This is a genomic window from Dactylosporangium maewongense, from assembly GCF_039531485.1.
In the GTDB taxonomy this organism is placed as follows: domain Bacteria; phylum Actinomycetota; class Actinomycetes; order Mycobacteriales; family Micromonosporaceae; genus Dactylosporangium; species Dactylosporangium maewongense.
In genome coordinates this window covers 638,561-694,484 of the sequence record NZ_BAAAQD010000001.1, presented here as the reverse complement: position 1 = coordinate 694,484, position 55,924 = coordinate 638,561, and the positions used below count along the sequence as shown (strand labels likewise).

The window sequence follows — 55,924 nt, the reverse complement described above, 5'->3', positions numbered from 1 at the left end:
CGAGCTGCTCAGCGACCGCAGCGTCCATCGCCGCTTCGCCGACGGCCGGGAGGAGTGGCGCCGCCGCGCCGGCGACCACTACGTGCAGTGGCAGGACAACTCCGGCCGCAGCGGCATCGACGAGATCCTCGGCAACCGCATCATCAAGCGCACCTACAGCACCGGCCAGGTCGTGTACGGCCGCGACCAGGGCTACGGCCGCACCGCCTGGGGCGACGGCACGCTGACGGTGAACCGCACCTCGTTCGGCGGCCGCACCGGGGCGATCCTCGCCGCGGTCGGCGCCGGCGCGCTGCTCGGCGCGGTCGTCGCGCCGCCGCTGATGATGTCGCCGATCGAGGAGGAGGAGCTGCGCCGCCAGGCCCAGCAGCAACAGCAGTCCTCCTCCGGCGACGGCGGCGACGACGGGGGCGACTCCGGCAGCTGGTCCGACGACCACGACGGCGACAGCGGCTCCGACGACGACTTCGGCTGAGCCGCGGAAGGCTGAGCCGCAGGAAGCTGAGCCGCAGGAACAGCAACAGGGAACGGACAGGAGGACCCCGTGGCACGCATCGCGGCGACACTCGGTGACCCGCAGGCGCTGACCGGGCTCGGCGCCCGGCCGGTCGCCTCGGCGGGGCCGGTCACGCTCGGCATCGTCGACGGCGAGCCGGGGTTCGCGGAGGGGCCGTTCGCCGCCGGTGACCTGCGCGCCGTCGGCGAGGTCGTCCTGCACAACCGGGCCGAGCTGCTCGCCGCCCTCGCGAAGGCCGGCGACCCCGCACCGCCGGAGACCCCCGACGGTGCGCTGCTGCTGCGGGTGTACGCCCGGCTCGGCGCCGCCGGCGTCCGCGCGGCCGACGGCATGTTCGTCCTGGTCGTCGCCGACGGGACCGACCTCGTCGTCGTCCGCGACCACGTCGGGGCGCGGACCGCCTTCCACGCCCGGTCCGGGTCCGGCACCTGGGCCGTGTCGACGTCGTTGCGGGCGCTGCGGCACTGGCCGGACCTCGGCACCGGGCTCAACCTCGCCGCCGTGCGGTCGTTCCTCACGTTCGCATACCTGCCCGGCGACGAGACGCTCCTGCGCGGCGTCCACGAGGTGCTCCCCGGCCGGATCGTGCGGCTGCGCGGCGGAGCCGGCCACGAGGGCACCGTCCGGGAGGAGGTGTTCTGGGAGGCGACCGAGGCGATCGACGAGACGGTCACCGCCGACGGGCACGCCGCGACGCTGCGGGCGCTGCTGGAGCGGGCGACGAGCCTGCGCCTGCCGCAGGCCGAACCCGCCGCGGTCCTGCTGTCCGGCGGCGTCGACAGCAGCCTCGTCACCGCGCTCGCGGCGAAGCTGCACGACCAGGAGGTCCGCACGTACAGCATCAGCTTCGGTCATGAGCTGCCGAACGAGCTGGCGTACTCGGGGCTCGTCGCCGCCCACTGCAACACCCGCCACCAGATCCTCAGCGTCTCCGGCGAGGCGGTCGCGGCGCGGCTCGCGGACACGGTCGCGCTGCTGGACAGCCCCGTCGGCGACCCGCTGACCGTGCCCAACCTGATGCTCGCCGAGGCGGTCGCCGACGACGGGATGCGGGTCGTGCTCAACGGCGAGGGCGGCGACCCGGTCTTCGGCGGCCCGAAGAACCTGCCGATGCTGCTGTACGAGTTGCACCGCGACGACCCGTCCCCGGACGCGCGGCCGCTGGCGTACCTGCGCTCCTACCGCAAGTGCTACGGCGACCTGCCGGCGCTGCTGACCGCGGACACGCTGCGCGCCCTGGACGGCGAGCCCGGGCCGGAGCGCTTCGTCGCGCCGTACCTGTCCCCCGGCACGATGCGCTCCCACCTGAACCGGCTGCTGCACTGCAACCTGCGCACCAAGGGCGCCCACCACATCCTCACGAAGGTCGAGCGGCTCACCGCCGCGCGCGGGTTGCAGGGGCGCGCGCCGCTGTTCGACCGCCAGGTGATCGACCACGCGTTCACGGTCCCGCCGAGGTTGAAGCTCGCCGGTACCGACGAGAAATGGATCCTGAAAGAGGCGGTCCGGGACCTGCTGCCGGCGACCATCATCGACCGCCCCAAGAGCGGCATGCGGGTGCCGGTCCAGCAGTGGCTGAGCGGGCCGCTGAAGGAACTCGCCGACGACGTGCTGCTCGGCAGCCGCACCAGCGGCCTGTTCGACCCCGTCACGATCCGCGCCTGGCTGCGCGGCGAGGGTGCGCTGCTGCCCCGCCAGGGCGGCAAGGTGTGGCTGGTGCTCACGCTCGAGCTCTGGCTGCGTGCCTACGATGTCGTGTGAACTTCGTTGACCTTCCCGACCCGCGCACCGGCCACATCCGCAGCCGCTTGGACTGCGGTGGCCCCGCCGAGGTGTCGGCGGCCGTCGCCGCCGCCCGCGCCGCCCTGCCCGCCTGGGCCGGACTGACCGCGAAGGAGCGCTCGCACCGGCTCCTCGCGCTGGTCGCGCTCATCGAGCAGCACCTCGACGCGTACGTCGCGGCCGAGGTCGCGGGCACCGGGAAGCCGACCGCGGACGCCCGGGCGGAGGTGCTGAACGCCGCCGACGTGCTGCGCTTCTACGCCGGCGCGGTCCGCGCCGACCTCACCCCGGCCGCCGGGCACCGCCTCCCCGGCCGGGAGAGCTGGGTGCGGTGGGAGCCGCTCGGAGTCGTGGCGGCGATCGTACCGTGGAACTATCCGCTGCTCATGGCGGCGTGGCGGCTCGGTCCGGCGCTCGCCGCGGGCAACACCGTCGTGCTGAAGCCGGCCGAGACCACCCCCGACACCGCGGTGCTGCTCGCCTCGCACGCGGCTTCGACGCTCGGCGCGGGCGTGCTGGTCGCGCTGCCCGGCGACCGCGACACCGGGCGGCTGCTCGTCGGCGCCGACGTCGACGCGGTCGCCTTCACCGGCAGCCAGGCCGGCGGGCTCGACGTCGTCGCCCGGGCCGGGCTGCGCCGGGTCAGCCTGGAGCTCGGCGGCAACTGCGCCGCCGTCGTCCTGCCCGACGCGCCCTCCTTCACCTACGACGAGCTGGTCGGCGCGTGCACGTACAACGCCGGGCAGAGCTGCGCCGCCCCGGCCCGCGTCATCACGCTGCGCTCCCACCTGGACGAGGTCGTCGACGGGCTCGCCGCCGCCATGCTCGCCCGCCGCGCCGGCCCCGACTTCGGGCCGCTGAACAACGCCGCCCAGCTCGCCCGCTTCGACGCGATCGTCTCCTCGTCCGCGGCCGGTGTGCGCCGCTCCGGCGCCCTGGCGGTCGGCTCCGGCGAGACCGACGGGTTCTGGCGGGCCGGCCTGATCCTCGCCGACCTACCGCCGGACGACCCGGCGGTCACGCAGGAGATGTTCGGGCCGGCGCTGACGGTACAGGCGGCGGACGACCTCGACGGCGTGGTCGCCCTCGCCAACTCCGTGCCGCAGGCCCTCGCCGCCAGCGTATGGGGCACCGCGGTCGGTCCGTCGCTGCGGGTCGCCGGCCTGCTGGACTGCGGCGAGGTGTGGGTGAACTGTCACCTGGAGCAGACCGCGGAGCTGCCACACGGGGGCCGGCGCGGCTCCGGGCACGGCACCGACCTGAGCGTCCTGGCGCTCGCGGAGTACCAGCGCCCGAAGACCGTCACCGTGCGGCTATGAACACGTACTCCAGGCCGGGCCGGTCTGGCGCGTCGCGCACGTCCAGGACCGTGAACCCGGCGTCGTCGAGCGACCTCGTGACCTCCTCCCGGTCGCGGAAGCGGAGCGTGGAGTCGGAGTGCACCGTTTCGCCGTTCTGGAAGGTGTACGTGTAGCGGAACGACACGAACGGCGGCCGGACCTCGGTCACGGCCCTGCGTTCCTCCACGACGCCGACCCCGGGCACGTCACGTGTGTGCGGCCCGGGGTCCCGCGCCCAGCCCTCCCAGGCGCGGCGCTCGGGGCGCCGGGTCTCGAACACCAGCACACCGCCGGGCCGCAGGGCGTCGTGGATGCCGCGCAGGGTCGCGGCCCAGTCCCGGTCCTCCAGGAACACCTGGGCGACGTTGCCGGTCATCGTGGCCAGGTCGGCCTTCGGCGTGTCTTTTGGGATGGTGGTCGCGTCGCCGAGGATCCAGGTGATGCCGGGTGTCGTTGTCTTGGCCTGCGCCACCTCCAGTGATGCTTGCGCCGGATCGACCGCCGTCACCTGCTTGCCGCGCGCCGCCAGCAGGTGCGGGAGGCTGCCCGTTCCGCAGCCGATGTCGAGGACATGAGCGGCCTGGAACTCCTCGACGATGCCCAGGTACAGGCCGAGATCGGAGCGGTCGCCGTCGAACGCGTCGTAGATCGCGGCGAGGCGCGGATGGGTGAAGATGGCGTCGGGCACCCCCGCACTGTGGCACGATTCCGGGCGTGACCGGCAGACCCCCATCGCCGCAGCAGCTCAGCGACCTGGTCCGGCTGCGCCGCGTCCGCGACCGCATCGACCGGGACTACGCGCAGCCGCTGGACGTGGAGGCCCTCGCCCGCGGCGTCCACATGTCGGCGGGCCACCTCAGCCGCGAGTTCCGCGCCGCGTACGGCGAGTCGCCGTACAGCTACCTGATGACCCGCCGGATCGAACGCGCGATGTCGATGCTGCGCCGCGGCGACCTCAGCGTCACCGAGGTGTGTTTCGCCGTCGGCTGCTCGTCGCTGGGCACGTTCAGCACCCGGTTCACCGAGCTGGTCGGGATGCCGCCGAGCGCCTACCGGGCCCGCGCCGCTTCGACCACGGACGGCATGTCCCCGTGCGTCGCGAAGCAGGCGACCCGTCCGGTCCGCCATCCTTCTTGATTCCCGACCTTGATTCCCGGCCTTGATTCCCGGCCAGGGCCGCCGCTCCGGCGGTCTCGCATCTGGTCAGGAATCAAGAAGCAGACGCATCCCGTTCTCACATAGCGTGACCGGCATGGACATCGTCATTCACTCATCGTTCCTGCCGCACACCGACCCGGACGCGTCCCTGACATTCTACCGCGACGTCCTCGGCTTCGAGGTCCGCGGCGACACCGGCTACGAGGGCATGCGCTGGATCACCGTCGGCCCCGCCGGCCAGCCCGGCACGTCGCTCGTCCTGGAGCCCGTCGCGGTCCCCGGCAGCGGCGTCACCGACGACGAGCGCCGCACCATCACCGAGATGATGGCCAAGGGCACGTACTCCGGCGTGAACCTCGCCACCGACGACCTCGACAGCCTGTTCGAACGCCTCCAGAAGCACGACGCCGACATCGTCCAGGAGCCGACCGACCAGCACTGGGGCGTCCGCGACTGCGCCGTCCGCGACCCCGCCGGCAACCTCATCCGCATCCAGCAACTGAGCCACCCCGCCTGACCCGCTACTCTTACACTTGGTGACGCTGGTGCTACGCCTGCGAAGATCAATTAGGTGGTATGCGTTACGGTGCTTAGTGAAGCGGTCGGCGCCGCTCCGGTAGCGCCATCCACCAACGCCTAGACGTGCCACCACCCACCCCCGACCCGTGACCGCCGCCGACGTGCCGCCCGCCCTCGCGCATCACGCGCGCGTCCAGCAGCGGGGCTGCATCCCACGTCCCGCAGTGGGGCAACACCAGCCCCGCGTCTGGACTATCCGCAGCACCTCCGGGCTACTCGCGGACCTCGTCACGGCTCGTCGCGGGCACGGTCGGACGGCGGCATACGGTACGTCGCGGGCACGGTCGGACGGCGGCATACGGTGCGGGATCCGTCTCGTGCTGGCCAACGAGCACGGGGCGCCCGCCGCCGGCCGTGCGCGTGATGCGCGGGGCCGGTGACACGGAGCGATGCGTGGGGCCGGTGACACAGAGCGATGCGTGGGGCCGGTGACACGGAGCGCGAATCGGGTCGCGGGCACTTCCGGGCGGCGGGCCGCGTCGGCGGCGGTCACGGGTCGGGGCCGGCGTGGCACAGCCGGGCGGATCGGACCCGGCCTGACGCGGCTGGATCTGGGTGGTGAACAGCATGCGGCTGGGTCTAGTTGGTCAGCAGCACCGCTGACCTCGCGCCGATGGTCCACCGCCGGGGTGGCCACAGCCTGGAGGATCAGGCCGCCGCGGCAGCCAGGGCGCCCGGCGCGGCGCGGCCGAGCCGGGTGGTCAGTCAGCGGCGTTGCCAGATCTTGGTGTCAGCGGTCCAGCCCCGGGGCGTTGCCAGATCTTGGCGTCAGTGGTCCGGCGCCGGGCGGTCCCGGTCTGGAGGATCAGGCTGTCCACGGCGGCCCGGGTGCCCGGCGCGACGCGGCCGATCTGGGTGCTCAGCGGCGTTGCCGGACCTCAGCGCCGGCGGTCCACCACAGCGTGGTCGCGACCTGGAGGATCAGGCCGTCCGCGGCGGCCCGGGTGCCCGGCGCGACGTGGCTGAGCAGGGCGGGCCCGGCATTGCTTGGCACGCCGGCGAGCGGGGGGTGGGGCCGGGGTGGCGCGGCTGGGGCGGGGTGGCGCGGCTAGGGCGGGGTGGCGCGGCTAGGGCGGGGTTGGTCAGCGGCGTTGCCAGATCTCGGCGTCGGCGGTCCAGCGCAGGGTGGTCACGGTTCGGAGGATCAGGCCGCCGGCGGTGGCTGGGGTGAGGTACAGCTCGTCGGCGAGGGCGCGGATGATGTGCAGGCCGCGGCCGTGCTCGTCGAGGACCGCGAAGTCGGTGGCGGCGAGCTCGGTTGTGGTCATCTCCGTGGCGAGGACGAGGCGGCCCGGGTCGATGACGGAGCCGTCGTTCACGACGTGGATCACGCAGCGGACGTCGGTGACCTCGATGCTGATCTCGTAGTCGTCGATGTCGCGGGCGTGCTCGATGACGTTGGCGCAGGCCTCGGTGAGGATCAGGCCGATGTCGTCGCGGCAGGTGGGTTCGACGCCGAGGGTCCGCAGCGCCTGGTCGAGCAGGCGGCGGGCCATGGGCACCGTCGCGGCGTCCCGCGGGAGATGCAGTGCGAGTCGCAGCGCGATCGACACGTGGTTGTCGCCTCCTTCCGAGTGGTCGTTCCCAGCGACCGTACCCTCAGCACCACAGGTTTCATGTTTGTCACACAGCAAGAATCCTCACCCGGTGCGGGTGAGGGTGGGTCGCGCGGATCTGGGAACGGGTCGGCAATGCGGCGAACACAGTGGTTGCTGGCCCTCTCGGTCGGGTACGTCGACGGCATCTGCCTGCTGTTTCTCGGCGGTGTGTTCGGTGGCGTCGTGGCCGGCAACCTGGTCGTCCTGGGCGTGGCGGGGGTGCAGCGGCTGCCGGAGACGGCGCTTCGGGCGGGGCTGTCCGTGGCCGTGTACGGCGGGACCGCGCTGCTCGCCCGGCGGGTCGCCCCGAGCCGCTGCCTCGTCGGCGCGCTGCTCGCGCTCTGCACGCTCTGCGGCGGCTGGATGATCGCCGCGCACGACCCACGCGGCCTCACCCAGCTGCCGCTGCTCGCCCTCGCCGCCATCGCCGCGGCCCTGCAGCACACCGCGACCCGCGAGCCCGGGGACACCCCGGTGGTGGCCGTCCAGCAGCTGCTGCCCCTCGGCTGCATCCCGGTCGGGGCGGTGGGAGCCGGGCTGCTGCTGGAGCACGTACCGTGGATCGGCCCGCTACCGGCCGTGCTGCTCGTCGCCGCCGCCCTCGTGGTGGGGTCGCTGCGGACCCGGACGGAGACGACCGCACCCGCCGCGCATCGCGAGCCCGCCAGGCTCTGACCGCCGCACCCCGCCGCGCATCGCGAGCCCGCCCCGCCGCACCCGCCAGGCGTCGCGAGCCCGCCAGGCTGTGACCGGCCGTACAGTTGCGGCATGGGCATGGTGCACACGGTCGGGCTGGTCCTGCACCCCCGCCGCGACTCGAAGCCGGCGATCGACGCCATCATCGACTGGGCGAAGACCCGCGAGGCGACGGTCCTCGGGCTGCCCGACGAGGTCGACCGCATCGACTGCACCGCCGTCGCGGTCGACGCCGACGAGCTGGTCAGCCGGGCGTCGCTGGTCGTGAGCCTCGGCGGCGACGGCACGATGCTGCGCAGCATGCGGCTGCTGTCCGGTAAGCCGACGCCGGTGCTGGGGGTCAACCTGGGGCGGCTCGGGTTCCTCGCGGAGGTCGCCGTCGAGGACCTGCCGGCGGCGCTGAGCTCGATCGACGCCCACCGGTACACCGTGGAGCCGCGCATGGCGATCCGCACCCGGCTGCCCGACGGCACGGACGTCACCGCCTTCAACGACATCGCGCTGGTGCGGGTGCCGGGGCAGGGCCTCGCCGCGGTCGGCATCTCGATGCAGGGCTACCCGTTCGTGCGGTACTCCGCGGACGCGCTCATCGTCGCCACGCCGACCGGGTCGACCGCTTACAGCTTCTCCGCCGGCGGGCCGATCGTCTCGCCCAACGTCGAGGGCATCCTGGTCGTGCCGGCGGCGGCGCACTCCGCGTTCAACCGGGCGATGGTCCTCTCGCCCGACGAGGACCTCGACCTGGAGCTGCTGCCGACCAGCGGCCGGCTGGTGGTGGAGGTCGACGGCATCCTCGGCGGCGAGCTGCAGGCCGGCGACATGCTCACGGTGTCGGCGGTCCCGTCCGCGGCGAAGGTGGTGCGCCTCGGGTACACCACGTTCTACGAACGGGCCCGCCGCAAGCTGCGGGTCAACGGCAGCCTGGAGGTGGAGGAGCCGTAGCTCATCCGAAGGCGATGTGATCCAGCCAGTGGCGCAGCACCCCGGCGTCGCCGTCGATCGCCAGACCGTCGGCGTCGCGGCGCCGGTACACCAGCAGCAACAGCTCCTGGACCGGCGCCCGGACGGTGACGGCCGCGGGTCCGCCGCCGCGGCGCCAGGTGTTGACGTCCCCGGTCAGGTCGACGAACCACGCCGCGGGCAGGTCGTCCGCGCTCAGCGCCAGCGTGCGGCCGGGGCCGAGGACGGCCCGCTTGCCGGGGGTGAGGTCGAAGTGGATCGGGTGCGCGTCGAGCGCCATCCACTCGTCGAGCGCGTCGGTGGCGACGTCCGCCGACACCGCGAACGGCACCGCGGCGGCCAGGGTCGCGTCGGCCCGGTGCATGAGCGTCTCGTGGGCGAAGCGGCGCGCCCAGAAGGGCATGCCGCCCAGGTCGAACGGGGTCCACACCGGCGCGTCCGGGCCGGCCTGGCGCAGCGCGCCGGCGAGCTCGCGGGCGCCGTCGAGCAGCCACGCCGCCGGGACGGGTCCGGTGTCGTCGCCGGCGACGTCGCGGACGATGCCGTCGGGCAGGAACCCGGTCGCCCTGGTCCGGACGATCTCGGTGGCCCACCGGTGCCCGCCGCCGATGTGCCGCAGCAGCGCGCCCAGGGTCCAGTCGGGGCACGACGGCACGGGCGCGGTCAGGGACGCGCCGTGCAGGCCGTCGACGAGCAGCTCGGTCTGGGCGACGATCCACCCGCAGTGGTCCTCGAAACGCATGGTTCTCCTCGGGTACGCGACGGTGACGCTGTCACGAGGAGGTCGGAGCCACCACGGCTTCCTCGACATGCGGCACGTCCGGAGACACCGAAGACCCAGAAGACTCCGAAGGCCCGGACGATTCAGAAGACGACGACGCCGCGGCGACCGCGATCGACTCCATCGCCCACAGCAGCGCCTCGGCCTCGGAAGGGGCCATGAGGTGGCTGTCGACGTACATCGTGATCTCCACCGCCTCGTCGGAGCCGTCGACGCTCAGGAACAGCGCCGAGGACGGCTCGTCGGAGCGGTCGACCCAGGCGAACTCGCTGCGCTCCGGGCGGGGCACGTCCTGCAGCTCGCCGCCGAGGCGCCGGTCGTTGAGGCTGACGTCCAGGGAGAACTGCGGCCCCCGGTCGGCGACCACGCCCGCGATCACCGCGTTGAGGTCGTGCCGGTTGTAGTAGGCGTGCTTGTACGCGGTGAGCGCGGCCCGGCGGGTGCGGTCCAGCACGTCGGTGAAGCCGTCGGCGGTGTCGATGACGCACAGCCCCATCTGCGAGACGGGGGCGACGACGCCGGCCAGCCCGGCCCGGTAGCGGTTGCTCGAGATCAGCCGCACCGGCACCACGGTGACGCCGGTGACCTGGGCGAACGCGATGGCGAACGCGGCCGGCAGGGCGGGCGCCGGCTCGACGCCGGCCCGCAGCGCCGCCGTGCGCAGCGCCGCCGGCAGGACCGTGGAGTGCAGGACGCCGGTCCAGTGCCGCGGGGTGCGCACGTCGCGGGACGGGGCGAGGCCCGGGTCGGGGATGGCGCGCAGGTGGGTGTCCCAGTGCCGCAGCGAGGCCGCGTTCTGCCGTACGCCGGCCGGTGACGCCTGCCGCCGGGCCTGCTCGAGCGCGGAGTGCCCCTCGACGGGGGTGTCGGTGCGGGCGTCGGTCTCGGTCATCATCCGCACCGCGCCGGCGCCGTCCATGACGAGGTGCGACATGATCAGGACCACGTGGGAGCACACGCCGGCGGTGCGGACGACGGCCATGCGGACCGGCCACTCGTGGACGTGGTCGAAGGGGACGGCGCGGAACCGGGCCTCGACCCCGGCCGGGTCGGCGTCGTCGAGGACCTCGAGGTCGATCGCGCCGGCGCCGTGCACGACCTGGTGCGGCGGCCCGTCGCCGGCGAAGACCAGCCGCGTGCGCATGCTCTCGTAGCGGCTCATCAGGTACTGCAGCTCGCCGGCGACGTCGTCGGTCGTGGTCCCGGGCGGCAGCGGCCGGGTCCCGCCCATCGCCAGGGAGTGCCCGAGCGTGGTCATCTTGAGCCAGATGTCCAGCTGCCCCCAGGACAGCGGTCCGGTGCCCGCGCCGCCGCCTTCGAACGTCACCCGCATCCACTTACTTTAGGACGCGGAAAAAACGCCGGTCTATGGGTGGGACCGCGACGGCAGGCCGTCGACCTTGAGCAGGGCGTCGTCGGCGTAGCACCACACCCACTCCTCACCCGGCTCGAAGGACTGGACCAGCGGGTGACCGCCGGTGTGGTAGTGCGCGGTGGCGTGCTTCGCGGGTGACGAGTCGCAGCAGCCGACGTGCCCGCACGTCAGGCACAGCCGCAGGTGCACCCAGCGGCCGCCGACGGCGAGGCAGTCCTCGCAGCCGTCCGCGCTGGGCTGGACGTCGTGGATCTGGTCGAGGTGCTCACACGGGTTGCTCACGGAGCACACAGTATCCAATGGGCGATCGAGGAAACCCGTGGTTGGATTGGGTCCATGGCCAAGCCAGCGATCTTGACCGTGGACGACGATCCCGCGGTGTCCCGGGCGGTCGCCCGTGATCTCCGGAAGCAGTACGCCGAGGACTACCGCATCATCCGCGCCGACTCCGGTCAGGAGGCCCTGGACGCGCTCAAGGAGCTGAAGCTGCGCGGCGAGCAGGTCGCGGTGCTGCTCGCCGACTACCGCATGCCGAACATGACCGGCCTGCAGTTCCTCGAGGCCGCGATGGACCTGTTCCCGCGCGCCCGGCGGGTGCTGCTGACCGCGTACGCCGACACCGACGCCGCGATCCAGGCGATCAACGTCGTCGACCTCGACCACTACCTGCTCAAGCCGTGGCACCCGCCGGAGGAGAAGCTGTACCCGGTGATCGACGCCATGCTCGAGGCGTGGAAGGCCGCCCCCGACCGGCCGGTCGCCGACGTGAAGGTCGTCGGGCACCGGTGGTCGGCGCCGTCGTTCAAGGTGCGGGACTTCCTGGCCCGCAACATGGTGTCGTACCGCTGGTACACCACCGACGACGACGAAGGGCAGCGGCTGCTGACGGCGGCCGGGCTGACCGAGGCCGACGTCCCGCTCGTCGTCACCCAGGAGGGCAAGACCCTGGTCGCGCCGGGTGAGGCCGAGCTGGCGGTGCAGGTGGGCCTGACCACGACGCCCGCGTCCGACTTCTACGACCTCGTCGTCGTCGGCGGCGGGCCCGCCGGTCTCGGCGCGGCCGTCTACGGCGCCTCCGAGGGGCTGCGCACCGTGCTGCTGGAGGAGCGGGCGACGGGCGGGCAGGCCGGGCAGAGCAGCCGGATCGAGAACTACCTCGGCTTCCCCGACGGCGTGTCCGGCGCGCAGCTCACCGACCGGGCCCGCCGGCAGGCGGTGAAGTTCGGCGCCGAGCTGCTCACCGCGTGCAAGGTCACCCGCCTGGCGGTGCAGGGCTCGGCGCGGGTCCTGCACTTCGAGGACGGCACGACGATCGCGGCGCACAGCGTCATCCTGGCCACCGGGGTCGCGTACCGGCGGCTGCGTGCACCGGGTCTGGAGCAGTTCCACGGCCGGGGCGTCTACTACGGCTCCGCGTCGACGGAGGCGCCGAGCTGCTCCGACCAGGACGTCTACATCGTCGGCGGGGCCAACTCGGCCGGGCAGGCCGCGATGTTCTTCAGCCGGTACGCGCGCCGCGTCCACCTCGTCGTCCGTGCCCCCAACCTGGACGCGTCGATGTCGCGGTACCTGATCGAGCAGATCGCGGCGGTCCCGACGATCGAGGTCCACCCGTGCACGGAGATCGTCGGCGCCGACGGCGACGAGCACCTGGAGCGGCTCACGCTGCGGCCGGTCGACGGCGGCGCCGAGCGGACCGTCGACAGCTCCTGGCTCTTCATCTTCATCGGCGCGGAGCCCCGCACCGACTGGCTGGAGGGCGTGGTGCAGCGCGACGCCCGCGGGTTCGTGCTGACCGGGCCGGACGTCGCCGCGAGCGGCGACCATCTGGCGCTCGGCCGTGACCCCTATCACCTGGAGTCGAGCGTCCCGGGAGTGTTCGCCGCGGGTGACGTGCGCGCAGACTCGGTGAAGAGGGTCGCATCGGCGGTCGGCGAAGGCGCGATGGCGGTCTCACTGGTGCACCGGTACTTGGTGGAGGGGCAATGAGCAGGCCGGAGCGCAGCGGAGTGGCTGCTCATCATGGGCGCAGGTTCGGCTCGGTCCGGCGCCGAAGCGCAGCGGAGGTGACGGAATGAGCCGACGGCTTACCCAGGAAGAGCTCCGCGGGCTGTTCCTCTTCGAGGCGCTCGACGACGAGCAGCTGGACTGGCTCGCCGCCCGCGGCACCGCGGTGCGCTACGAGTCCGGGCGGCCGGTGTATCAGGAGGGTGAGCCGGCGACCTGCTTCGTGGTGCTGCTGTCCGGCACCGTGAGCCTCAGCCGGAACGTGCACGGCGACGACATCGAGCTCAGCCGCACCGACCAGGTCGGCGTCTACGGCGGTGCCACGCAGGCGTACCTCGGCGACCGGGTCCCGCAGGTCTACAACAACACGATGCACGCGATCACCGACTCCGAGATGTACGAGCTGCCCGCCGTCGAGCTCGGCGCCGCGATGCGCGAATGGTTCCCGATGGCGATGCACCTGCTCGAGGGCCTGTTCTTCGGCATGCGCAACGTCAACAACGCGGCCGCCGAGCGGGAGCGGCTCCTCGCCCTCGGCGCGTTGTCCGCCGGCCTGACCCACGAGCTCAACAACCCGGCCGCGGCGGCCGTGCGCGCCACCGCTGTCCTGCGTGACCGGGTCGCCGGCATGCGGCACAAGCTCGCGATGATCGCCGACGGCCGGCTCGACGGCCAGCAGCTGCACAGCCTCGTCGAGCTGCAGGAGCGCGCCGTCAAGCTGGCCTCGACCGCCCCGAAGCGCTCCGCCCTGGACGCCAGCGACGCCGAGGACGCCGTCGGCGACTGGCTCGACGAGCGCGGCGTCAACGGCGCCTGGGACCTCGCCCCGACCCTGGTCGCCGGCGGTGTCGACGTGCCGTGGCTGGAGGACGTGAAGGTCTGCGTCGGCAAGCTCGACCTCGAGCCGGCCGTGCGCTGGCTCGTCTACACCATCGAGACCGAGCTGCTGATGGGCGAGATCGACGACGCCGTCACCCGCATCTCCGGTCTCGTCAACGCGGCGAAGCAGTACTCGCAGCTGGACCGCGGGCCGTTCCAGGTCGCCGACGTGCACGAGCTGCTCGACGCGACCCTCATCATGCTCAACGCGAAGATCTCCAAGCAGGGGGTCAAGGTCGTCACCCGCTACGACCGGGACCTGCCGCCGATCCCCGCGTACGCCGCCGAGCTCAACCAGGTGTGGACGAACCTCATCGACAACGCGGTCGCCGCCATGCACGGCGACGGCACCCTCACCATCACCACGTCCCGCGACGGCGACTGCCTGGCGGTCGAGTTCGCCGACACCGGCACCGGCATCCCCGCCGAGGTCCGGCCGCGCATCTTCGAGCCGTTCTTCACCACCAAGCCGGTCGGTGAGGGCACGGGGCTCGGGCTGGACATCTCGTACCGCATCGTGGTGAAGAAGCACCACGGCGACATCCGGGTCACGTCAAGCCCCGGCGACACCCGCTTCCTCGTCCTGCTGCCGCTGACCGAGCCCGCCCCCACCGCCTGACGCCGGTCGCCGCGGCTCGCCCGGCGCGGTCACGGTGCGGTGGGTCAGCAGCGTGACCGCCGCCGCGGCCACCGCACCGGCGAGGGCCACCGCGACCGCCGCCCGGGGCGCCGCGCCGTCGACGGCCGCACCGGCGAGCGCGCTGCCGAGGGCCGCCCCGGCCGCCGTCGCCGTGCTCGTCCACATGCGGGCCTCGGTGCCGGTGCCCGGCGGGGCGGCCAGGTCGGTCAGCTCGTAGGCGAGCGCGTTCAACGGCGCGAGGGGCGCCCCGGCCAGGACGAACAGCCCCGCCAGCCACCAGAGGCCGGCGGGGAGCAGCAGCGGCGCCAGTACCAGCGCCATCGCGGCCGACAGCAGGGTGAACCTCGCCGGCGTCACGTGCGGCCCGAGGCTGCCCAGCAGGCTGCCCGCCGCGAACCCGCCCAGCAGCACCCCCGCGAACCCGGCCCGCCCGCCGGCGGTGGCGAACGCGGCCGCCGCCACCTGCACCGCGCCGATCGCGACGCCGAGCGCCGCCCGCGAGCCGACCAGCGACAGCACCGCCGGGGCCCGCAGCGGCCCGAGGACGCCCGCCCGTGCCGCGCGCGGCGCCGGCCGCCACGCCGGGGCCGGCGGCAGCAGGGCGAACGCCGCCGTCGCCACGACCGCGAGGCCCGCCGTCAGCACCAGCCCGAGCGCGGGCCGCCCGACCGCGACGACCGCGCCCGCCACGACCGGCCCGGCGATGAACCCGACCTCCAGCAGCGCGCTCTCCAGGCGGTACGACGCCCGCAGCTGCGCGCCCTCGCCCAGCATCGCGATCCAGATGCCGCGCATGCACGCCGCGACCGGTGGCCGTGCCGCGCCCGCGACGCCGGCGAGCGCGGCGAGGACCCACAGCGGCGCCGACGGCCGTGCCGCCACGCCGAGCAGGGACCCTCCGTGCAGGGCCGCGGTCACGAGCAGCACCGGTGTCTGGCCGGTCCGGTCGACGAGCCGGCCGACGATCGGCGCCGCGGCGGCGGTACCGACGGCGAACACACCGGCGACGAACCCTGCCGCGCCGAAAGACCCCCGCTCGTGCTGCAGCAGCAGGACCAGCGCGAGGGCGACCGCCCCGGCCGACAACCGGGTGAACAGGTTCGTGACCGCCAGGGCCGTCGCGAACGGCTGCCGCAGCACCGCCGCCCAGAGTTGTAGCACCCGGCAGTTCTACGCGACCGGCACCGCAACCCGCACGCGCTTTTCCGGGTGTCCGTGTATGGTGCGAGCGCCGTTCGTCGATCGGGGAGATCAAGTATGGACACGCCGGAACCCTCACCGAGGTCGCGTCGCGGATGGGTCGACTGGGTCACCAAGCTCGCCGGTGCGCTCACCCTCGGGGCGCTGGGCGCCGGCCTCGGCGGCTGGCTCGCCTGGCAGGTGTCCGACGACCTGCCCGCCGACCGGTTCGCGCTGGAGACCGTCCAGCCGCTCGTGCCGGGCACCCGCCTGCACGCCCCGGACCGGCGGCACGAGCCACCGTTCGGCTACGACCCGCCGTACGAGGGCGTGCAGGCGCTGCTGTTCGGCGGCGACGACTACAACGGCGGCTACATCGCCTACCACGTCGACCCTCCGGCGCAGAACGTCACGGGCGCGATCGGCGTCGCCCGGGAGGCGCTCGTCAAGGACCACTACTGGAAGGTCGACACCCGCGCCCCGGACCTGCCCGGCCAGGCCGAGGGCGTCACCGCGGTCAGCCGCCACCTGGTCGTGCAGGTGTACCAGGAAGGGGCCGGCGGGCTCGTCCTGGAGATCGGCCGGCGGGAGCCGTCGGTGGTCGCCCCGCTGGTCGCCCTCTTCGGCCTGGTCGGGTTCGCCCTCGGCTGGGTCGGGATGCGCCGGGCCATGGGCAGCGGCCGGGTGGCGGCCGGGACCGCCTGGGCCGGCGTCGGGTTCCTGGCGCCGTGCACCCTGCTGACGTACGCGGTCGTCGCCACGATGTACCTGGCGCCGGTCACCGAGCCGATCGCGTCCTGGGACGCCTACACCGGCATCGGTTTCCGCCTGCTGGCCAACATCGGGGTCCTGCTGCTGCTCGCCGCCACGGCCGTGTGGTTTTCGGATTCGCGGCGCCGCCTTCCGCTGCCCTGACCGCGTGGTCTTCGCTCGATTCGCGGGTGTCGCTGGCCGTTCCGGCAGGGCGGGCCGCACCTTCGGCGACTGGCAACGCCGGTGAACGCCCGGCTACGGTGAGCGTCCGCTGTTGCCTCCATGGATGGATGCTGTGACCGCTCCCGCGGAACGACCCGTGCTCTCCCCTGAAGTCGCCGGGCGCGCGCCGACGACCGTGACCCTCGCGAACGGGTTCTCCCGGATCAGTTCGCCGGTCACGATCCTCGTCGCCGGGGCGCCCGGAGCGGGCAAGGACATGCTCTGCGACTCGTGGACGACGGCGCAGCGGGGCAGTCCCGACCCGACCGAGATGAGCGACGACCGCGAGGACATGAACTTCGTCGTCGCGCGGTCCCGGACCATGTGGTTCCCGAAGCGGACCAAGGTCACCCTGACCATCGTGCCCGGCCAGGCGAGCCGCGAGCGGACCAGGACCTTCGGCGACCGGCTCATGCCCGGGCACACGACGATGGGCGCGGTCTACGTGACCTGCTGGGGGCACAACGAGATCTGGGACACCCGCGGCGACGCCGCCCTGGTCCGCAAGGTGCTGCGCACGACCGCCGGCAGCCCCGGTCACCGGCTCGCCGAGGACCACCTGAAGAAGCTGCGGGAGCTGCTGCTCAAGCGCGAGGAGCAGGACCTGGAGGACGCGCTGCAACGCCTCGCGGCGTCCTGGGTCCGCAACCCGGCCGGTGGCCGGCCGCGGTTCCTCATGGTCGCCGTCAACAAGGCCGACCTCTTCTGGTCGCGGGTCGACGAGGCGCTGGAGTACTACCGGACGTCGGCGTTCGGGCGGCGGCTGGCGGCGTTCGGCCGCCGGTTCGGCCTCGAGGTCGACGTCGTCGCGGTGAGCACCGGACCGCAGCGCTGGGACCCCGACCCGCTGCTGGCCTGCAGCGTGGAGCCGGAGCTGGAGCCGGCCGACTCACTGGTCCTGCTGACCGAGTTCTTCGCCCGTCTGGAGGCGCACTGTGGCGTTCGGTGAGGCCGGCTCCCGGGAACCCACCGGTGCCGAGTTCGAGGAGTACCTGGCCACCGCCGAGCGTCTCCTGCGTGACTCGGACGCCCTGCGCCGCCGGGGCGCGACCGCCCGGATCGCGGGGTCCGCGGCGTCCATCCTGCTGCTGCCGGTGGTGGTCGCCGTCGCCATGGCGGCACGGACGGACGCCGCGAGCCTGGTCGTCACCGCGCTGGTGTGGCTCGGCGCCTCCGTCGCCGCCACGCGGGTGGTGCAGCAGATGGTCGTGGCCACCGCCCGGGAGCAGCTCTCCCGCGACTCCGAGGCCGCGGCCCGGATCGCCCGGCTGCTCAGCGACGTGTTGCCGATCATCGCGGAGGACGAGGGCTGGACCCACATCCGCGTACGGGTGGCGGAGAGCCGGCTGGCCCGCCTGCCGCTGGGCGTGGAGGACCGCTGATGAAGGGCCCCTCACCGGAAGCCGTCGGCCGGGCCGCCGACTGGTCGGCGGTCCTCGCCATCGTGGTCACCGGGTCGGTCTTCGTGCTGAAGCACTTCGGCCCCTGGGACCCTGACACCGACGCCGGGGACCTGCTGCTCGTCGGCATCTGCGCGACGATCCTGGGCATTCGTGTCGTCTGGCGCCTCCTCAGCCCGGTCTCCGACGACGGCGTGCACTTCGAGACCGGCGGCGGCCGGAGCTGGCTGTTCCTGGCTCTGTTCGCCGGCGCGCTGATGGCCGCCGGCGGGGTGGTCGCCGTGGTGTGGGCGCTGATCGCCGGCAAGCAGGGCGGCCCACCCGCGTAGCCCCCGGCTCGCGATTCATCGCCCGGCTCGTCGAACCGGCGCGTCGCGAGCTGATCTGAGGGCCGCCGAACGGACTGCGCCGGCGCGCCGAGTTCTGCTGCTGGACGCGCGCGTGATGCGCGGGGGCGGGCGGCACGTCGGCGGCGGTCACGGGTCGGGGGTGGGTGGTGGCACGTCTAGGCGTTGGTGGATGGCGCTACCGGAGCGGCGCCGACCGCTTCACTAAGCACCGTAACGCATACCACCTAATTGATCTTCGCAGGCGTAGCACCCGCGTCACCAAGTGTAATGGTTGCGGGTCAGGCAGAGTCGCGGACGCCCAAGTGCTGGCCGGTCGACTCCTTGGTGCGCGCCCTCGACCATCAGGGTGTGTGCACGGTGCTGGGCACCGGTGGCCCGTGACTCCGGCTCGAGGATGGCGATCCTTGCCCTGGCAAGGGGCGGTCATGCGAACATATGTTCGTGTCCGACGGGGCCTCGATCCTGCACGCTGACCTGGACGCGTTCTACGCGTCGGTGGAGCAGCGCGACGACCCGCGCCTGCGGGGGCGGCCGGTGATCGTCGGTGGCGGGGTGGTGCTCGCGTGCAGCTACGAGGCGAAGCGGCGCGGGGTGCGCACGGCGATGGGTGGGCGGCAGGCGCGGCAGCTGTGCCCGGAGGCGGTCGTCGTGCCGCCGCGGATGCGGGCGTACTCGGAGGCCAGCCGGCGGGTGTTCGAGGTGTTCCGGGACACGACGCCGGTCGTGGAGGGGATCTCGATCGACGAGGCGTTCCTCGACGTGCGGGGGCTGTGGCGGATCGCGGGGACGCCGCGGCGGATCGCCGAGAAGCTGCGGGCCGACGTGCTGCGGGAGGTCGGGCTGCCGATCACGGTCGGGGTGGCGCGGACGAAGTTCCTGGCGAAGGTGGCCAGCGGGGTCGCCAAGCCAGACGGGCTGCTGGTCGTGGAGCCCGCCGACGAGCTCACGTTCCTGCACGCGCTGCCCGTGCAGCGGCTGTGGGGCGTCGGGGCCGTCACGGCGGCGAAGCTGCACGCGCACCGGGTCATGACGGTGGGGCAGGTCGCCCGGCTCGGTGAGGCGACCCTGGTGTCGATGCTCGGTGAGGGCACGGGGCGGCACCTGCACGCCCTCGCGCACAACCGGGACCCGCGGCCGGTGCAGACCAACCGGCGCCGCCGGTCGATGGGGGCGCAGCGGGCCCTCGGCCGCGGGCCGCACCAGCCGGCATTCGTCGACGCGGTCCTCGCGGAGCTGGTCGACCGGGTCTGCCGGCGCCTCCGGGCCGCCGAGCGGGGCGGTCGCACGGTCGTGCTGCGGATGCGGTTCGCGGACTTCACGAAGGCGACGCGTTCGCACACCCTGGCGAAGGAGACGTGGCACACCGCGACGATTCTGGGCGCCGTACAGATGCTGCATCACAAAGAAGCGTCGCTGATCGCGCACCGGGGGCTGACGCTCGTCGGCATCGCCGTCGCGAACCTGGACGGGGACGGTGCCGTGCAGCTGGAGCTGCCGCTGCGGGCAAACACCGGCGGCGAGCTGGACCAGGCGATGGACCAGGTCCGGGACCGGTTCGGCTCGGCGGCGCTGACGAGGGCGTCGCTGCTGGGCCGGCAGCAGGGGCCCACAACTCCCCTGCTGCCGGACTAGCTCAGCCGCGCAGCGCCTTGATGGTGTCGCGGTACCAGTGCGCGGACTGCTTCGGGGTGCGCTCCTGCGTGTCGTAGTCGACGTAGACGATGCCGAAGCGCTTGTCGTAGCCGTAGGCCCACTCGAAGTTGTCCATGAGCGACCACGCGAAGTAGCCGCGGATGTCCGCGCCCTGCTGGCGGGCCACGGCGACCGCGCCGATGTGGGAGTCGAAGTAGGCGACCCGGTCGTCGTCGCGGACGAAGCCGGTCTCGTCGGGCTCGTCGTAGAAGGCGGAGCCGTTCTCGGTGACGAAGATCGGCAGCCGGTAGTCCTCCCACAGGCGCACGAGGAGCTGGGTGAAGCCCTCGGGGACGATCTCCCAGCCCATCGCGGTGATCGGGCGGCCGGTCGGGATGGGGCGGCTGACGGGCAGGCCGGTGGCGTCGTGGGTGTTGCCGTCCTCGTCGACGCCGGAGACCGTCTCGCTGAAGTAGTAGTTGACGCCCAGGACGTCCAGCGGCGTCTTGATGACCTCGAGGTCGCCGTCCTGCACGGGCAGCTCGATGCCCTGCGCGGCGAGGTCCGCGACGAGGTCCGCCGGGTACCGGCCGTGCACGAGCGGGTCGAGGTAGATGCGGGTGCTGAGCGCGTCGCTGCGCCGGGCGGCGTCGCGGTCGGCGGCGCTGTCGGTTTCGGGGGTGCTGACGCCCATGTTGAGCGTGATGCCGAACTCGTGGTGCGGGGCCGCCGCCGCCTTCATGCGCTGGGTCGCGAGGCCGTGACCGAGCAGGAGGTGGTGCACGGCGTGCATGCTGGCGGCGAAGTCGCGCCGGCCGGGGGCGTGCACGCCGTAGGCGTAGCCGAGCATCGCGGAGCACCACGGCTCGTTGAGCGTCGTCCACGTCTTGACGCGGTCCTTGAGCGCGTCGAAGACGAGCATGCTGTAGTCCGCGAAGCGGTAGGCGGTGTCGCGGACGGGCCAGCCGCCCGCGTCCTCCAGCTCCTGCGGCAGGTCCCAGTGGTACAGGGTGATCCACGGCTCGACGCCGTTGGCGAGCAGCTCGTCGGTGAGCCGGTCGTAGAAGCCGAGCCCGGCCGGGTTGACCGGGCCGCGGCCGCGGGGCTGGACCCGCGGCCACGCCACGGAGAACCGGTAGAGGTCGACGCCGAGGTCGCGGATCAGCGCGACGTCCTGCGGCATGCGGTGGTAGTGGTCGCAGGCGACCTCGCCGGTGTCTCCCTTGTCGATCGCGTCGGGCACCTCGCAGAACGTGTCCCAGATGGACCGGGTCCGCCCGTCCTCGTCGACCGCGCCCTCGATCTGGTAGGCCGAGGTCGCCACTCCCCAACGGAAGGAAGGCGGGAGTGTGGCGATCGGGTTCTGCACATCGAGGGGTGTCGCGGTCGTGTCCATGGTTCTCCTGTTTGCAGTTACTGGGACGGTGTGCCCGTTGGCAGGCTCAGCCGGCGGTGACCGGATGCAGCCAGCAGGCGACGGTGCGGGGCTCACCGACGTGATCGTCGGGCTTGCCCAGGATCGGAATCTTGGTCGGGCACGGCTCGAACGCCTTCGGGCAGCGCGGGTGGAACGCGCAACCGGACGGCATGCCGCGCAGGTCGGGCGGCGAGCCGGGGATGCCGGCCAGCTCCCGCCGTTCGCCGCGCAGCGCCGGGAACGAGCGCAGCAGCCCGGCGCTGTACGGGTGCTTCGGGTCGCGGTAGATCGCCGCCGAAGGCGCCTCTTCCACGATCCGCCCGCCGTACATGATCGCGATCCGGTCGGAGAACTCGACCAGCAGCGACAGGTCGTGCGTGATGAACAGGACGGAGAAGCCGAGCCGCTCGCGCAGCTCGACGAGCTGGCCGAGGATCTGCCGCTGCATGACGACGTCGAGCGCGGTGGTCGGCTCGTCCATGATGACCAGCTGCGGCTCCAGGGCGAGCGCCATGCCGATCATGACGCGCTGGCGCATGCCGCCGGACAGCTGGTGCGGGTACGCGTCGAGCCGGTCCTCGGCGATGCCGACGAGCCGCAGCAGCTCCTTGGCCCGCGCGACCCGGGCCGCCTTGGTGGAGCTCGGGTCGTGCGCCTTGATCGCGTCCATCAGGCCGACGGAGATCTTGTGCACCGGGTTGAGCGAGTTCATCGCGCCCTGGAACACGATCGACGTCTCCGCCCACCGGTACTTGCGCAGCTCCTCGTTGGAGAGGTTCAGCACGTCGTACGGGTCGCCGGTCGGCGGGTGGTAGATGACGGAGCCGTTGGCGACGACGCCGGGCGGCGGGAGCAGCCGGGTGACGCCGTAGGCGAGGGTCGACTTGCCGCTGCCGCTCTCGCCGGCGAGGCCGACGACCTCGCCGCGGTGGATGGTGAGGCTGACGTCGCGGACCGCCTTGACCCCCTCCTCGCCGAGACCGTAGTCGACGTCGAGGTTCTTGATCTCCAGCAGCGGCCGGGTCAGGGTGCGGGTCATGGCTTCGCTCCATACTCCACCGAGCCGACGGCGTCGTCCTGGTCGTCGGTCGGGCCGGCCTGCTTGGTCTGGTGCTTGATCTCGATCTCGGGGGTGCTGTCGACGCGGCCGCGGATGACGGGCGTGAACCCGACCCGCATGGTGACCTTGTCGCCGTTGGGGGCGCGCCGGGAGCCCGCGCCGGAGGTGCGCAGGCGGGGGCTGACGAACTCGTCGATGCCGAAGTTGATCAGGCTGAGCGCGGTGCCGAGGAACGCGATGGCCAGACCGGCCGGCACGAACCACCACCAGGCGCCCTGCGCGAGGGCCTGCTGGCCCTGCGCCCAGAACAGGATCGTGCCCCAGTTCCAGGTCGACACCGACGAGATGCCGATGAACGCGAGGGTGATCTCGGACATGACGGCGAAGATGACGGTGCCGACGAAGCTGGACGCGATGATCGCGGTCAGGTTCGGCAGGATCTCGAACAGCACGATCCGCCAGGTCTTCTCGCCGGTCGCGCGGGACGCCTCGACGTAGTCCCGCCGTCTCAGCGACAGGGTCTGTGCTCGTAGGACCCGGGCGCCGTACGCCCAGGACGTACACCCGATGACCAGCGCCACGACGATGTCGCCGGCGTTGGTGATGGTGGACGTGACGATGATGATCAGCGGCAGGCCGGGGATGACCAGGAAGACGTTGGACACCGCGGAGAGGCTCTCGTCGGCGGCGCCGCCGAGGTAGCCGGACGTGACGCCGATGAGCACCGACAGGACCGTCGCGACGATGCCGGCGATCGCGCCGACCACGACGACGCCGCGGGCGCCGACGAGGATCTGGCTGAAGATGTCCTTGCCGAGGTGGTCGGTGCCGAACCAGTGCGAGCCGGACGGCGCCTGCAGCTTGTCGGCCGTGATGAGGTCCGGGTCGTACGGCGAGATCCACGGCCCGATGATCGCGATGAGCACGTAGATGCCGAGCACGATGAGGCCGGTCGCGGCCTTGCCGTTGGCGATGAACCGGAACCGCTTGCGCTTCGCCTTCGAGGCCGGCTTCACGCTCGGCTGGGCCATCGAACCCTGGCCCGGGATCACCTGCTCGATGCTGGACGGGGTGACGGTCATCTCAACCACTCTTTCGGGTGCGCGGGTCGAGCAGCAGGTAGGCCACGTCGGCCAGCAGGTTGGCCACCAGCACCGAGATCGTGATGACCAGGAAGATGCCCTGCATCAGCGGGTAGTCGTAGGCCTGGACACCCTGGAAGAGCTGGTAACCCACACCCGGGTAGGAGAACACGATCTCCACCAGGAGGGTGCCGCCGACGATGTAGCCCAGCGACAGCGCGAAGCCGGACACGTTGGGCAGCAGCGCGTTGCGGGCGGCGTAGCTGAAGGCGACCCGCTTGTCGGACAGGCCCTTGGCGTGCGCGACGGTGATGTAGTCCTCCGAGGAGACGGTGACCATCATGTTGCGCATGCCGAGGATCCAGCCGCTCATCGAGGAGATGAGGATCGTCGCCGCGGGCAGGATGCTGTGGTTGAGCGCGCTGCCGATGAAGTACTGGTCGAACGCCGGCACCAGGCCGGGGGTGAAGCCGCCGGACGACGGGAACCAGCTGCCGGGGCCGGCGAGCAGGGCGATCGCGACGAGACCGAGCCAGAAGTACGGCACCGAGGACAGGAACGTGGTCGCCGGCAGCAGGCTGTCGATCCACGAGCCGCGCTTCCAGCCGGCGCCGACGCCCAGCGCGGTGCCGATGATGAAGCTCAGGATCGTGGTGATGCCGACCAGGCCGATCGTCCACGGCAGGCTCTGGCCGATGACCTCGGACACCGACGTCGGGTAGAACGTGAACGACAGGCCGAGGTCGCCGTGCAGCAGCTGCTTCCAGTAGCCGATGTACTGCTCCCAGAGGCTCTGGTCCTTGTCGAGGCCGAACAGCACCTTGATGGACTGGATCGCGTCGCTGGACAGCCGGCCCTGGTTCTTGGAGATCAGGGCGCTGACCGGGTCGCCGGGCATGACCCGCGGGATGAAGAAGTTGAGGGTGATCGCCGCCCACGCCGTGAACAGGTAGAAGGCGAAGCGTTGCAGCAGGAACTTCATCGTGCCTCCTCCGTCAGCGTCAGAGCCGGCGGCGTGGGGATGGCGGCGCTGCCGTTGGCAGCGGAGCCGATGCCTTCTTTGGCGACGGTGTCCGCGTCGTACAGCCAGCAGGCGGCCCAGTGCCCGTCGCGGTCGCCGATCTCCAGCCGCGGCGGCAGGTCGACCTTGCAGCGGGGCATGGCGTGCGGGCAGCGGGGGTTGAAGCGGCAGCCGGCGGGGGGCCGGATCAGGCTCGGCGGCTCGCCGTTGCCCCGGTCCATGGTCGCCGGGTCGGCGATGCCTTCGATGCGGTCCGGGTCGGGCGCGGACTCGATCAGCAGCCGCGTGTACGGGTGCGCGGGGTTCTGCGTGACGGTCTCGCTGTCGCCGCCCTCGACCATCCGGCCGGCGTACATGACCATGGTCTCGTCGGCGAAGTAGCGGGCCGAGGCGATGTCGTGCGTGATGTACAGGATGGCGAGGTTGAGCCGTTCCTTCAGGTCACGCAGCAGGTTGAGGATGCCGAGGCGGATCGACACGTCGAGCATGGAGACCGGCTCGTCGGCGAGCAGGGCCTCGGGGTCGGCGCCGAGGGCGCGGGCGATCGCGACGCGCTGGCGCTGGCCGCCGGACAGCTCGTGCGGGAACTTGTCGATGTAGCGCTCGGGCGGGGTGAGGCTGACCCGGGTCAGCAGGTTCGCGAGGGCTTCCTCGAGCTCGGCCGCGGTCTTGCCGGCGTTGCCGTGGATCTTCAGCGACCGGGTGAGGTGGTAGCGGACCGTGTGCACCGGGTTGAGCGAACCGAACGGGTCCTGGAAGATGAGCTGCACGCGCTTGACGTAGTTCCGGAAGCGCCTGCCCCCGTTGACCTTGGTCGACGTGCCGTGCAGGAGGATGTCGCCGCCGGTGCGCGGGTAGAGCTGCGCGAGCAGCCGGGCGACTGTGGACTTGCCGGAGCCGGACTCGCCGACCAGTGCCGTGACTCTGCCCCGTCGCAGAGTGAAGGAGACGTCGTCCACCGCGTGGACGGCTGCCTTGGTGCCGGAGAAAAGGTCACGCATTCGCCTGCGGACGGGGAAATGCTTGGTCAGGCCGACAGCCTCCAGCACCACCTCGCCGACCGGCGCCGCCGTGCTTTCGCTCAACGTCATGCCGATGTTCCTGTCTTGGGGTGTCGTCACGGGGTGGCGCTCCCCGGGTTGCCCGCGCGGGCAACCCGGGGAGCCCCGTCACTAGCGACCGGTCAGGAGGCCGGCTTGAGGTGCAGGATCACGTCGAGCGCGTTCGCCTGGGTGGGCTGGGCGGCGCCGTAGGGGTTGGCGTCGTCCGGCCAGCCGGTCCACTGCTTCGTGGAGTAGGCCCCACCGACATTGTCGGCGCCGACGGGGATCATCGGCATGTGCTCGACGAAGATCTTCTGGAGCTTGTTCATCGCCTCGACACGGACCGAGTCCTCGGTCGCCGACTGGTAGTCGCGCAGCGCCTTGGTGGCCTCGGGGTTGTTGAAGCGCCCGAAGTTACCGGCGGGGCTGGCGGTGCCGACCGGCTTGAGCAGGTCGCCGTCCATGATCGTCTGGTAGATGTCGTACGGCGTGTTACCGCCGTTGGTCCACCGGAAGCCCGCGTCGAACTGACCGGCCTCGACGTTCTTGAACCACGCGTCCTGGTTGGCCTTCTCGACCGTCGCCTCGATGCCGATCTTCTGAAGGTTGGCCTTCACGATCTCCAGCGAGGTCTGGTAGTCCGACCAACCGGCCGGGTCGGTCAGCGTCAGGGTGACGGCCTTGCCCGACTTGTCCTTCAGCGTGGTGCCCTCGTACTTGTAGCCGTTGGCGGTGAGGAGCGCCTTGGCGCCCTCGATGTCGATCTTGTAGTCCTTGCCCTTGAACTCCGGCGCGAGGAACGCGTCGCCGGCGGGGCTGGGCAGACCGGTCACGCTCTTCACCAGCGGGTGGAAGTAGCCGGCCTCGGCCGTGTTGAAGATGTCGTCACGGTCGATGACCATGCTCATGGCCACGCGCAGGTTCTTGTCGTCGAACGGCGCCTTGGTGGTGTTGATGTACAGGCCGTGGATGCCGAGGACCGGCGGGGCCCAGATCTTGTGGTGCGCGGCGTCCTTGTCGATGAAGACCGTCTTCACATTGGGGATGAAGACGAAGCTCCACTCCGACTCACCGTTGGCGAGCGCGGTGGTCTGCGCGTTGTTGTCGGTGTAGGAGGTGTACCGCAGCTCCTTGACCTGCGGCAGCGCCTGCCAGTAGCCCTTGTCGCGGACCGTCAGCGTGGCGGTCTGCGGGGTGAACGACTTCAGCGTGTACGGGCCGGAGCCGATCGGGTTCTTGGCGAGCTCCGCCTTCGGGTCCGAGACCTTCTCCCAGATGTGCTTGGGGACGATCGGGACCTGGGCGATGGCCTTGTGCTGGCTGACGAACTGCGGGTTCTTGAACGTGATGGTCACGTCCGCGCCGCTGGCCGAGGCGTCGGAGATGGTGAGACCACCGGTGTTGAGCGCCTCGTTGTCACGCAGCAGCTTGTACGTGAACGCGACGTCCTCGGCGGTGACCTTCTGGCCGTCGGACCAGGTGGCGTTGTCACGGATGGTGGCCTTGACCGAGGTGTAGTCCTTCGACCACTCCGCCTTGGTGGCGAGCCACGGCTTCATCGGGTCGGCCGGCTTGACCGGGTTCCACATCATCAGCGGCTCGTAGAGCGCCCAGCGGTAGCCCGACTTGGACGCCGCGGAGGTGCTGAGGAACGGGTTCTGGTTCTCGGTCTGCGGGCCGTTCGGCATGCCGACGTTGAGGACCGTCGGGCCCTTCTTCGCGTTGTCGGCGTTCGGCGAGTCGCCACACGCAGCGAGAGCGCCGGTGGCGAGCAACCCGGCGAGGCCGAGCACAACGGAGCGTCTGGTATGCACGGGGGTGTCTCCTTACGTACCTGGATCGACAGGTGGGGCGGGCATTCGGGGTAGGACGACGGGGCCTTCTTGCGGCAGGTCCCGCCCTTTGGTGCGGTATCGGTGGTGCGTCGTGCCGGGTGGTGCGGGTTGGTGCGGGGATGGTGCGGTGGAGCGCTCGGGCTACGCCGGCATGGTCGAGGACCGCACGACGAGCGTGGTGGACAGGATGTTGGGCTCACTCGTCAACGGCGTGCCGTCGAAGTGTGCGATGAGCCGCCGGGCCGCCATCTCGCCCATCTGCCGCATCGGCTGGCGGATGGTCGTGAGTGGTGGCTCGGTGTGCGCGGCGTGGACGATGTCGTCGAAGCCCACGAGGGCGACATCATCCGGCACCGCGCGGCCCGCTTGGCGCAGCCCCTGGAGGGCGCCCGCCGCGGACAGGTCGTTGTGGGCGAAGACCGAGTCGAACTCCAGCCCCAGGTCCAGCGCCCGCCGGATCGCCTGGGAGCCGCAGTCGTAGGTGAAGTCGCCCTCCATCACGAAACGCGGGTCGACCGGGTGACCGGCGGCCGCGAACACGTCCGCGAAGCCACCGAGCCGGTCCTGCGTGCAGCCGAACTTCTCGGATCCGGTGATGACGAGGGGGCGCCGCCGGCCGATCTCGACCAGATGCCGGGCGGCCAGGGCCCCGCCGGCCCGGTTGGTGGTCCCCACCGACGGCATGAGCGGCTTGTCGCCGCGGTCGTCGATGAGCACCACCGGCAGGCCGCCGGCATACAGGTCGGCGAGGTAGTCCAGGGTGCCCTCCGGCTCGATCGCCAGCAGGCCGTCGAAGGCCTTGCCGGAGACCTGCGCCGAGAACTGGCGCATCGACTCGGCGCCACGGTTGCACGTGAAGAGCAGCAACCCGTAACCCTCCGCTTCGACGACGTCAACGGCTCCCTGCACGATCTCGCCCATCCACGGCCAGATCAGCGAAGGCACCAACATCCCGATGACCCTGGTGTGGCCCCGGGCGAGGTTGACCGCCCGCGCGCTGGGCGTGTAACCCAGCTCGTCGATGACCCTCCGCACCCGTGCCGCGGTCGACTCGTCGACCTCGCCTTTGCCGTTGAGCACCCGCGAGACGGTGGTCTTGCTGACCCCGGCCCGTGAGGCAACATCGGCGATGGTGATCGGCACGCCGCGATCCTCTCTGTGAGAGCGCTTTCTGGCAAGAGAGCGTTTTCTGGAACCGGTTCCGCAACCGGTTCCGGCACACTAAATCCGATTGCGGACTGTGGTGTCAATAACACGGTGGTAACGAAACGTAACGCCTGGGAAAAGCTTGCCAAGGCCTCGGACGGTGGTGTTTGCTCACAGCACGCCGACGCGCCCGCCGTCGCGGTGACGCGCGGGCACGCCCCTGAAAGCGCTCTACCGACCGGGGAGGTGGATGACGGTGCCGTCGCTGAGCGGCTGCTGCTTGACCACCAGGACGTCGAACCGGAGCCCCTTCGGCACGTCGAAGACGAGCGTGCCGGTGACCGGTTTGCCGGCCCTGATTTCCCCGTAAAGCGGTCGGGTTTCGGCGTTGTAGAGCCACGACCAGTCGTCGGCCTTGTGGTCGTTGCCGTCGGTGTCACGCAGCCGCTGCGAGCCCTGATAGATGCGGGTGCTGCCGGTGCCGAGGTTCTCGACCCGCACCTCAACCAGGCAGAACTCGCCCTCGGCGTCCTTGACGATCGGCCAGTCGCCGATGCGTTTCACGCCGCACTCGAAGCCGGTGACGGTGAAGCGGACGCCGCCGTCGGTGCCGACCGGGCTGGGCTTCTTCGACGGCACCTTGCTCGCCGGCGCGGCGGTGCTGGGGCCCGCCTTCGCGGCGCCGTCCTTGCCCGAGCCGGCCGAGTCGGCGAGGTTGAACACGCCCCACAGGCAGCCGAGCACGATCAGCACCGCGACGACGGCGGCCACCGCACCGCCGACGCGGCGCGGCGGGCGGCGGGGAGGAGGCGGCACCGGCGGCAGCGGCGGGCGCCCGCGACCCGGGTCCGCATACTGGGACGACACCGGGACACCGAGAGTGGGGTCGAGCATCGTCGGGCTGACCGGCACCGGCGAGACGGGCATCGCGTGCACCGCCGTCGGCGACACCGGGATGACCGGCGCGGCGCCGGGCGCGAACCGGCCCGTGGGCGGCCGGGGCGGCACCGGCGGCGCGGCGCCGCGGACCTTCGCCGTGGGGCCGGCCGCGGGGCCGGTCGCAGGGCCGGCCGTGGGGCGGGTCCGGGGGTCGGCGCGCGGCGACGTCACGTGCACCGCCGCCGGATCGTCGTCGCCGACGAGCGCGAGCAGCAGCTGGCGGGCCGTCGGCCGGGCCGCCGGGTCGGGCCGCAGCGCCCGGGCCACGATCTCGGCGATGCCGGGCGCCAGCCCGTCCGGGACGGCACCCGCCGGCATCACGCCCGTGCCCGCCCACGCGACGAGGACGCCCCACGCGTACACGTCGGAGGCCTGGCTGGGCGGGGCGCCGCGCTCCTGCTCGGGCGCCAGCCACCCCGGCGTGCCGAACAGCTGCCCGACGGGCCCGTCGTGGCCGTGCGGGCGGGCGACGCCGAAGTCGATGACCTTCGGGCCGAACGGTGACAGCAGCACGTTGCGCGGGCTCAGGTCGGCGTGCACGAGCCCGACGGCGTGGATCGCGGTCAGCGCCGCCGCGACCCCGACCGCGACCGCCTCGACCTGACCGCCGAGCGGCCCGTTGACGGTCGCGTAGTCGTGCAGGGACGGCCCGGACACGTACTCCGTCACCAGGTGCGGCACCGGGCCGTCCAGGGCCACGTCGAGGACCCGCGCGGTGCAGAACCCGGCGACCCGCGACGCGGCGGCGGCCTCGGCCGCGAACCGTTGCAGGAACTGCGGGTCGCCGTGCCAGACCGGGTTGATGACCTTCAGCGCGACCCGGCGGTCGCCGGGGCCGGCGGCGAGGTAGACGGTGCCCATGCCGCCGACGCCGAGCACGCCGAGCAGCCGGTAGGACCCGACGGTCGCCGGGTCCCCGGCACGCAACGGCGCGGGCATGTCCCCCATGCGACCCATCGTGCCCTATCAGCGCACGCGCGTGCGCTCAGTGCGCCCGTCTGGATGCCAGGAGCGCCGCGCCGACGATGCCGGCGTTGTTCTGCAGGGTCGCCGGGACGACCTTCGTGGGCACCGAGACGTGGTGCAGCCACTTGTCCGTCTTCTTGCTCACGCCGCCGCCGATGATGATCAGGTCGGGCCACAGCAGCGCGTGCAGGTGGCGCAGGTAGACCTGGACCCGCTCGGCCCAGTCCTGCCAGGCGAGGCCCTCGACCTCGCGGATGCGGTCCGAGGCGTAGTCCTCGGCGTCGCCGCCGTGCAGGTGCAGCCCGCTCATCTGCAGGTGGCCGAACTCGGTGTTGGGCACCAGCTTCCCGTCGATGAACAGGGCGCTGCCGATGCCGGTGCCGAGGGTGACCATCACGACCAGGCCGCCGACGCCCTTGCCGGCCCCGTACTCGATCTCGGCCACCCCGGCCGCGTCCGCGTCGTTGAGGACCGTCACCGGCCGCCCCAGCTTGTCGCTGAACAGCTGCTCCGCCGGCGCGTCGACCCACGACGCGTCGACGTTGGCGGCGGTCTTCGTCACCCCGTGCTGCACGACGGCGGGAAACGTGATCCCGACGCTGCTCGCCGGCGGGAACTGCGCGACGACCGCCGCGACCGTGTCGACGACGGCGGTGATGTCCGCCGGCTGCGGGGTCTCGATGCGGTGCCGGTCGGCGGTGAACTCGCCGGTTGCCAGGTCGACCGGCGCTCCCTTGATGCCCGAACCGCCGATGTCGATACCCAGGACCACCACAGCTGCTCCTCCGCGACGTGTGCCTCAACCAATGCCCTGCTGCTCCAAGAGCCAATCATGCGGGGCACCGGCAAGGCTCACCCGGGGTACGCCCCCACCGTGTCGCGGATCTCCAGGCCCAGCGCCTGGTCGGCGGTGCGGGCGCAGTGCGCGCAGCAGTAGAAGTTGCCGGACACCTCGGCGCCGTGGCCGACGATCTTCGTGCCGCAGTGCTCGCAGACCGGCGCCAGCCGGTGGATCGCGCACTCGAAGGAGTCGAAGACGTGCACGCCGCCGCCGACCGTCCGGATCTCGAAGCTCATGTGGTAGTCGTTGCCGCAGGTCTCACAGACCGCCATGGTGTTGCCCCCCATTCGTTTCACGCAGCGTGTTCGGTCGGTGGGCACGGCGCAACCGGTTCAGCCGAAATCCACCCTGCGGATCACCAGGAGGGCCACGTCGTCGTCCCGGGACCCCGCGCTCAGTGCGCTCAGCAGCCGGTCGCAGAACTGCTCCAGGTCGTCCTCGACCTCACCGACGGCGCGGCACAGCGCGTCGAGCCCCTCGTTGAAGGTGTGCCCGCGGACCTCGATCAGCCCGTCGGTCACCAGGATCAGGGTCTCCCCCGGCGCCAGCGTCAGCCGGATCTCGTCCTCGTGCGAGGTCGGCACGCCCAGCAGCGCCACCCGCCCCTCCACGAGGCTGACCCGCCCGTCCCGGACCCGCAGCGGCGGCGGGTGCCCGGCGTTGGTGAGCCGCACCTCCCCGCTGGCCGGATCCATGCTGAGCAGGCACATCGTCGCGATCTCCTCGGGCAGCAGCCGCAGCATCATCCGGTTGAGCCGCTCCATGCTCGGCCCCGGCGACGAGTCCTCCACCAGGTAGGCGCGCAGCGCGTGCCGGACCTCCGCCATGATCGTGGCGGCGCGCAGCGAGTGCCCGGCGACGTCGCCGATCGCCGCGACGAGCCGGCCGTCCACCCGCAGGATCTCGTAGAAGTCGCCGCCGACCGACGCGTGCTCGCTGGCCGGCTGGTACCGCACCGCGAGCTGCACGCCCGGCACCGCGGGCAGGCTCCGGGGCAGCATGCTCTGCTGCAGCGTCAGCGCGGTGCGCCGCTCCTCGTCGTAGCTGCGCAGCGCCTCGACCGCGAGAGCGACCGCCTGGCCGAACTGGCGCAGCAGGTCGGCGTCGTCGTCGCTGAAACCCTCCGCGGGCACGGCGACGTGCACCGGCTCCCGGCCCGGCTTGGCCCGCCCGACGACCCGCCACACCGCGCCCCGCCACCACGGGCCGTCGTCCAGCGGGAACAGCACGATGCCGGCCTGGCCGTCGAGCGGGTCGAGCTCGAACTGGTCGCGCATCGCCGGGCGCAGCACCGGGTCGCCGCCCACGGCGTCGACCTGCACCGCGATCGGCCCGGACTCCTCCGAGGAGGCGGCGACGGCGGCGGGACCCTCGAACACCCGGGCGGCGCCGGTCGCGGCGGCCAGCAGCAGGTCCGTGAGGCTGGTCGCGGCGTTGAACTCGGTCGTGGTGTCCACCAGCCGCGTCAGCCGGCCGGCGAGACGCTCGGCGCGGCGGCGGGCCCGGTACTCGCGCAACTTCGCCCGCACGGTGGCGAGCAGCTCGTCCGGGTCGATCGGCTCGGCCAGGTACGCGTCGGCGCCCCGGTTGAGGCCCTGGGTGCGGTCCACCACGTGGACGGCGGTCGCCGAGATGTGGATCACGGGGACGGCGGTGGTCCGCGGGTCCTCCTTGATCCGCTCCGCGACCTCGAACCCGTCGATGTCCGGCAGCCGTACGTCGAGCACGACCAGCTCCGCGTGCAGGCCCTCGGTGTGCAGCAGGTGGAGCGCCTCCAGGCCGGTGGCGGCCTCGGCGACCCGGTGCCCGTCGCGGCGCAGCCAGCTGGTGATGACGTACCGCTTGGAGGGGCTGTCGTCGACAACCAGGATGTCTGCCGCGGCCTCGCCGGTCACGACGCCGCCTCCGCTACGCTCCGGCGTCGCCGCGACCCAACACTGTGCCCATGATGACCGGCTCCTCCGCTGCGCTCCGGCCCGGTCATGACGCCGCCTCCGCTACGCTCCGGCGTCGCCGCGACCCAACACTGTGCCCATGATGACCGGCTCCTCCGCTGCGCTCCGGCCCGGTCATGCCGTCACTCGGGCGACGACGTCGGCGATCATCCGGCGGGTCAGCGCGGGCTTGGCCAGGACCGCGGCGGCGCCCGGGACGTGCCCCACGTCGGCGCCGGTCACCACCACGACCGGTACACCGCTCAGCTCCGGCACGCCGGCCAGCGCGGCGATCAGCTCGCCGCCGTCACCGCCCGGCATCCGCAGGTCCAGGAAGATCAGCGACGGCCGCTCCCGCGCCGCGATCGCGAGCGCCGAACGGGCGTCGGCGGCCTCGTGCACGTGCTCGGCGATGCCGGTCAGGTGCTCGCGCAGCACCTGACGGGCGGCCGCCTCGTCGTCGACGACGAGCACCGCCCGCACGTGCGGCAGGTCCTGGTCGTCCTCCGGCGCGGGGCGCAGCGGCAGGTCGAGGGTGAACGTGCTGCCCTCCCCCGGCTCGCTGACCATGCTGAGCCCGCCGCCGAGCAGGGTCGCCAGGCGCCGCGCGTAGGGCAGCCCGAGGCCCGTCCCGCCCGCCTGGTGGGCGCCGCGGACCTGGTGGAACTCCTCGAAGATCCGGCGCTGCTCGGCGAACGGGATGCCGATGCCGGTGTCGGCGACCGCGATGTGCAGCCGGCCGTCGAGCACGAGCGCGCCCATCGCGACGCTGCCCGCCTCGGTGAACTTCAGCGCGTTGGTGAGCAGGTTGCGCAGGATCTGGGTGAGCAGCACCTCGTCGGTGACCAGCTCCACGGGCTCGGCCGGGTCGGCGATCTCGAACCGCACGCCCGGCTTGGCGAGGGGACGCAGGGTGCCGCGCAGCTGGCCGAAGACCGCGCTCAGGTCGACCGGCGCCCAGTTGGGCTCGATCCGGTTGGACTCGGCCTTCGCCAGGTCCAGCAGGTCGTTGACGCGCGCGAGCAGGTCCGCGGCGGAGCCCTGGACGAGGTCCAGCTGGTGCGTCTGGTCGGCGGTGAGCGGCTCGGAGCGGGGGTCCAGCAGCAGCCGCGTCAGCCCGATGATGGCGGTCACGGGCGCGCGCAGCTCGTGCGACACGTTGGCCAGGAACCGGCTCTTCGCCTCGTTGGCCTCCCGCAGCTGCGCGGAGCGCTCCTCCAGCTCCGCGTACAGGGCGACGACACCCTGGTTGGTCTGCTCCAGCTCCTCGGACAGCTGCGTGTAGAGCGCCATCACCCCGCGGTTGGTCTCCTCCAGCTCCGCGTTGAGGGTGAGCAGCTCGTCGCGGTGCGCCTGGACCTCCTCCAGTGCGCTCACGAGCTGCCGGTTCTGGACACTGAGCTCGTCCAGCGCGGTGGTGGGCCGGCTGGCGGCCAGTTCCTCCCGCGCCGTGGCCAGCCGCTCCTGGCCGACCTGGGCGGGCAGCCTGCGCATCAGGCTGATCCGGTCCCGTTCCACGTGCACCTCGTCCATCAACCGCCCCGCAGCCGCCGTGCCTTCGGGCGGACTGATCCCGATGCCGTCCGCTTCTACAACGATGACCAGACGGGGCCGTCCGGAAACCTCGGCGGTGAACGTCACCGTGGCGCCGATCGCGTGCCGGCCGATCTCGCTGAGCGCGGTCGCGACCCTGACCTGGTCCTGATGCTCCATGCCGAGGGCGGCGGCGACCTCACGGCCGCGCTGGCGCACCACGAACACGTCCTGGTCCTCGCGCAGCGTCATCCGCAGCAGCGGCTCCCGCACCGGCCCAGGGGACTCGCTCATGGCCGCACCACGGCCACGCAGGCGTCGTCGCGGCGCACACCGGCGTCGCGCAGCAGGGTGCCGGCGATGAGCAGCGGGTCCTGGCGGCTCAGGCCCGGGTAGTCACGCAGGGTCCAGCGGTCCGACACGCCGTCGGAGTGCAGGACCACCACCGCCTCCGGCGGCAGGTCGTAGGTGAACTCGCGGACGCCCCGCGACTGGTGCCCGACGATGCCGGGCATGCTGACCATGCCGCGGCGCTCCCCGCTGGGCGAGGCGACCACGCCCGCCACGTTGCCCAGGCCGGCGAAGCGCACCGTGCCACCCTCGGCGCCGGCCTCGACGCGGGCCACCGACACGGCCGCGCCGCGGGTGTGCGAGACGAGCCGGTGCAGTCGCTCCACGATCGCCGCCGGCGCGTCCAGGTCACCGGTGAGGAACGCGTCGACGGCGGCGTTCGCGGCCGTCGCGGCGAGAGCGCCGTGCCCGAGCCCGTCGGCGACGAGCACGAGCAGCGCACCGTCGCGCACCCGCGCCGCCCAGCGGTCACCGCACACCGCCTCGCCCGTGATCGGCCGGGTCAGGCCGGCGACGACCGGCACCCCGACGTCGCGGCGGTCGGGCCACAGCTGCGCGGCCAGGACGGTGCCCCTGCCGGGCAGCGAGTAGCCGCCCGAGTGGCTCGACAGCCGGCGCACCGCGCCCAGCCCGATCCCGAGGGTTCCGGCGGTGCTCGTGCCGTCGGAGCCGCTGAAAACCAGATCCGCCATGCCCGGACCTCTGTCGACGGCCACCAGCTCCACGCCGCCGGTGTCGCCGCTGCGCAGGCACCGCACCGACAGCGCGCCCACGTCGGCGTGCCGGTGCAGGTTGCTCGCCAGCTCGGCGGCGACGATCGCCACCTCGCCGGTGCGCTCGTCGCTGAAGCCGAGCCGGCGGGCGAGGTCGACGGCGACCCGCCGGGCGACACCCGCCGCGCCCGCCTCGTCGACGGGGATCCAGCCGAGCTCCTCGACCAGCGGGACCTGATTGGGGGCCGCCGCGGGCGGTGTCACCGTGCCCACTTCGTCACCGTGATCCGGGTGCCTTCCCCGGCGGCGGTGACGATGTCGAACTCGTCGACCAGGCGGCGCGAGCCGCTGAGCCCCAGCCCCAGCCCGCTGCCGGTGGTGTAGCCGTCGGTGAAGGCCAGGTCCAGGTCGGCGATGCCCGGTCCGGCGTCGACGAACTCGGCGCGGACGCCGGCCCGCCGCCCGTTGTGCACCTGGCCGACCACGGCGTGCCCGCCGCCGCCGTGGATGAGCGTGTTGCGCGCCAGCTCGCTCGCCGCGGTGACCAGCTTCGTCTGGTCGACCAGCGGCAGCTTCGCGGCGATCGCCATCACCCGGACCGCCTGGCGCACCCGCACCACGTCCTTGTCGTCGGCGATCTGCAGGCGCTGCTCCTCCTGCTGCTGGGTCATACCGGCACGTCGTCGGAGCCGCGGAAGCCCAGCACGCCCACGCCGCGGACCTGCTTGGCCTCGGCGAGGATCTCCAGGGCCTTGTCGACGTTGAGCGCGGTGCGGACGCCGCGGAGCGACAGGCCCAGCTCGACCAGGGTGATCGCGACCGCCGGGCGCATGCCGACCACGACCGTCTCGGCGTCCAGGACCCGCGACACCGCCGCGATCGTCGACAGCATCCGGCCGATGAACGAGTCGACGATCTCCAGGGCGGAGATGTCGATCACCACGCCGTGCGCGCCGGTCTCCACGATCCGGTCCGACAGGTCCTCCTGCAGCTGCAGGGCGGTCTGGTCGTCGAGGTCGATCTGGATCGAGACCAGCAGGATCTCGCCGATCTTCAGGACGGGGACGCGGTCCATCACAGCGCCTTGTCGCGGCTCGCCCGGCGGACCACCTCGACGCCGCTGGCCCGCAGCGCGTGCAGCAGCGCGTCGGCGAGGTTGGACTTCGTCACGATGTCGCCGAACTCGATGCCCAGGGCCACCACGGTCTGCGCGATCTGCGGCCGGATGCCGGAGATGATGCACTCCGCGCCCATCAGCCGCGCCGCGACGACCGTCTTCAGGATGTGCTGCGCGACCTGCGTGTCGACCGCCGGCACGCCAGTGATGTCGACGATCGCGTAGCCGGATCCGGTGTCGACCAGGGTCTGCAGCAGCTTCTCCATGACCACCTGGGCGCGGGCCGAGTCGAGCGTGCCGACCAGCGGCACCGCGACGACGCCGTCCCACAGCTTCACGACCGGCGTCGAGAGCTCCAGCAGCTGCTCGGTCTGGTCGGCGATCACCGACTCCCGGACCTTCGTGTAGGTCTCGAACGTGAACAGGCCCATGTCGTCGACGAGCAGCGACAGCACGAGGAAGTCGGTCGTCGCCAGCTCACCCGCGCCGGCCTCGCCCAGGTTGAGCACGACCTCCTTGACCGCGAAGACGAGGCTCGCCGTCTCGCTCGGCGAGAAGCCCTGCCGCGCCCACGCCCGGGACAGCTCAGCGAGGGCCGCCCGCGACTCGCCGCCCTCGGCGCCCGCGACATCGCCGTCGGCGTCCTGGCCGAGCATCGCCCGCAGCGCGCCGAGCACGTCCCGCACCTGCAGGGTCAGCTCGGCGCTGGTGAGCCGCCCACGCAAGGTGCGGGTGGCGATCTCCGTCCACTGCCGCACGATCGCTTCCTCGTGCGCCGCCAGGAACGCATTCAGCCGCTGCCGCGCGCCGGCATCCACCTTCACTCGTGATCTCCTTCGACCTCGTCCGTCGGACCAGACGGTACCGCCCCGAGCAGCCAACGGCGAACGGGCGGCCGAGATATGCCGGGTCGGTGTGTCGGAATCGCGCCGTCAGGGAACGAGGACGGCATGGAGACGACCTGGAGACCGTTCGAGGCGCACGGCACCCTGTCCGAGGAGACCCGCGAGCGCCTGCCCGACAGCGTCTACGCGTTCCCGGAGCAGCGCAAACTGCCGCTCACCGACGCCAAGCACGTCCGCAACGCGGTCGCGCGGTTCGACCAGGTCCGCGGCGTCAACGACAAGGACCGCGACCTCGCCTTCGCCAACCTGACGGTGGCGGCGAAGCACTACGAGGTGGAGCTGTCCGAGTCGAGCTGGCACGAGCTCGGCCGCACGCCCCACTGAGACCGCTGGCCCGCTCACCGTGCGGGGTGGGCGGGCCAGCGCACTTCCTACCGGGCTCAGATCAGGCCCAGACGCTCCACCGCGGTGCGCTCCTCGGCCAGCTCGGCGACCGACGCGTCGATCCGGGCCCGGGAGAACTCGTCGATCTCCAGACCCTGCACGATCTCCCACTTGCCGCCCCGCGAGACGACCGGGAACGACGAGATCAGGCCCTCCGGCACGCCGTAGGAGCCGTCGGACGGCAGCGCCACCGACGTCCAGTCACCCTCGGCGGTGCCGTTCACCCAGTCGTACACGTGGTCGATCGCGGCCGACGCGGCCGACGCCGCCGACGACGCCCCGCGCACCTCGATGATCTCGGCGCCGCGCTTGGCGACCCGCGGGATGAACTCGTCGGCGTACCACTGCTGGTCACCGACGGCCTCGGCCGCGTTCCGACCCGAGACCTCGGCGTGCAGGATGTCCGGGAACTGCGTCGCGGAGTGGTTGCCCCAGATCGTCACCTTGCGGATCTCCGACACCGGCACGCTCAGCTTCTGCGACAGCTGCGCCACGGCCCGGTTGTGGTCCAGGCGGGTCATCGCGGTGAACCGCTCCGCGGGCACGTCCGGCGCGTTGCGCTGCGCGATGAGCGCGTTGGTGTTGGCGGGGTTGCCCACGACCAGGATGCGGATGTCCTCGGCGGCGCCGGCGTTGATCGCCTCGCCCTGCGGCTTGAAGATGCCGCCGTTGGCCTCGAGCAGGTCGCCGCGCTCCATGCCCTTCGTGCGGGGCCGGGCACCGACGAGCAGGGCGACGTTGGCGCCGGAGAACGCCTGCTTCGGGTCGTCGAACACGTCCACGCCGGCCAGCAGCGGGAACGCGCCGTCCTGCAGCTCCAGCGCGGTGCCCTCGGCGGCGCGGACGGCCTGCGGGATCTCCAGCAGGCGCAGCTTGACGCGGGTGTCGGCGCCGAGCAGCTGACCGGACGCGATGCGGAACAGCAGCGCGTAGCCGATCTGGCCGGCGGCACCGGTCACGGTTACGTTCACGGGCTCACTCATCAGAGTTTCTCCTGCGGCAGCGGCGGGTGTGCTTCTCCACACAAACTATCCCCGCCCCCAACGACCGTTCACCCACTGTCGCTCCGATGTGGCTTGCGGCACTCGATCAGGTAGCGGGTGGAGTGGGCGACGAACGGGCCTTCCGCCTGGATCCGCTCGTGCAGGGCGCGCAGCTGCTCGCGGTACGCCGCCACGGTGAAGCCGGGCACGATCCAGATCACCTTCCGGAGGAACACCGCGACGGCGGCGACGTCGAGGAACTCCATCCGCAACTTCACCTCGCGCAGGTCGCGCACCTCGAGGCCGGCGGCCCGCGCGTCGGCCGCCGCGGTGTCCGGGTGGCGGCCCTGGCCGACCGGGGTCGGGCCGAGCATCGCCTCGGTGACCTCGTGGGCGGAGCCGACGCCGACGTGCTGGGCGAGGTAGGTGCCGCCGGGGCGCAGGACCCTGGCGATCTCCGGCCAGACCGCGACGACCGGGTGCCTGGCGCTGACGAGGTCGAACGCGGCGTCGCCGAACGGCAGCGGGTCCTCGTCGGCGACGTGCGCGACGGTGCCGCCGAACGGGGCGAGCGCCCGCGTGGCGAGCGCGACGTTCGGCTCCCAGGACTCGGTCGCCGCCAGCGGTGAGGGGGCCCGCCCGGCCGTCCGGGCGGCCCTCTGGCTGGCTCTCTGGCTTGCTCTGTGCAGCGCCCAGGCGACGACCTCGCCGCCGCCGGTCTGCACGTCCAGGGCGCTGCCGGCGGTGCGGTAGCGCTCGGCGAGCAGCTCCGCGTAGCCCCAGGGCGGCCGCTCCTCGGTGGCCCGGCCTTCGAACCAGGAGAAGTCCCAGCCCTCGACGGGGGCGGAGGCACCCTCCTCGAGCAGGGCTTCGAACTCTGACATGGCGTGGTTGCACCTTCCGTTGCCGGGGAATCACTGACAGCATGACGATCATTCCGCAGACGCAGACGTTGTGGCTGGCCACGGCCGCCGACGAGGACATCCAGGCCGGCCGGGTCATCGGCTGGGAGACCGAGCACGTGCAGCCGCTGCCGCTGGTCGCGTGGACCGACGAGACCGGGATGCTGAGCCGGGTGGGCACGCCGGTGAACGCGGTGGTGTGGCTCGGCGAGACCCGTGGCGAGGTCATCGAGTCCGCACAGCGTGAGACCCGGCAGCCCGCGTTGCGTTAGCGGCTCTTGTACAGCGTCAGCGGCTGCTGTACGGCTCGACCAGCTCGGGTCGCTCCCGCATCAGCTCGTTGAGTCGGAGGGCGCGCGTCGACATGTGCCAATGCTGCGCCGATCCCGGACGGTGGCGCAACCCATTTCGCGTCCCGGGGGTCTTCATAGGTCGGGCGCCCCCGTCTCGGAGGGCTCCGAACCCGCCGCGGAGGTCTGACCGGGTGGCGGTCGATCGTGAGGGCCGGGGGGCTTGACGATCGCCCGCCGCTCGGCCTCCCGCCGGTGCCAGCCTTCGAAGGTCTGGCGTTTGCGGGCGGCGCGCTCGGCGACGGCGTCCTCGATGCCGTTGGCGGCGGTGAGGTAGCCGATCGCGGCGAGGAGGTCACCGCACTCCTCGATCAGGCGGTCGCGCAGGTCCGTGCCGTCGTAGTGGTCCGGGCGGCCGCCGGTCGCCACAAGTTTGCCGACCACCTGCAGCAGCTCGCCGGCCTCCTCGGTGACCTTCGCCAGCCCCGGCCACACCTCGGCGCCGATGCCGAACGGCTCGGTCACGGCCGGCCCCCGCCCGGCGCGCGGCGTCGCTCGGTGCCTGACGCGCGGCGTGGCTCGGTGCCTGACGCGCGGCGCCGGTCAGCGCCCGACGCGCAGGCCCTCCGCCGCGACGAACTCGAGGAAGTCGTCGGCGGCCGGCTCGACGGCGCCGTCCTCGTGGTACCGGAAGCTGACCGCGTCCTCGCAGATCCCGTCGCGGACGACGAACCCCCAGTAGTCGCCGGTGCCGACCGGGGCGACCGCGACGAACCCGGAGCCGTGCTCGTCGACGGGCTCGTTGGCGCCGACCAGCGTCTCCACCCAGCGGCGGCCCTCGTCGGCGGGGAGGAGCTCGACGAAGAGGAAGCGGCCGGCGCCGTACCGCAGCAGGAAGCCGCGGTACTGCTCCGGCAGCCGCACGCCGAGCCGCCGCTGGACCCGGACCAGGTCGGCCTCGGTGGCCCGCCAGTGGTCGAAGACGGCGACGTCGCCGTCGCGTTCGAGGGCCGCGTAGCGCCGCAACGCCTGCCGCAGCAGGACGTCGAAGTCGGCGAATCGCATTGCGGCAGTCTGCCACCGGCGACGGCTCCGGCGGCGTCCGGCCCTTCTGCGGCGGTCACTTCAGCAGCGCCCTGGCCTTCTCCGGGTCGAGCTCGCCCTTGCCGGCGAGGCCGGCCGACGGGCACTCCTCGGCGAGCGGGCAGGCGCCGCACGCGGGTTTGCGGGAGTGGCAGGTGCGCCGCCCGTGCAGGATCAGCAGCAGGTTGACCGGCACCCAGTCCTTCTGCTCGAACAGCGCCGCGACGTCGGCCTCGGTCTTCTCCACGTCCTTCTCCGGCCCCCACGCGAGCCGGTGCGCGACCCGGCCGACGTGCGTGTCGACGGAGATCGCCGGCGTGCCGAACGCGTTGCCCAGCACCATGTTGGCCGTCTTGCGGCCCACCCACGGCAGCTCGATCAGCTCGTCGAGGGTCGTCGGCACCTCGCCGTCGTGTCGCTCGACCAGCGTCGCCGCGAGCTTCATGACGATCTGCGTCTTCTTCCGGAAGTACCCGACGGGCTGGAGGATCACCTCCATCTCGGCCGGGTCGGCGGCGGCAAGGTCGGCCGCGGTGGGGTACTTGGCGAACAGCACCGGGGTGACCAGGTTGACCCGCTCGTCGAGCGTCTGCGCGGCGAGGACGGCGGCGACGAGCAGCTGCAGCGGCGACTCGAAGTCCAGCTCCAGGACCGGGTCCGGATACCGGGCGGTGAGCAGCTTGAGGATCCGCCGCGCGCGGCGCGTCTGCTCAAGGTCCGGCCCCGCGGGCGCCGCCGCCTCTGCAACGGCCTCGACCGCCTTCACGGCCTTCTTGACCGCCCCTTTCTTCGCCGCGGCCTTCTTCGCCGGCGGCGCTTCCGTGGTGGTCGCCTCCGCCGCGGTCGCCTTCGCCGCGGTCGCCTTGGCGGCGGTCGCCTTGGCGGCGGTCGCCTTCGCGGCGGCCTTCCGAGGCGCGGCCTTCTTGACCGGCGTGGCGTTCACCTCTGCGGCGGCGTCCGTAGGTGCGATGGCGGCTGTCGTGGTCCTGTTCCGGCTCGGCACGCTGACGAGCCTACGTCGGACGGCCTGCCCGCCGGGGACCGCCGCGCGCAGTCCCCGGCGAACCCGCCGATCAGTGTTTGAAGCCGCCCACGATCGCGCGCAGCTCCTCGGACATCGTGGTCAGCTCGGCCGCTGCCGCGCGGGTCGCCTGCGCTCCGTGCATGGTGTTGTCGGCGGCCTGCACGACCTCGCCGATGCCGCCGTTGATGCGGTCCGCGCCGCTCGCGGCGACGCTCAGGTCGGTGGCCATGCTGGTGGTGACCGCGCTCTGCTCCTCGACGGCGGAGGCGATCGTCGTCTGGTACTCGTTGATGCGGCCGATGACCCGGGCGATCTCCGAGATGGACTCGACGGCGCCGGTGGTGTCGGTCTGGATGGCCCGGACGCGCTGGCCGATCTCCTCGGTGGCCTTCGCGGTCTCCTGCGCCAGGTCCTTGACCTCGCCGGCGACGACCGCGAAGCCCTTGCCTGCCTCACCCGCGCGGGCGGCCTCGATGGTGGCGTTGAGGGCCAGAAGGTTGGTCTGCTCGGCGATCGACGTGATGACCTTGATGACGTCGCCGATCTCCGCCGAGGAGGAGCCGAGCCGGATCATGATCTGCTCCGCGGCGGCGGACGCGTCGACCGCCTGGCCCGCGACGGACGCTGCTTCCGATGTACTGACGGCGATCTCCCGGATGGAGGCGTTCATCTCCTCCGCGCCGGACGCCACGGCCTGCACGCTGCTGGAGACCTCGTGCGACGAGCCGCTGATCTTCGACACCTCGCCCGCGGTCCGCTCGGCGCCGTCGGCGAGCCCGTGACTGGCCTGCTGCAGCTCGTCGGCGCGGGCGGCGAGCCTGGTGCTGCTGTCGGCGAGCGTGCCCACGGCGGTGCGCATCCGGCCCGTCGCGCGGCCCAGCGCGGCCGCCATCTGGCCGAGCTCGTTGTCGGCCGTGAACCGCGCCTCCTTCGTCAGGTCGCCCTCGCCGACGGCGGTCAGCACGTCGCGGACCTGCAGCAGCGGCCGGAGGATCGCCTGCGCCAGCAGGAGCCCGACGGCGACGGCGAGGATCAGCCCGCCGACGAGGACCACGGCGACCAGGAGCCGGGCCTGGTCGCGGGCCTCGTTGGCGTCGGCGAGCCGGGCCTGCGCGGCCGAGCGGGACGCCTCGGCCACCGCGACGAGGTCCTTGACCGCGTCCTCCGCCTTCGGCGTGCCCTGCTGGATGAGCAGCGCCTGTCCCTCGGCGGCCCGGCCGGCCGCGATCAGGGCCTGGCCCTGCTTGAGGATGTCCGTGTACTCGCCCCAGGCCGTGGTGAACCGGTCGATCGCGGCCCGCTGCGCGGCGTCGAGGTCGCGGCCGGCGAACGTCGCCTCCGCCGACTCGATCCGCGCGGCGGCGGCGTCGCGCTCCGCGGCGAACCGGGTGCGGCCGGCGGGGTCGGTGACCGTGGTCGACACGACGCCGAAGAAGCGGAACTGCCACACCGCCTCGCGCAGGTCGGCGGCGTCGGCGGCGGGGAGCAGCGCCCGGCTGTACATCGCGTCGGCACTCTTCGCGACCGCCGAGATCTTGTACAGGCCGATCCCGCCGACCGCGGCGGCCACGAGCCCGGCGACGGCCACGGCGATGATGATGTTGTGGCGGACCTTGAGCGAGGCGAACGATGCCACCGGAGGTACCCCTTTGCTCAGCCCTGTCAGCGTTTCGACCGCTCTATCGGTACGGACGGACGGAAGATGAGCAGTACCCGACAAAGCGGGCGGTCACAGTGAGGCGGCGACCATCCGGAGCGCCTCGGCGAGGTCGTGGCCGGAGGGGGCGTCGGCCGGGTCGATCAGCCACTGGGTCAGCACGCCGCTGATCAGGGCCTGGTAGAACGAGCCGAGCTGGAACGCCTTCTGCGGCTCGGCCGCGGCGTCGACCCCGTGGAACACCGACGCCCACATGCCGCGGGCGTCCCGCATGCCCTCGGAGATCATCGCCCGGATCGCCGGCGCGTGCTCCATCTGCACGAACGCGTCGAACGAGGCCATGAACGCCGGCCGGTGCGCGCCGAGCGAGGCGATGACGCTGTTCCAGTACGCCTCGAAGCGCTCCAGGCCGTGCAGCCCTTCGGCGTCGGTGGCCAGCAGCGCGGTGGCCAGCTGCATGCCCCAGTCCTCGAGGGCCTTCTCGAGGGCGGCGTTGAGCAGCGCCTCGGTGGAGCCGTAGTGGTAGCCGATCGAGCCGAGGTTGGTGCCGGACGCGGCGACGATGTCCCGGGCCGTGGTCCGCCCGTAGCCCTTCTCGTAGATGCAGCGCACGGCGCCGTCGAGGAGGTCCTCGCGATGTCCCATGGTCCAGATCCTAGGGTCTATACAAGCGTATAAGACGAATGTATATTTCGGTCCATGGACATCCTCATCTCCGGTGCGAGCGTCGCCGGCCCGTCCCTCGCGCTGTGGTTGCACCGCACCGGTCACCGGGTCACGGTCGTGGAGCGCGCCCCCTCGCTGCGCGGCGGCGGCTACGCCGTCGACTTCCGCGGCCGCGTCCACCTCGAGGTCCTACGCCGGATGGGCCTCCTCGACGCCCTGCGGGCGAAGGCCACGCACATGGGCGACATCGCGATCGTCGACGGCGCCGGCACGGTGAAGGCGGCGATGCCGTCCGCGATCTTCAGCGGCGACCTGGAGGTGCTGCGCGGCGATCTCGGCGAGACGCTGTACACCGCCACCCGCGACGACGTCGAGTACGTCTTCGGCGACTCGATCGCCTCGATCACGCAGGACGCGGACGGCGTCGACGTCACCTTCGAGCACGGCGCGCCGCGGCGGTTCGACCTGGTCGTCGGCGCCGACGGGGTGAACTCCAAGGTCCGCGAGCTGGTCTTCGGCCCGGTGCCGCAGCACACCCTCGGCGTCTACGGCTGCATCTTCACGATGCCCAACGAGTTCGGCCTGGACCGTGCGGCGCTCATGTACAACGAGCCGCGCCTGACGGTCACGGTCGCGGGCATCACCCCCGACAAGGCCGTCATCTCGCTGTTCTTCACCCTGGACCAGCCGCCGGCGCGCAGCCGCGACGTCGACCAGCAGCGGCGCCTCGTCGCGGACGCGATGCAGGGCGCCGGCTGGCGGGTGCCGCGCCTGCTCGAGGCCATGCGCACCGCGCCCGACTTCTGGTTCGACGGCACCGCGCAGATCCGGATGGACCGCTGGTCACACGGCCGGGTGGCGCTGCTCGGCGACGCCGGCTACGCGGGCGGCCCAGGCGGCAACGGCACCGGCCTCGCGGTCGTCGGCGCCCACGTGCTCGCCGGCGAGCTGGCGACACTGCCCTACGAGCAGGCCTTCGCGGCGTACGAGCGGCGCCTGCGGCCCTACGTCGCCACCTGCCAGAAGCAGGCGTCCGGCAGCTCCGACTTCCTCGTCCCGTCCACCGAGCGCAAGATCGCCCAGCGGGACCGCTTCTTCCGCACCATCCGCTACCTGCCGCCGGTGAAGCACCTGTTCAGGCACCTCGCGACGCGGACCGCGACCGCATTCGACCTCCCCGACTACGGTGTCCTGGGTCACACACGGGACCTTTCAGGGAACAGAGGGAACGCTTTGTAACTTAAGCCTGACACGCTCAACCCCACAGTGATGGCAGGTGTCTGACATGGCTACTCTCCCGGTTCTTCCCCTGACCGACGACGTCCTGCTCCCCGGCATGGTCATCCCCGTGACGCTCGACGCCACCACCCAGGCTGCCGTCGACGCCGCGCGATCCGCGGGCGACAAGCGGGTCCTCGCGGTGCCGCGGGTCGACGGCGCATACGGCTCGTTCGGTGTCGTCGCCGTCCTCGAGAAGGTCGGCCGGCTGCCCAGCGGCGAGCCCGCGGCGGTCGTCCGCGGCCTGTCCCGGGCCCGCATCGGCGCCGGCGTCCCCGGCCCCGGCGCGGCGCTGTGGGTCGAGGCCACCCTGCTCGACGAGCCCGCCCCCGCCGGCAAGGCGAAGGAGCTCGCCCGCGAGTACAAAGCCCTCGTCATCGGCGTGCTCCAGGAGCGCGGCGCGTGGCAGGTCATCGACACCGTCGAGCGCATGACGGACCTGTCGGAGCTCGCCGACTCCGCCGGCTACGCGCCGTGGCTGACCCTGGAGCAGAAGATCCAGCTCCTCGGCGCCCCCGACGTCACCGCCCGCCTGGAGCTGCTTGTCGAGTGGGCCCGCGCGCACGCCGCCGAGCAGCAGGTCAACGAGAAGATCAACCACGACGTCCGCGAGGGCCTGGAGAAGACCCAGCGCGAGTTCCTGCTGCGCCAGCAGCTCGCCGCGATCCGCAAGGAGCTCGGCGAGGACGAGCCGTCCGGGTCGGCCGACTACCGGGCCCGGGTCACCGAGGCGACGCTGCCCGACGTCGTCCGCGAGGCGGCGCTGCGCGAGGTCGGCCGGTTGGAGCGCGCCAGCGACCAGTCGCCGGAGGCCGGTTGGATCCGCACCTGGCTCGACACCGTGCTCGAGATGCCGTGGGACGTCCGTACCGAGGACAACACCGACCTGGCACAGGCCCGCGCGATCCTCGACGCGGACCACGCCGGCCTCGCCGACGTGAAGGACCGCATCCTCGAATACCTGGCGGTCCGCAACCGCCGGGCGGCGCTCGGCAAGGAGGTCGTCGGCGGCCGCGGCTCCGGCGCCGTCCTCGCCCTCGCCGGCCCTCCCGGGGTCGGCAAGACCAGCCTCGGCGAGTCCGTCGCCCGCGCGCTGGGCCGCAAGTTCGTCCGCGTGTCCCTCGGCGGCGTCCGCGACGAGGCCGAGATCCGTGGCCACCGTCGCACGTACGTCGGGGCGCTGCCCGGCCGGATCGTCCGCGCCCTGCGGGAGGCCGGCTCGATGAATCCGGTCGTGCTCCTCGACGAGGTCGACAAGCTCGCCGTCGGCTACGCCGGCGACCCGGCCGCGGCCCTGCTCGAGGTCCTCGACCCGGCGCAGAACCACACCTTCCGCGACCACTACCTCGAGGTCGACCTCGACCTGTCCGACGTGCTGTTCCTGGCCACCGCCAACGTGGTGGACACCATCCCCGGCCCGCTGCTGGACCGCATGGAGCTGGTGACCCTGGACGGCTACACCGAGCAGGAGAAGGTCGCCATCGCCCGCGACCACCTGTGGCCGCGGCAGCTCGACCGGGCGGGCCTGTCCTCCGACGAGGTCACCATCAGCGATGTCGCGCTGGGTGCGATCGCCGGCGAGCACACCCGTGAGGCGGGCGTCCGGCAGCTGGAGCGGGCTCTGGCGAAGGTCCTGCGCAAGGTGGCGGTCGTCCACGACGGCGCGCCGGTGCACGTGGACGACGTGGTCAAGTACCTGGGGCGGCCCCGGTTCACGCCGGAGTCGGCCGAGCGCACCGCCGTCCCCGGTGTCGCGACCGGCCTCGCCGTCACCGGCGCGGGCGGCGACGTGCTCTTCATCGAGGCGACGTCGATGGAGGGCGAGCCCGGTCTCACCCTCACCGGCCAGCTCGGCGACGTGATGAAGGAGTCGGCGCACATCGCGCTGTCGTACCTGCGCTCCAACGGCCGGCGCCTCGGCATCGACCCGAACGAGCTCGCCGGCCGCCGCATCCACCTGCACGTCCCGGCGGGCGCGGTGCCGAAGGACGGCCCCAGCGCCGGCATCACGATGGTCACGGCCCTCGCGTCCCTGGCCACCGGCCGGCCGGTCCGGCCCGAGTTCGGCATGACCGGCGAGGTCACCCTGGCCGGCCGGGTCCTGCCGATCGGCGGCGTCAAGCAGAAGCTCCTGGCGGCGCACCGGGCCGGCCTCACCGAGGTCATCATCCCGAAGCGCAACGAGCCCGACCTCGACGACCTGCCGGAGGAGGTGCGGTCGCAGCTGACCGTGCACGCCCTCGCCGACGTCGCCGACGTGCTCGCCCTCGCCCTGCGCCCCGCGGACGTCTCCACCCTGGTCCCGTCCGCCTGACCCCGCCCCTTCTCATGATCCGGAAGACCTTGTGTACCCAGGAGTGCACAAGGTCTTCCGGATCACGGGTGCGTTAGGTTGGTCGGCGTGGATGATCAGCTGGCGTGCCGCCTGCGTGTCGCGGGAGACGTGTTCGACCTGGCCGGTCCGGCCGAAGCGCTGCGGGACCTGGCCGCCCGGCTGCGCGCCGCGGGCGACGTGCACGAGCAGCGCATCCTCAACGGCGCCTTCGTCCAGCGGCGCACCGGCGGGCCTGTCACGGTCGCGTTGCGGGGCGGACCCGCGCTCGAGGTCACCGGCTCGGATGAGGCGCTCGCCGCGCTGTGGGATGCCCTCGAGGTCGTCGCCGCCGAGGCCGACGCCACTCCTGACGCCGACGGCCCCGCGCCGCACCGGCACGTCGAGGCGCTCACCGTGACCGCCGAGCGCCCTGCCGCCGAACTGGTGATCTGAACCCACCCGCCCGTCCTCGGCGCGGGGTGGGTCAGAAGACCTTGACGACGACGGCAGTGGCGTTGTCGCGGCCGCCGGCCTCCAGGGATGCCGCGACCAGGGCGGACGCCATCACGTCCGGGGGTGCCCCGGAGCTCAGCGTCGCCTCCATGCGCTGGTACGGCACCTGTTCGGCGATCCCGTCGGTGCACAGGCAATAGACGTCGCCAGGGAACATGGTGACGCTGAGGACGTCCGGCTCGGGCAGGCCCGGGTGACCGATGAAGCGGTGCAGCTGGTAGCGGGCGGCCTCGGCCTGCGGCGAGTCGGCGGGGAACCAGCCGTGCACCGCGCCGAGCCACGCCTCCGTGTGGTCGATGGTGAGGAGCTCGAGGAGGCCGCCGCGTAGCCGGTACACCCTGGAGTCGCCGATCTGCGTGACCCACGCCCCGGTGGCGTCGGCGACCAGGGCGGTGAGGGTGCAGCCGGTCAGCTCGCGCAGGGACTTGCCGGCGGCGCGGACCTGGCGCTGAGCGTCGGCGACCGCGGCGAAGAGCGGCGGCGGCGCGAACGGCCCCCGGTGCTCCTGCACGGCGGTCGTGAAGATGTCCACGGCCGTGCGGCCGGCGGTGCGGCTGCCCTCACCCGCGCCCATGCCGTCGGCGACGACCGCGCACAGGCCCGGCCGGCGCTGCAGCTCGGCGGTGTGCAGCACGTCGAAATTGGCCGGATACCGCCGGCCGATCTCCGTGGCGGTGCCGACCTGCAAGAGGCGCCCCGCGCCCTGGACCTCGATCGTCATCAACGTGAGCGTAACCCGGGCGGACCCCACAGGTGACCCGGGTTCATGTGCCGTCCACCTCACCGCCGCCCCGGAACGGAAAGTTGCACCGCGCGGTGTCCGCGCCGTCGCGGACCGTGTCTATCGGAGGGACGTTTATCGGCGGGACTCGACGCGCCAGGTGCCGTCCTCCAGGCGCTCCCAGCCGTCGACCTCGCCGCCCAGCTCGGCGAAGAGCACGACCCGGTCGTAGATCCAGTCCGCGAACTCGTCCTGCTCGTCCTCGTCGAGGCCGGCCCGGATCACCGCGCCGAACGTGATCAGTCCGGTGCCCTCCAGCGGCGACGCGCCCAGGATGCCGATCACCGACAGGTCGTCGGGGGCGATGTCGGTGCGCTCCTCGACCTCCAGGAACCCGCCGTCGGGCATCTCGACCAGAAACGCCATCGCGGGTCAGCGGGTCGCCGCGGCATGGATCCTCATGAGCAATCATTACCTCCAGAAGGTCCCCGCCGACCAGCGACACGCTCGCACCATCGGGGCGTTTCGGCTGGTGCCGGAGGGTGGGGCCACCCCGGTACAGTGCCGGCATGGAGTCCGGCGCGGCGTTACCGGCCCCGCTGACCAGCCTGGTCGGCAGGGACGCGGAGGTGCGCGCCGCGGGCCGCCTGCTCGCCTCGCCCGACCACCGGCTGGTCACCCTCGTCGGGCCGGCGGGCAGCGGCAAGACCCGCCTGGCGATCGCGGTCGGCGCCACCGCGACGACACCGGTGTGGTTCGTCGACCTGACCACCATGCCCCCGTCCCCCACCCCGGATAAATCCAGGCGCAAGCGCCCGGATTTATCCGACATTTCGTATTTGTCCCCTCGTGAGAACGCTGGGAGCCCTGCGTTGCCGCTCGGCGAGGGAGCAGGTGGCACTCCTTTGTGGCTCCGCGAGGGGGCGGGAGGCGCCGCGTTGTCGCCCCGCGAAGGGGCAGGGGACTCGCTCCGCGAGGGAGAGTCGGGCGCTGCCTTGTCGCTCCGCGAGGAGGCGGAAGACGCCACCCTGCCGCTCCGCGACGATGCGGAGGACGCCGCCGGGTTCGTGCTCGACGCGTTCGGGGTGGCGCGCCGGGCCGACGCCGGCGCGACCGGCACACTCCTCGCCGCGCTCGGCGACGCGCCCGCGCTGCTCCTGCTGGACAACTGCGAACACGTCACCGACCCGGTCGCCGCGCTCGCCGTCCGCCTCCTCGCGGCGGCGCCGGCCCTGCGGCTGCTCGTCACCGGCCGGCAGGCGCTCGGCCTGCCCGACGAGACCGTGCTCGAGGTCGCGCCGCTGGACGACGCGACGGCGTTGCGCCTGTTCGAGACGCGGATGTTCGAGCGGACCGGCCGCCCGCTGCCCGGCGAGCACCGGGCCGGCGCCGCCGCGATCTGCCGGGCGCTGGACGGCCTGCCGCTCGCCGTCGAGCTCGCCGCCGCCCGGGCCGCGCTGCTGTCGGTGCCGGAGGTCCGCCGGCTGCTCGCCGACCGGTTCCGCGTCCTGGCCGACGCGAAGGCGGCCGGCCCCGAGCACCATCGCACGCTCCGGGCCGCGCTGGACTGGTCGTACCAGCTGCTCTCCCCGGACAAGCAGGCCCTGCTGCGGCAGCTCGCCGTGTTCCAGGGCGGCTTCACACCCGCGGCGGCCGCGGTCCTGCCCGCGCACGGGCCGGGCCTGCTCGACGCCCTCGCCGAGCGCTGCCTGGTCTCCCCCGCGGACGGCTCCCCGGCCGGCGGGCCCCGGCGGCGGATGCTGCAGACCGTCGCGGCGTACGCGGCCGCCCGCCTCGCCGAGCTCCCCGACGAGGCCGCCGCCGCCCGCGACGCGCACGCCAGCCACTTCGTCGCCCTCGCCGAGCAGGCCGCCGCCGGCGTCCGCGGCCCCGGCCAGCGGGACATCCTGCGCACCGTCACCCTCGAACAGGACAACCTCCGCGCCGCCATGACCTGGCTGGCCACCCGCCCCGGCGTCGATGACCTGCGTCTCGCGACGGCCCTCGCGCCCTTCCAGCATTTCACCGGCGTGTACCGCCAGGGCCGCGACTGGCTGGCATCAGCCCTGCTCCGCCGCCCCGACTCACCCCCGTCGCTCCGGGTCGCCGCCTGCTCGGCCGCCGCGAGCCTGGCGCTGCTCGACTGCGACTACCCGGCCGCCGCCACCCTCGCCTCGCAGGCCCTCGCCTCGCAGGCCCTCGCCTCGCAGGCCCTCGCCTCGCAGGCCCTCGCCTCGCAGGCCCTCGCCTCGCAGGCCCTCGCCGGCCCGCCCGACGCACAGACCCGCGGGCGGCTGCTCACCCTGCTCGGCTGCGTCGAACGCGAACGCGCCGACTACCCCCGATCCCGCCACCACCTCGACGAGGCGCTGACCCTCTACCGCGCCGCCGGCGACGCCTGGGGCGAGGGCCGCGCCGCCCAGCTCGCCGGCGGCACCGCCTGGCTGTCCGGCGACCTCACCGCGGCCGCCGCGCTGCTGGACGCGAGCCTCACCGCGTTCCGGGACCTCGCCGACGACGAATCGGTCGCCTCGACCCTCACCCACCTCGGCGCGGTCGCCCACTTCGGCGGCGACCAGCCCCGCGCCCGCCGCCACCTGGTCGACGCCCTGGACCGCTTCACCGAGCTGTCGTTCCCCGAAGGCATCGGCTGGGCCCAGGACCTGCTCGGCCGCGTCGACCTCGCCGACGACGCGGTCGCCGCCGCCGCCGAACGCCTGCGCGCCAGCCTCGCCATCCACCGCCGCGTCGGCGACCGCTGGCGGAGCGCCAGCGTCCTGGAGGCCCTCGCCGAGGCCCGCCGCCGCCTCGGCGACCCGGCCCACGCCACCGCCCTGCTCGCCGCCGCCGACGTGATCCGCCACGAGATCGGCGCCCCGACGCCCGCCTGCGAGCTCCCCGCCCGCCAGGCCACCGAGCGGGCCCTGCACGCGGCGCTGCCCGAGGATGCCTTCTCCCGCGCGTACCGCTTCGGCACCCGCACCCCCGTCGACGACCTCCTCAACCTGTCCGGCTCCCCCGCTCCCTTGGCCCTCCACCCCACCCCTTGACCGCCGCCACAGGACGCACGAGTCGCACGGGTTGCCACCATCGCCACAGACGCTGGCCAATGCCCCGATTCACACCTTTTGCTCCATAGAAGAAGCGCGATCCACCCACAATTCGATCTCTGAATTGCAGGTGGATCGCGCAACGTCTATAGAGCAAAAGGCACATAAGCGGGCATTGACCAACGTCTGCGAGAGGGGTGCAGCGACGAGCACCGGGCCCGAGGGATGACCGCGGACAGGCAAGCAGTGACCACTGCCGGGCAAAGAGGACGCTCGCCACCAGACGCGAGAAATGACTGCCACCAGACGCAAGGGCAGGCCGACCGCCCGGCGCGAGACAAGGACAACCCGCCCGGCGCGAGACGAGGACAACCCGCCCGGCGCGAGACGAGGACAACCCGCCCGGCGCGAGACAAGGACAACCCGCCCGGCGCGAGACGAGGACAACCCGCCAGGCACGAGAGAAGGACGGCTGCCGGGCGTGAGGGATGGCGGCGGCGAGGGGCAGGGCCGGTCGAGGCCCGGGTGACGAGACGCGCCAACCAGCGGGGGTGGGTGGCTGGCCCCCGGCGGTAACCAGACGTTAAGTGGCGGCCAAGTGGGAGGCGGTGTGCTGAAGGCCGGAAGCACTTGAGCTGAGGAGCGGATCATGCCGAATCTTGTCGGGATCACTGTGAACCACCGGTCGATGCGTGGGGACGCGCGCCGGTTCGCGGCGTTGTTGCGGGACGTGGCGGACGGCAGGACGGCGAACACGCCCGCGCGGGCCAAGGCGATCGCCGGGTACCTGGAGACACTGTGCGACGGGATCCACCACCATCACCAGGCGGAGGACGACGTGTTGTGGCCCGTCCTCGAGGCCAGCGCCGGGGCGGAGGTCGACCTGCGGGAGCTCACCGAGGACCACCGGCAGCTCGACCCGCTGCTCGACGCGATCCGGCGGGACGCCAGGGCCCTTGCCGTCACGCCCGGGGACAGGGACGCGGCGGAGCGGCTCGCGGGGGCGCTGGGCGTGCTGCGGGACATGCTGGACGAGCACATCGAGGACGAGGAGCGGACTTTGTTCCCGGTGATCCATCGGTACGTGTCCGACGCCGACTGGAACAAGGTGGAGGCCGCGGTGCGCAAGGGCGGCAAGATGGGGTTCGAGCTGCCGCGCATCGAGCGGTACGCCACCCCGGCCGAGCTCGCGGAGCTCAAGCGCATGGCGGGGCCGGTGCTCCGCGTGCTGCTCGCCGCGACCCGCCGCGGCTTCGCCCGCCGCGAGGCCGTGATCTTCAGCGCCTGACGAAGACGGACATCACGGAAGACGCCCGGCGCCGGCGGACGTCACGGGAACGCGCCCGACGCCGGCGAGGACATCACGGCGACGCGCCCGGCGCCGGCGGGCACCACGGGAGCGCGCCCGTCGCGGCGGCGAGCGCGTGGCCGGCCGCACGGTGCCCGGCGGCCGCGGCGGCGTCGCCCAGGACGTCGGCCAGGGCGGCGAGGACCAGGTCGACCGGCGGGCCGGACAGGGAGCCGCTCGCCAGCCCCACGAACTGGCCCGCCCACGGCAGCAGGTCCGCGTACAGCGCCCGGGCGTGCGGCACGGAGCGCAGGGCGGCGGCGTTCAGGGCGCGCAGCCCGTTCCACGCGAGCCAGTAGTAGTCCTCCCGGACCGGCGCCGTGTCGGGCGACCAGATGGCCCGGGCCTCGTCGGCGCGGCCGGCGTCGATCAGGGCGCGGACCATGAGGTCGTTCACGGCGTCGGGCAGCCGGTCGTACACAGGCTGCAGCATCGGCAGGAGCTCTCCTGTCGTGCCGGCGGCGAGGTGCACGAAGAAGACGCCCGCGACGCCGACGAGAGCGGCGTTCGGCTGGCCGGCCCGGGCGATGCGGGCGGTGAGGTCCGTGTAGAGGCGCACGGCGGTGGCGAGGTCACCGGCGAAGAGGGCGCGCACCGCGGCGAACAGCGCCATCACCGACAGCGCCACGCCGAGCTGGCCGGCGGTCGCGTGCCGGACGACGCGGTCGACGTGGTCCTGGGCGGCGGCGAGGTCGTTGCGTTCGAGGGCGGCCTGGAACAGCACGTGGTGCGCCTGCGCCTGGAACTGCACCAGCCCCGCGGCGGTCGCGACCTCGAGCAGCTCGGCGCCGACGGCGGGGAGCTCGTGCCGGCGGGCGGGGTTGAGCACCGCGAAGTAGCGGGCGTTGAGCGCGTGGCAGCGCAGCAGCGGGTCGTCGCCGGCGAGGGCGAGGGCCTCGGCGCTGGCCGCGTCGCACCGCTCCAGGTCGTCGCCCTCCAGCTCGTACACCAGCGCGACGAGCAACCGGCACCGCACCGCCGCGTCAGCCGGCGCAGAACCAGCCGGCACCGAAGAACCGCCCGCCGGCGCGGAACCGCCCGGCACCGCAGCACCGGCAAGCAGCGCCGCTTCGAGCTGCGCGACGAGCGCGGTGTCGATGGTGCGGTCGGCGCGGATCGTCCAGGCGACCGGGGCGTCGTACGCGGTCAGCGCCGCCACGGACGGCACGCCGGCGAGCGCGGCGGCGGCGATGGCCTCGGCTCGGGCGGCCCGGGCGGCGGTGACGTCACCGGCGTTGGCGAGCGCCGACGTGAGCCCGCACAGCAGGTCGTGGCGCAGCACCGGCGGCAGCGGACCGGCGTCCAGCGCGCCGCGGAACAGCCCGGCGGCCTCCCGGTGCGCGTACAGCCCGGCGGCCTGCCGGGCGGCGGCCGCGGCGTGCCCGGCCGCGACGGCGGCGGTGGCGGGGGTGGCGGCGGCCAGGGCGTGGTGCCCGAGCGCGGCGACGTCCGGCTCCGCGGCGGCCGAGAGCACGTCGAGCACCCGGGCGTGCAGGCGGCGCCGCCGCAGCAGCGGCATGTCGTCGTAGAGGACGTCGCGCAGCAGCGCGTGCGTGAACCGGACCCGCCCCGCCGCCGGCTCTTCCAGCAGCCCCGACACGACGCCGGCCTCCAGACCGTCGAGGACGGCGTCCTCACCCGCGCCGTCGGCGGCGACGAGCAGGTCGATGTCGACGTCCCGGCCGAGGACCGCGGCGTGCCGCAGCACGGTCTGCGCGGGCGCGGGGAGCCGGGCGAGGCGCCGCCGCAGGACGTGCCCGATGCCCGACGGGATGGCGCGGACCGCGCTGTCGGCGCCCTCGGCGGAGACGAGCCGGGCGGTCTCGGTGAGGAACAGTGGGTTGCCGCCGGTGCGCGCGACGACGTCGTCGACCGCGTCGGACGGCACGCCGAGGTGCTGCAGGAGCGCCGCGCCGGCGGAGGCGTCGAGCCCGCCGAGGTCGACGTCGACGGCCCGGTG

54 protein-coding genes (2 of these 54 cut by a window edge) are annotated in these 55,924 nt (G+C 72.8%); 21 read left to right on the top strand and 33 right to left on the bottom strand.

Translation table 11 applies throughout. The features are described 5' to 3' along the window. The 3 genes from ABD332_RS02945 to ABD332_RS02935 all read left to right on the top strand — a co-directional run. Positions 1–475, top strand: the 3' portion of a protein-coding gene (locus ABD332_RS02945) for a hypothetical protein (RefSeq protein WP_344499198.1). 32 nt of this gene lie to the left of the window's left edge; 475 of the gene's 507 nt are visible here — the last part of the coding sequence; the start codon falls outside the window, past its left edge; the stop codon is at positions 473–475. A 69-nt stretch (positions 476–544) separates the two neighbouring features. After that, positions 545–2,278: an asparagine synthetase B family protein gene (locus tag ABD332_RS02940; RefSeq protein WP_344499196.1), complete on the top strand. Its 1,734-nt coding sequence runs from the start codon at positions 545–547 to the stop codon at positions 2,276–2,278. Next, complete coding sequence (locus tag ABD332_RS02935) at positions 2,275–3,618, top strand: aldehyde dehydrogenase family protein (RefSeq protein WP_344499194.1); 1,344 nt, start codon at positions 2,275–2,277, stop codon at positions 3,616–3,618. Before ABD332_RS02940 ends, ABD332_RS02935 begins: the two co-directional genes overlap by 4 nt. Here the strand turns inward: ABD332_RS02935 and ABD332_RS02930 are convergent. Continuing rightward, on the bottom strand, positions 3,602–4,327 hold the full coding sequence (locus tag ABD332_RS02930; RefSeq protein ID WP_344499192.1) for a class I SAM-dependent methyltransferase: 726 nt from the start codon (positions 4,325–4,327) through the stop codon (positions 3,602–3,604). The genes ABD332_RS02935 and ABD332_RS02930 overlap by 17 nt on opposite strands. 26 nt (positions 4,328–4,353) lie before the next feature. Here ABD332_RS02930 and ABD332_RS02925 point away from each other — a divergent pair, with 26 nt between their 5' ends. After that, positions 4,354–4,776 (top strand): helix-turn-helix transcriptional regulator, encoded by a 423-nt coding sequence (locus ABD332_RS02925; protein WP_344499190.1) that lies wholly within the window; start codon positions 4,354–4,356, stop codon positions 4,774–4,776. 115 nt (positions 4,777–4,891) lie between these two features. Further along, positions 4,892–5,314: a VOC family protein gene (locus tag ABD332_RS02920; RefSeq protein ID WP_344499188.1), complete on the top strand. Its 423-nt coding sequence runs from the start codon at positions 4,892–4,894 to the stop codon at positions 5,312–5,314. Positions 5,315–6,235: 921 nt separating this feature from the next. Here the strand turns inward: ABD332_RS02920 and ABD332_RS02915 are convergent. Together ABD332_RS02915 and ABD332_RS02910 are read right to left on the bottom strand one after the other, a co-directional pair. Then, entirely contained in the window at positions 6,236–6,370 is a 135-nt protein-coding gene (locus ABD332_RS02915) for a hypothetical protein (RefSeq protein ID WP_344499186.1), read from the bottom strand. 88 nt (positions 6,371–6,458) lie between these two features. Then, entirely contained in the window at positions 6,459–6,929 is a 471-nt protein-coding gene (locus ABD332_RS02910; RefSeq protein WP_344499184.1) for an ATP-binding protein, read from the bottom strand. Positions 6,930–7,067: 138 nt separating this feature from the next. Here ABD332_RS02910 and ABD332_RS02905 point away from each other — a divergent pair, with 138 nt between their 5' ends. Both ABD332_RS02905 and ABD332_RS02900 read left to right on the top strand, forming a co-directional pair. Further along, positions 7,068–7,649 carry a DUF1275 family protein gene (locus tag ABD332_RS02905; RefSeq protein WP_344499182.1) on the top strand — a complete coding sequence of 194 codons (582 nt, stop codon included), beginning with the start codon at positions 7,068–7,070 and terminating at the stop codon, positions 7,647–7,649. A gap of 93 nt (positions 7,650–7,742) precedes the next feature. After that, a complete protein-coding gene (locus ABD332_RS02900; RefSeq protein WP_344499180.1) occupies positions 7,743–8,612 on the top strand; it encodes an NAD(+)/NADH kinase in 870 nt (289 codons plus the stop codon). Between the two features lies 1 nt (position 8,613). Here the strand turns inward: ABD332_RS02900 and ABD332_RS02895 are convergent, their stop codons facing one another. Genes ABD332_RS02895 through ABD332_RS02885 form a run of 3 tightly spaced genes read right to left on the bottom strand, consistent with a single transcriptional unit; the run spans position 8,614 to position 11,068 of the window. Next, positions 8,614–9,372, bottom strand: coding sequence for a maleylpyruvate isomerase family mycothiol-dependent enzyme (locus ABD332_RS02895; RefSeq protein WP_344499178.1), 759 nt, complete (start codon positions 9,370–9,372; stop codon positions 8,614–8,616). Between the two features lie 31 nt (positions 9,373–9,403). After that, positions 9,404–10,744 carry a condensation domain-containing protein gene (locus ABD332_RS02890; RefSeq protein WP_344499176.1) on the bottom strand — a complete coding sequence of 447 codons (1,341 nt, stop codon included), beginning with the start codon at positions 10,742–10,744 and terminating at the stop codon, positions 9,404–9,406. Between the two features lie 33 nt (positions 10,745–10,777). Beyond that, positions 10,778–11,068 (bottom strand): UBP-type zinc finger domain-containing protein, encoded by a 291-nt coding sequence (locus ABD332_RS02885; protein WP_344499174.1) that lies wholly within the window; start codon positions 11,066–11,068, stop codon positions 10,778–10,780. A 54-nt stretch (positions 11,069–11,122) separates the two neighbouring features. Here ABD332_RS02885 and ABD332_RS02880 point away from each other — a divergent pair, with 54 nt between their 5' ends. Both ABD332_RS02880 and ABD332_RS02875 read left to right on the top strand, forming a co-directional pair. Beyond that, positions 11,123–12,775 carry an NAD(P)/FAD-dependent oxidoreductase gene (locus ABD332_RS02880; RefSeq protein WP_344499172.1) on the top strand — a complete coding sequence of 551 codons (1,653 nt, stop codon included), beginning with the start codon at positions 11,123–11,125 and terminating at the stop codon, positions 12,773–12,775. Positions 12,776–12,860: 85 nt separating this feature from the next. Continuing rightward, positions 12,861–14,291: an ATP-binding protein gene (locus tag ABD332_RS02875; protein ID WP_344499170.1), complete on the top strand. Its 1,431-nt coding sequence runs from the start codon at positions 12,861–12,863 to the stop codon at positions 14,289–14,291. On the opposite strand, the gene ABD332_RS02870 is transcribed toward ABD332_RS02875, so the two are convergent. Next, a complete protein-coding gene (locus ABD332_RS02870; protein WP_344499168.1) occupies positions 14,226–15,473 on the bottom strand; it encodes an MFS transporter in 1,248 nt (415 codons plus the stop codon). The two genes, ABD332_RS02875 and ABD332_RS02870, sit on opposite strands and share 66 nt — an antisense overlap. 96 nt (positions 15,474–15,569) lie before the next feature. On the opposite strand from ABD332_RS02870, the gene ABD332_RS02865 reads away from it, so the two are divergent. The 5 genes from ABD332_RS02865 to dinB all read left to right on the top strand — a co-directional run bounded on the left by ABD332_RS02865 (position 15,570) and on the right by dinB (position 19,848). Further along, on the top strand, positions 15,570–16,406 hold the full coding sequence (locus ABD332_RS02865) for a hypothetical protein (RefSeq protein ID WP_344499166.1): 837 nt from the start codon (positions 15,570–15,572) through the stop codon (positions 16,404–16,406). Between the two features lie 133 nt (positions 16,407–16,539). Then, complete coding sequence (locus ABD332_RS02860) at positions 16,540–17,415, top strand: hypothetical protein (protein WP_344499164.1); 876 nt, start codon at positions 16,540–16,542, stop codon at positions 17,413–17,415. Further along, complete coding sequence (locus ABD332_RS02855; protein ID WP_344499162.1) at positions 17,402–17,848, top strand: hypothetical protein; 447 nt, start codon at positions 17,402–17,404, stop codon at positions 17,846–17,848. The genes ABD332_RS02860 and ABD332_RS02855 overlap by 14 nt, the downstream gene beginning before the upstream one ends. Beyond that, positions 17,848–18,195: a hypothetical protein gene (locus tag ABD332_RS02850; protein WP_344499160.1), complete on the top strand. Its 348-nt coding sequence runs from the start codon at positions 17,848–17,850 to the stop codon at positions 18,193–18,195. The genes ABD332_RS02855 and ABD332_RS02850 overlap by 1 nt, the downstream gene beginning before the upstream one ends. A gap of 462 nt (positions 18,196–18,657) precedes the next feature. After that, entirely contained in the window at positions 18,658–19,848 is a 1,191-nt protein-coding gene (dinB, locus tag ABD332_RS02845) for a DNA polymerase IV (protein WP_344499158.1), read from the top strand. Between the two features lies 1 nt (position 19,849). Here the strand turns inward: dinB and ABD332_RS02840 are convergent, their stop codons facing one another. The 16 genes from ABD332_RS02840 to ABD332_RS02765 all read right to left on the bottom strand — a co-directional run bounded on the left by ABD332_RS02840 (position 19,850) and on the right by ABD332_RS02765 (position 37,670). Continuing rightward, on the bottom strand, positions 19,850–21,244 hold the full coding sequence (locus tag ABD332_RS02840; protein WP_344499156.1) for a GH1 family beta-glucosidase: 1,395 nt from the start codon (positions 21,242–21,244) through the stop codon (positions 19,850–19,852). 46 nt (positions 21,245–21,290) lie between these two features. Beyond that, complete coding sequence (locus ABD332_RS02835) at positions 21,291–22,304, bottom strand: ABC transporter ATP-binding protein (protein ID WP_344499154.1); 1,014 nt, start codon at positions 22,302–22,304, stop codon at positions 21,291–21,293. Beyond that, positions 22,301–23,407 (bottom strand): ABC transporter permease, encoded by a 1,107-nt coding sequence (locus ABD332_RS02830; protein ID WP_344499152.1) that lies wholly within the window; start codon positions 23,405–23,407, stop codon positions 22,301–22,303. The genes ABD332_RS02835 and ABD332_RS02830 overlap by 4 nt, the downstream gene beginning before the upstream one ends. 1 nt (position 23,408) lies before the next feature. Continuing rightward, positions 23,409–24,389 (bottom strand): ABC transporter permease, encoded by a 981-nt coding sequence (locus ABD332_RS02825; protein ID WP_344499150.1) that lies wholly within the window; start codon positions 24,387–24,389, stop codon positions 23,409–23,411. Continuing rightward, the gene (locus ABD332_RS02820) at positions 24,386–25,519 is read right to left on the bottom strand and encodes an ABC transporter ATP-binding protein (protein WP_344499148.1); all 1,134 of its coding nucleotides are present in this window, start codon (positions 25,517–25,519) and stop codon (positions 24,386–24,388) included. The genes ABD332_RS02825 and ABD332_RS02820 overlap by 4 nt, the downstream gene beginning before the upstream one ends. A gap of 92 nt (positions 25,520–25,611) precedes the next feature. Continuing rightward, positions 25,612–27,285, bottom strand: a complete 1,674-nt coding sequence (locus ABD332_RS02815; protein ID WP_344499146.1) for an ABC transporter substrate-binding protein — start codon at positions 27,283–27,285, stop codon at positions 25,612–25,614. A 162-nt stretch (positions 27,286–27,447) separates the two neighbouring features. Continuing rightward, on the bottom strand, positions 27,448–28,449 hold the full coding sequence (locus tag ABD332_RS02810) for a LacI family DNA-binding transcriptional regulator (RefSeq protein ID WP_344499144.1): 1,002 nt from the start codon (positions 28,447–28,449) through the stop codon (positions 27,448–27,450). Positions 28,450–28,683: 234 nt separating this feature from the next. Then, positions 28,684–30,339 (bottom strand): protein kinase domain-containing protein, encoded by a 1,656-nt coding sequence (locus tag ABD332_RS02805; protein ID WP_344499142.1) that lies wholly within the window; start codon positions 30,337–30,339, stop codon positions 28,684–28,686. A 37-nt stretch (positions 30,340–30,376) separates the two neighbouring features. Continuing rightward, on the bottom strand, positions 30,377–31,132 hold the full coding sequence (ppgK, locus tag ABD332_RS02800; RefSeq protein WP_344499140.1) for a polyphosphate--glucose phosphotransferase: 756 nt from the start codon (positions 31,130–31,132) through the stop codon (positions 30,377–30,379). Between the two features lie 77 nt (positions 31,133–31,209). Continuing rightward, positions 31,210–31,470, bottom strand: coding sequence for a Prokaryotic metallothionein (locus ABD332_RS02795; RefSeq protein WP_344500694.1), 261 nt, complete (start codon positions 31,468–31,470; stop codon positions 31,210–31,212). A 60-nt stretch (positions 31,471–31,530) separates the two neighbouring features. Beyond that, on the bottom strand, positions 31,531–33,093 hold the full coding sequence (locus ABD332_RS02790; protein ID WP_344499138.1) for a SpoIIE family protein phosphatase: 1,563 nt from the start codon (positions 33,091–33,093) through the stop codon (positions 31,531–31,533). A gap of 174 nt (positions 33,094–33,267) precedes the next feature. Next, positions 33,268–34,959: an ATP-binding protein gene (locus tag ABD332_RS02785; protein WP_344499136.1), complete on the bottom strand. Its 1,692-nt coding sequence runs from the start codon at positions 34,957–34,959 to the stop codon at positions 33,268–33,270. Beyond that, a complete protein-coding gene (locus ABD332_RS02780) occupies positions 34,956–36,002 on the bottom strand; it encodes a SpoIIE family protein phosphatase (RefSeq protein WP_344499134.1) in 1,047 nt (348 codons plus the stop codon). The genes ABD332_RS02785 and ABD332_RS02780 overlap by 4 nt, the downstream gene beginning before the upstream one ends. Further along, positions 35,990–36,400, bottom strand: coding sequence for an ATP-binding protein (locus ABD332_RS02775; protein ID WP_344499132.1), 411 nt, complete (start codon positions 36,398–36,400; stop codon positions 35,990–35,992). Before ABD332_RS02775 ends, ABD332_RS02780 begins: the two co-directional genes overlap by 13 nt. Then, positions 36,397–36,804, bottom strand: a complete 408-nt coding sequence (locus tag ABD332_RS02770; protein ID WP_344499130.1) for an STAS domain-containing protein — start codon at positions 36,802–36,804, stop codon at positions 36,397–36,399. Before ABD332_RS02770 ends, ABD332_RS02775 begins: the two co-directional genes overlap by 4 nt. Then, positions 36,804–37,670: an STAS domain-containing protein gene (locus ABD332_RS02765; RefSeq protein WP_425552110.1), complete on the bottom strand. Its 867-nt coding sequence runs from the start codon at positions 37,668–37,670 to the stop codon at positions 36,804–36,806. The genes ABD332_RS02770 and ABD332_RS02765 overlap by 1 nt, the downstream gene beginning before the upstream one ends. A gap of 126 nt (positions 37,671–37,796) precedes the next feature. On the opposite strand from ABD332_RS02765, the gene ABD332_RS02760 reads away from it, so the two are divergent. Then, positions 37,797–38,075, top strand: a complete 279-nt coding sequence (locus ABD332_RS02760; RefSeq protein WP_344499128.1) for a DUF6582 domain-containing protein — start codon at positions 37,797–37,799, stop codon at positions 38,073–38,075. Between the two features lie 56 nt (positions 38,076–38,131). Here ABD332_RS02760 and ABD332_RS02755 read toward each other — a convergent pair whose 3' ends face one another. Next, a complete protein-coding gene (locus ABD332_RS02755) occupies positions 38,132–39,118 on the bottom strand; it encodes a malate dehydrogenase (RefSeq protein ID WP_344499126.1) in 987 nt (328 codons plus the stop codon). Between the two features lie 68 nt (positions 39,119–39,186). Then, a complete protein-coding gene (locus ABD332_RS02750; RefSeq protein WP_344499124.1) occupies positions 39,187–40,002 on the bottom strand; it encodes a methyltransferase domain-containing protein in 816 nt (271 codons plus the stop codon). A 41-nt stretch (positions 40,003–40,043) separates the two neighbouring features. On the opposite strand from ABD332_RS02750, the gene ABD332_RS02745 reads away from it, so the two are divergent. Then, entirely contained in the window at positions 40,044–40,292 is a 249-nt protein-coding gene (locus ABD332_RS02745) for a hypothetical protein (RefSeq protein ID WP_344499123.1), read from the top strand. 153 nt (positions 40,293–40,445) lie between these two features. On the opposite strand, the gene ABD332_RS02740 is transcribed toward ABD332_RS02745, so the two are convergent. The 5 genes from ABD332_RS02740 to ABD332_RS02720 all read right to left on the bottom strand — a co-directional run bounded on the left by ABD332_RS02740 (position 40,446) and on the right by ABD332_RS02720 (position 44,719). Next, positions 40,446–40,835: a nucleoside triphosphate pyrophosphohydrolase family protein gene (locus ABD332_RS02740; protein WP_344499121.1), complete on the bottom strand. Its 390-nt coding sequence runs from the start codon at positions 40,833–40,835 to the stop codon at positions 40,446–40,448. A gap of 78 nt (positions 40,836–40,913) precedes the next feature. After that, positions 40,914–41,375, bottom strand: a complete 462-nt coding sequence (locus ABD332_RS02735; protein WP_344499119.1) for an SMI1/KNR4 family protein — start codon at positions 41,373–41,375, stop codon at positions 40,914–40,916. Positions 41,376–41,430: 55 nt separating this feature from the next. Continuing rightward, a complete protein-coding gene (gene nth, locus ABD332_RS02730) occupies positions 41,431–42,396 on the bottom strand; it encodes an endonuclease III (RefSeq protein ID WP_344499117.1) in 966 nt (321 codons plus the stop codon). Positions 42,397–42,466: 70 nt separating this feature from the next. Further along, positions 42,467–44,053, bottom strand: coding sequence for a methyl-accepting chemotaxis protein (locus tag ABD332_RS02725; RefSeq protein WP_344499115.1), 1,587 nt, complete (start codon positions 44,051–44,053; stop codon positions 42,467–42,469). A gap of 93 nt (positions 44,054–44,146) precedes the next feature. Further along, positions 44,147–44,719 carry a TetR/AcrR family transcriptional regulator gene (locus ABD332_RS02720; protein WP_344499113.1) on the bottom strand — a complete coding sequence of 191 codons (573 nt, stop codon included), beginning with the start codon at positions 44,717–44,719 and terminating at the stop codon, positions 44,147–44,149. Between the two features lie 54 nt (positions 44,720–44,773). Here ABD332_RS02720 and ABD332_RS02715 point away from each other — a divergent pair, with 54 nt between their 5' ends. The 3 genes from ABD332_RS02715 (at position 44,774) to ABD332_RS02705 (ending at position 48,785) form a co-directional block, all read left to right on the top strand. After that, on the top strand, positions 44,774–45,979 hold the full coding sequence (locus tag ABD332_RS02715; RefSeq protein ID WP_344499112.1) for an FAD-dependent monooxygenase: 1,206 nt from the start codon (positions 44,774–44,776) through the stop codon (positions 45,977–45,979). Positions 45,980–46,025: 46 nt separating this feature from the next. Further along, on the top strand, positions 46,026–48,332 hold the full coding sequence (lon, locus tag ABD332_RS02710) for an endopeptidase La (RefSeq protein ID WP_344499110.1): 2,307 nt from the start codon (positions 46,026–46,028) through the stop codon (positions 48,330–48,332). Positions 48,333–48,419: 87 nt separating this feature from the next. Continuing rightward, positions 48,420–48,785, top strand: a complete 366-nt coding sequence (locus ABD332_RS02705; RefSeq protein ID WP_344499108.1) for a hypothetical protein — start codon at positions 48,420–48,422, stop codon at positions 48,783–48,785. A gap of 31 nt (positions 48,786–48,816) precedes the next feature. On the opposite strand, the gene ABD332_RS02700 is transcribed toward ABD332_RS02705, so the two are convergent. After that, positions 48,817–49,566, bottom strand: coding sequence for a PP2C family protein-serine/threonine phosphatase (locus tag ABD332_RS02700; RefSeq protein WP_344499106.1), 750 nt, complete (start codon positions 49,564–49,566; stop codon positions 48,817–48,819). Positions 49,567–49,701: 135 nt separating this feature from the next. Further along, positions 49,702–49,992, bottom strand: a complete 291-nt coding sequence (locus ABD332_RS02695) for a hypothetical protein (protein WP_344499104.1) — start codon at positions 49,990–49,992, stop codon at positions 49,702–49,704. A gap of 143 nt (positions 49,993–50,135) precedes the next feature. On the opposite strand from ABD332_RS02695, the gene ABD332_RS02690 reads away from it, so the two are divergent. Together ABD332_RS02690 and ABD332_RS02685 are read left to right on the top strand one after the other, a co-directional pair. Then, the gene (locus tag ABD332_RS02690; protein ID WP_344499102.1) at positions 50,136–52,616 is read left to right on the top strand and encodes an ATP-binding protein; all 2,481 of its coding nucleotides are present in this window, start codon (positions 50,136–50,138) and stop codon (positions 52,614–52,616) included. A 649-nt stretch (positions 52,617–53,265) separates the two neighbouring features. Continuing rightward, positions 53,266–53,904 (top strand): hemerythrin domain-containing protein, encoded by a 639-nt coding sequence (locus ABD332_RS02685; RefSeq protein WP_344499100.1) that lies wholly within the window; start codon positions 53,266–53,268, stop codon positions 53,902–53,904. Positions 53,905–53,977: 73 nt separating this feature from the next. On the opposite strand, the gene ABD332_RS02680 is transcribed toward ABD332_RS02685, so the two are convergent. Further along, positions 53,978–55,924, bottom strand: partial view of an ATP-binding protein gene (locus ABD332_RS02680; protein ID WP_344499098.1) — the 3' portion only. The gene runs 1,467 nt beyond the window's last position; the window shows 1,947 of its 3,414 coding nt (coding positions 1,468–3,414); the start codon falls outside the window, past its right edge — the gene reads right to left on this strand; the stop codon is at positions 53,978–53,980.

What these genes read in the sequence shown, in the direction of transcription:
- ABD332_RS02770 (WP_344499130.1), bottom strand. Translation starts at nt 36,804, where the DNA reads ATGGACCGCGTCCCCGTCCTGAAGATCGGCGAGATCCTGCTGGTCTCG.
- ABD332_RS02735 (WP_344499119.1), bottom strand. Translation starts at nt 41,375, where the DNA reads ATGCGATTCGCCGACTTCGACGTCCTGCTGCGGCAGGCGTTGCGGCGC.
- ABD332_RS02720 (WP_344499113.1), bottom strand. Translation starts at nt 44,719, where the DNA reads ATGGGACATCGCGAGGACCTCCTCGACGGCGCCGTGCGCTGCATCTAC.
- ABD332_RS02835 (WP_344499154.1), bottom strand. Translation starts at nt 22,304, where the DNA reads ATGACCCGCACCCTGACCCGGCCGCTGCTGGAGATCAAGAACCTCGAC.
- ABD332_RS02690 (WP_344499102.1), top strand. Translation starts at nt 50,136, where the DNA reads ATGGAGTCCGGCGCGGCGTTACCGGCCCCGCTGACCAGCCTGGTCGGC.
- ABD332_RS02820 (WP_344499148.1), bottom strand. Translation starts at nt 25,519, where the DNA reads ATGACGTTGAGCGAAAGCACGGCGGCGCCGGTCGGCGAGGTGGTGCTG.
- ABD332_RS02920 (WP_344499188.1), top strand. Translation starts at nt 4,892, where the DNA reads ATGGACATCGTCATTCACTCATCGTTCCTGCCGCACACCGACCCGGAC.
- lon (WP_344499110.1), top strand. Translation starts at nt 46,026, where the DNA reads ATGGCTACTCTCCCGGTTCTTCCCCTGACCGACGACGTCCTGCTCCCC.
- ABD332_RS02865 (WP_344499166.1), top strand. Translation starts at nt 15,570, where the DNA reads ATGGACACGCCGGAACCCTCACCGAGGTCGCGTCGCGGATGGGTCGAC.
- ABD332_RS02760 (WP_344499128.1), top strand. Translation starts at nt 37,797, where the DNA reads ATGGAGACGACCTGGAGACCGTTCGAGGCGCACGGCACCCTGTCCGAG.
- ABD332_RS02795 (WP_344500694.1), bottom strand. Translation starts at nt 31,470, where the DNA reads ATGGCGGTCTGTGAGACCTGCGGCAACGACTACCACATGAGCTTCGAG.
- ABD332_RS02900 (WP_344499180.1), top strand. Translation starts at nt 7,743, where the DNA reads ATGGGCATGGTGCACACGGTCGGGCTGGTCCTGCACCCCCGCCGCGAC.
- ABD332_RS02695 (WP_344499104.1), bottom strand. Translation starts at nt 49,992, where the DNA reads ATGGCGTTTCTGGTCGAGATGCCCGACGGCGGGTTCCTGGAGGTCGAG.
- ABD332_RS02905 (WP_344499182.1), top strand. Translation starts at nt 7,068, where the DNA reads ATGCGGCGAACACAGTGGTTGCTGGCCCTCTCGGTCGGGTACGTCGAC.
- ABD332_RS02895 (WP_344499178.1), bottom strand. Translation starts at nt 9,372, where the DNA reads ATGCGTTTCGAGGACCACTGCGGGTGGATCGTCGCCCAGACCGAGCTG.
- ABD332_RS02880 (WP_344499172.1), top strand. Translation starts at nt 11,123, where the DNA reads ATGGCCAAGCCAGCGATCTTGACCGTGGACGACGATCCCGCGGTGTCC.
- ABD332_RS02785 (WP_344499136.1), bottom strand. Translation starts at nt 34,959, where the DNA reads ATGAGCGAGTCCCCTGGGCCGGTGCGGGAGCCGCTGCTGCGGATGACG.
- ABD332_RS02700 (WP_344499106.1), bottom strand. Translation starts at nt 49,566, where the DNA reads ATGACGATCGAGGTCCAGGGCGCGGGGCGCCTCTTGCAGGTCGGCACC.
- ABD332_RS02805 (WP_344499142.1), bottom strand. Translation starts at nt 30,339, where the DNA reads ATGGGGGACATGCCCGCGCCGTTGCGTGCCGGGGACCCGGCGACCGTC.
- ABD332_RS02840 (WP_344499156.1), bottom strand. Translation starts at nt 21,244, where the DNA reads ATGGACACGACCGCGACACCCCTCGATGTGCAGAACCCGATCGCCACA.
- ABD332_RS02750 (WP_344499124.1), bottom strand. Translation starts at nt 40,002, where the DNA reads ATGTCAGAGTTCGAAGCCCTGCTCGAGGAGGGTGCCTCCGCCCCCGTC.
- ABD332_RS02685 (WP_344499100.1), top strand. Translation starts at nt 53,266, where the DNA reads ATGCCGAATCTTGTCGGGATCACTGTGAACCACCGGTCGATGCGTGGG.
- ABD332_RS02850 (WP_344499160.1), top strand. Translation starts at nt 17,848, where the DNA reads ATGAAGGGCCCCTCACCGGAAGCCGTCGGCCGGGCCGCCGACTGGTCG.
- ABD332_RS02745 (WP_344499123.1), top strand. Translation starts at nt 40,044, where the DNA reads ATGACGATCATTCCGCAGACGCAGACGTTGTGGCTGGCCACGGCCGCC.
- ABD332_RS02890 (WP_344499176.1), bottom strand. Translation starts at nt 10,744, where the DNA reads ATGCGGGTGACGTTCGAAGGCGGCGGCGCGGGCACCGGACCGCTGTCC.
- ABD332_RS02875 (WP_344499170.1), top strand. Translation starts at nt 12,861, where the DNA reads ATGAGCCGACGGCTTACCCAGGAAGAGCTCCGCGGGCTGTTCCTCTTC.
- ABD332_RS02830 (WP_344499152.1), bottom strand. Translation starts at nt 23,407, where the DNA reads ATGACCGTCACCCCGTCCAGCATCGAGCAGGTGATCCCGGGCCAGGGT.
- ABD332_RS02825 (WP_344499150.1), bottom strand. Translation starts at nt 24,389, where the DNA reads ATGAAGTTCCTGCTGCAACGCTTCGCCTTCTACCTGTTCACGGCGTGG.
- ABD332_RS02755 (WP_344499126.1), bottom strand. Translation starts at nt 39,118, where the DNA reads ATGAGTGAGCCCGTGAACGTAACCGTGACCGGTGCCGCCGGCCAGATC.
- ABD332_RS02715 (WP_344499112.1), top strand. Translation starts at nt 44,774, where the DNA reads ATGGACATCCTCATCTCCGGTGCGAGCGTCGCCGGCCCGTCCCTCGCG.
- ABD332_RS02775 (WP_344499132.1), bottom strand. Translation starts at nt 36,400, where the DNA reads ATGACCCAGCAGCAGGAGGAGCAGCGCCTGCAGATCGCCGACGACAAG.